This window comes from Cupriavidus basilensis, assembly GCF_008801925.2.
GTDB lineage: Bacteria > Pseudomonadota > Gammaproteobacteria > Burkholderiales > Burkholderiaceae > Cupriavidus > Cupriavidus basilensis.
Genome location: NZ_CP062803.1, coordinates 676882 through 731155, shown reverse-complemented (window position 1 = coordinate 731155; position 54274 = coordinate 676882). Strand labels below are relative to the sequence as shown.

Annotated in this window: 57 protein-coding genes, 1 tRNA gene and 1 pseudogene (2 of these 59 running past the window's edge); 33 read left to right on the top strand and 26 right to left on the bottom strand. The window is 66.5% G+C overall.

The features are described 5' to 3' along the window. From F7R26_RS03310 to F7R26_RS03300, 3 genes are all read left to right on the top strand, one after another. Positions 1–433: the 3' portion of a YybH family protein gene (locus F7R26_RS03310; RefSeq protein WP_150991864.1), read on the top strand. Its footprint begins 8 nt before the window's first position; the window shows 433 of its 441 coding nt (coding positions 9–441); the start codon falls outside the window, past its left edge; the stop codon is at positions 431–433. Between the two features lie 79 nt (positions 434–512). Next, positions 513–1580: a YheT family hydrolase gene (locus F7R26_RS03305; RefSeq protein ID WP_193692124.1), complete on the top strand. Its 1068-nt coding sequence runs from the start codon at positions 513–515 to the stop codon at positions 1578–1580. Positions 1581–1694: 114 nt separating this feature from the next. Continuing rightward, on the top strand, positions 1695–2288 hold the full coding sequence (locus tag F7R26_RS03300) for a DUF2946 family protein (RefSeq protein WP_150991866.1): 594 nt from the start codon (positions 1695–1697) through the stop codon (positions 2286–2288). A gap of 22 nt (positions 2289–2310) precedes the next feature. Here F7R26_RS03300 and F7R26_RS03295 read toward each other — a convergent pair whose 3' ends face one another. Continuing rightward, positions 2311–4026 (bottom strand): beta-barrel assembly-enhancing protease, encoded by a 1716-nt coding sequence (locus F7R26_RS03295; protein WP_150991928.1) that lies wholly within the window; start codon positions 4024–4026, stop codon positions 2311–2313. Between the two features lie 190 nt (positions 4027–4216). Here F7R26_RS03295 and moaC point away from each other — a divergent pair, with 190 nt between their 5' ends. The 5 genes from moaC (at position 4217) to F7R26_RS03270 (ending at position 6733) form a co-directional block, all read left to right on the top strand. Continuing rightward, positions 4217–4699, top strand: coding sequence for a cyclic pyranopterin monophosphate synthase MoaC (gene moaC / locus F7R26_RS03290; RefSeq protein WP_150991868.1), 483 nt, complete (start codon positions 4217–4219; stop codon positions 4697–4699). Positions 4700–4866: 167 nt separating this feature from the next. Further along, entirely contained in the window at positions 4867–5217 is a 351-nt protein-coding gene (locus F7R26_RS03285) for a hypothetical protein (RefSeq protein WP_170301995.1), read from the top strand. Positions 5218–5238: 21 nt separating this feature from the next. After that, positions 5239–5376: a cyclic pyranopterin monophosphate synthase MoaC gene (locus F7R26_RS03280; protein ID WP_416351300.1), complete on the top strand. Its 138-nt coding sequence runs from the start codon at positions 5239–5241 to the stop codon at positions 5374–5376. Positions 5377–5621: 245 nt separating this feature from the next. After that, entirely contained in the window at positions 5622–6065 is a 444-nt protein-coding gene (locus F7R26_RS03275; protein WP_150991872.1) for a hypothetical protein, read from the top strand. 170 nt (positions 6066–6235) lie between these two features. Further along, complete coding sequence (locus tag F7R26_RS03270) at positions 6236–6733, top strand: YMGG-like glycine zipper-containing protein (protein ID WP_150991930.1); 498 nt, start codon at positions 6236–6238, stop codon at positions 6731–6733. 34 nt (positions 6734–6767) lie between these two features. On the opposite strand, the gene F7R26_RS03265 is transcribed toward F7R26_RS03270, so the two are convergent. The 8 genes from F7R26_RS03265 to recA all read right to left on the bottom strand — a co-directional run bounded on the left by F7R26_RS03265 (position 6768) and on the right by recA (position 15534). Continuing rightward, positions 6768–8639 (bottom strand): PglL family O-oligosaccharyltransferase, encoded by a 1872-nt coding sequence (locus F7R26_RS03265; protein ID WP_150991874.1) that lies wholly within the window; start codon positions 8637–8639, stop codon positions 6768–6770. 109 nt (positions 8640–8748) lie between these two features. Beyond that, entirely contained in the window at positions 8749–9369 is a 621-nt protein-coding gene (locus F7R26_RS41395; protein WP_277820352.1) for a pilin, read from the bottom strand. Between the two features lie 236 nt (positions 9370–9605). Beyond that, positions 9606–10301, bottom strand: a complete 696-nt coding sequence (locus F7R26_RS03255; protein ID WP_150991876.1) for a TerC family protein — start codon at positions 10299–10301, stop codon at positions 9606–9608. Between the two features lie 306 nt (positions 10302–10607). Continuing rightward, entirely contained in the window at positions 10608–11489 is an 882-nt protein-coding gene (gene sucD / locus F7R26_RS03250) for a succinate--CoA ligase subunit alpha (RefSeq protein WP_043343904.1), read from the bottom strand. Between the two features lie 81 nt (positions 11490–11570). Then, positions 11571–12737, bottom strand: a complete 1167-nt coding sequence (gene sucC / locus F7R26_RS03245; RefSeq protein WP_043343899.1) for an ADP-forming succinate--CoA ligase subunit beta — start codon at positions 12735–12737, stop codon at positions 11571–11573. A 69-nt stretch (positions 12738–12806) separates the two neighbouring features. Beyond that, positions 12807–13481 (bottom strand): DUF2889 domain-containing protein, encoded by a 675-nt coding sequence (locus F7R26_RS03240; RefSeq protein ID WP_150991878.1) that lies wholly within the window; start codon positions 13479–13481, stop codon positions 12807–12809. A gap of 350 nt (positions 13482–13831) precedes the next feature. Beyond that, a complete protein-coding gene (gene recX / locus F7R26_RS03235; protein ID WP_150991881.1) occupies positions 13832–14299 on the bottom strand; it encodes a recombination regulator RecX in 468 nt (155 codons plus the stop codon). Positions 14300–14460: 161 nt separating this feature from the next. Further along, a complete protein-coding gene (gene recA, locus F7R26_RS03230; RefSeq protein WP_150991883.1) occupies positions 14461–15534 on the bottom strand; it encodes a recombinase RecA in 1074 nt (357 codons plus the stop codon). A gap of 297 nt (positions 15535–15831) precedes the next feature. Between recA and F7R26_RS03225 the strand changes: the two genes are divergently transcribed. From F7R26_RS03225 to tolA, 6 genes are all read left to right on the top strand, one after another. After that, complete coding sequence (locus F7R26_RS03225) at positions 15832–16518, top strand: response regulator (RefSeq protein ID WP_150991885.1); 687 nt, start codon at positions 15832–15834, stop codon at positions 16516–16518. Between the two features lie 105 nt (positions 16519–16623). Next, positions 16624–18180 carry a sensor histidine kinase gene (locus tag F7R26_RS03220; RefSeq protein WP_150991887.1) on the top strand — a complete coding sequence of 519 codons (1557 nt, stop codon included), beginning with the start codon at positions 16624–16626 and terminating at the stop codon, positions 18178–18180. Next, the gene (locus tag F7R26_RS03215) at positions 18177–18494 is read left to right on the top strand and encodes a DUF4212 domain-containing protein (RefSeq protein ID WP_150991890.1); all 318 of its coding nucleotides are present in this window, start codon (positions 18177–18179) and stop codon (positions 18492–18494) included. Before F7R26_RS03220 ends, F7R26_RS03215 begins: the two co-directional genes overlap by 4 nt. 263 nt (positions 18495–18757) lie before the next feature. Further along, positions 18758–20458 (top strand): MFS transporter, encoded by a 1701-nt coding sequence (locus F7R26_RS03210; RefSeq protein WP_150991892.1) that lies wholly within the window; start codon positions 18758–18760, stop codon positions 20456–20458. 203 nt (positions 20459–20661) lie between these two features. Then, a tRNA-Met gene (locus F7R26_RS03205) sits at positions 20662–20738 on the top strand. Positions 20739–21057: 319 nt separating this feature from the next. After that, entirely contained in the window at positions 21058–21804 is a 747-nt protein-coding gene (tolA, locus tag F7R26_RS03200) for a cell envelope integrity protein TolA (protein WP_150991894.1), read from the top strand. Between the two features lie 118 nt (positions 21805–21922). Here the strand turns inward: tolA and F7R26_RS03195 are convergent, their stop codons facing one another. The 6 genes from F7R26_RS03195 to F7R26_RS03170 form a co-directional block, all read right to left on the bottom strand. Beyond that, a complete protein-coding gene (locus F7R26_RS03195) occupies positions 21923–22762 on the bottom strand; it encodes a MetQ/NlpA family ABC transporter substrate-binding protein (protein ID WP_150991896.1) in 840 nt (279 codons plus the stop codon). 83 nt (positions 22763–22845) lie between these two features. Next, complete coding sequence (locus tag F7R26_RS03190; protein WP_150991898.1) at positions 22846–24309, bottom strand: efflux transporter outer membrane subunit; 1464 nt, start codon at positions 24307–24309, stop codon at positions 22846–22848. Further along, positions 24306–25274, bottom strand: coding sequence for an efflux RND transporter periplasmic adaptor subunit (locus F7R26_RS03185; RefSeq protein WP_150991900.1), 969 nt, complete (start codon positions 25272–25274; stop codon positions 24306–24308). Before F7R26_RS03185 ends, F7R26_RS03190 begins: the two co-directional genes overlap by 4 nt. Further along, positions 25271–25480 carry a DUF1656 domain-containing protein gene (locus F7R26_RS03180; protein WP_150991902.1) on the bottom strand — a complete coding sequence of 70 codons (210 nt, stop codon included), beginning with the start codon at positions 25478–25480 and terminating at the stop codon, positions 25271–25273. The genes F7R26_RS03185 and F7R26_RS03180 overlap by 4 nt, the downstream gene beginning before the upstream one ends. Beyond that, positions 25477–27564, bottom strand: coding sequence for an FUSC family protein (locus F7R26_RS03175; protein ID WP_150991904.1), 2088 nt, complete (start codon positions 27562–27564; stop codon positions 25477–25479). The genes F7R26_RS03180 and F7R26_RS03175 overlap by 4 nt, the downstream gene beginning before the upstream one ends. A gap of 4 nt (positions 27565–27568) precedes the next feature. Beyond that, positions 27569–28051, bottom strand: a complete 483-nt coding sequence (locus F7R26_RS03170; protein ID WP_416351299.1) for a MarR family winged helix-turn-helix transcriptional regulator — start codon at positions 28049–28051, stop codon at positions 27569–27571. A gap of 310 nt (positions 28052–28361) precedes the next feature. On the opposite strand from F7R26_RS03170, the gene F7R26_RS03165 reads away from it, so the two are divergent. From F7R26_RS03165 to F7R26_RS03155, 3 genes are all read left to right on the top strand, one after another. Further along, complete coding sequence (locus F7R26_RS03165) at positions 28362–29159, top strand: crotonase/enoyl-CoA hydratase family protein (protein WP_150991906.1); 798 nt, start codon at positions 28362–28364, stop codon at positions 29157–29159. Positions 29160–29204: 45 nt separating this feature from the next. Then, positions 29205–30383 carry a thiolase family protein gene (locus tag F7R26_RS03160; protein ID WP_150991908.1) on the top strand — a complete coding sequence of 393 codons (1179 nt, stop codon included), beginning with the start codon at positions 29205–29207 and terminating at the stop codon, positions 30381–30383. A 153-nt stretch (positions 30384–30536) separates the two neighbouring features. Continuing rightward, positions 30537–31457: a LysR family transcriptional regulator gene (locus F7R26_RS03155; protein WP_150991910.1), complete on the top strand. Its 921-nt coding sequence runs from the start codon at positions 30537–30539 to the stop codon at positions 31455–31457. On the opposite strand, the gene madM is transcribed toward F7R26_RS03155, so the two are convergent. Beyond that, positions 31454–32230 (bottom strand): malonate transporter subunit MadM, encoded by a 777-nt coding sequence (madM, locus tag F7R26_RS03150; RefSeq protein ID WP_416351298.1) that lies wholly within the window; start codon positions 32228–32230, stop codon positions 31454–31456. The genes F7R26_RS03155 and madM overlap by 4 nt on opposite strands. 10 nt (positions 32231–32240) lie before the next feature. Continuing rightward, the gene (madL, locus tag F7R26_RS03145) at positions 32241–32651 is read right to left on the bottom strand and encodes a malonate transporter subunit MadL (protein ID WP_150991912.1); all 411 of its coding nucleotides are present in this window, start codon (positions 32649–32651) and stop codon (positions 32241–32243) included. 348 nt (positions 32652–32999) lie between these two features. On the opposite strand from madL, the gene mdcA reads away from it, so the two are divergent. From mdcA to mdcH, 7 genes are read left to right on the top strand one after another with little or no spacing between them, the layout of a single operon-like run. Then, complete coding sequence (mdcA, locus tag F7R26_RS03140; protein WP_150991914.1) at positions 33000–34658, top strand: malonate decarboxylase subunit alpha; 1659 nt, start codon at positions 33000–33002, stop codon at positions 34656–34658. Further along, entirely contained in the window at positions 34658–35563 is a 906-nt protein-coding gene (locus F7R26_RS03135) for a triphosphoribosyl-dephospho-CoA synthase (protein ID WP_150991916.1), read from the top strand. The genes mdcA and F7R26_RS03135 overlap by 1 nt, the downstream gene beginning before the upstream one ends. Next, positions 35563–35877, top strand: a complete 315-nt coding sequence (locus tag F7R26_RS03130) for a malonate decarboxylase subunit delta (RefSeq protein WP_150991918.1) — start codon at positions 35563–35565, stop codon at positions 35875–35877. The genes F7R26_RS03135 and F7R26_RS03130 overlap by 1 nt, the downstream gene beginning before the upstream one ends. Continuing rightward, on the top strand, positions 35874–36725 hold the full coding sequence (locus F7R26_RS03125) for a biotin-independent malonate decarboxylase subunit beta (RefSeq protein WP_150991920.1): 852 nt from the start codon (positions 35874–35876) through the stop codon (positions 36723–36725). The genes F7R26_RS03130 and F7R26_RS03125 overlap by 4 nt, the downstream gene beginning before the upstream one ends. Continuing rightward, positions 36722–37540, top strand: a complete 819-nt coding sequence (gene mdcE / locus F7R26_RS03120; RefSeq protein WP_150991922.1) for a biotin-independent malonate decarboxylase subunit gamma — start codon at positions 36722–36724, stop codon at positions 37538–37540. Before F7R26_RS03125 ends, mdcE begins: the two co-directional genes overlap by 4 nt. Before the next feature lie 24 nt (positions 37541–37564). Then, positions 37565–38203 carry a malonate decarboxylase holo-ACP synthase gene (locus tag F7R26_RS03115; protein WP_193692123.1) on the top strand — a complete coding sequence of 213 codons (639 nt, stop codon included), beginning with the start codon at positions 37565–37567 and terminating at the stop codon, positions 38201–38203. After that, complete coding sequence (mdcH, locus tag F7R26_RS03110) at positions 38200–39138, top strand: malonate decarboxylase subunit epsilon (protein WP_150993095.1); 939 nt, start codon at positions 38200–38202, stop codon at positions 39136–39138. Before F7R26_RS03115 ends, mdcH begins: the two co-directional genes overlap by 4 nt. Positions 39139–39147: 9 nt before the next feature. Here mdcH and F7R26_RS03105 read toward each other — a convergent pair whose 3' ends face one another. Then, positions 39148–39618, bottom strand: coding sequence for an Lrp/AsnC family transcriptional regulator (locus F7R26_RS03105; RefSeq protein WP_006158020.1), 471 nt, complete (start codon positions 39616–39618; stop codon positions 39148–39150). Positions 39619–39780: 162 nt separating this feature from the next. Between F7R26_RS03105 and F7R26_RS03100 the strand changes: the two genes are divergently transcribed. Further along, the gene (locus tag F7R26_RS03100) at positions 39781–40692 is read left to right on the top strand and encodes a DMT family transporter (protein WP_150993093.1); all 912 of its coding nucleotides are present in this window, start codon (positions 39781–39783) and stop codon (positions 40690–40692) included. 114 nt (positions 40693–40806) lie between these two features. Continuing rightward, positions 40807–41187 (top strand): hypothetical protein, encoded by a 381-nt coding sequence (locus F7R26_RS03095; RefSeq protein WP_150993091.1) that lies wholly within the window; start codon positions 40807–40809, stop codon positions 41185–41187. Between the two features lie 51 nt (positions 41188–41238). Here F7R26_RS03095 and F7R26_RS03090 read toward each other — a convergent pair whose 3' ends face one another. After that, positions 41239–42270 (bottom strand): DUF6352 family protein, encoded by a 1032-nt coding sequence (locus F7R26_RS03090; protein ID WP_150993089.1) that lies wholly within the window; start codon positions 42268–42270, stop codon positions 41239–41241. A 209-nt stretch (positions 42271–42479) separates the two neighbouring features. Between F7R26_RS03090 and F7R26_RS03085 the strand changes: the two genes are divergently transcribed. The 4 genes from F7R26_RS03085 (at position 42480) to F7R26_RS03070 (ending at position 45918) form a co-directional block, all read left to right on the top strand. Continuing rightward, positions 42480–43529, top strand: a complete 1050-nt coding sequence (locus tag F7R26_RS03085) for an AvrD family protein (RefSeq protein WP_150993087.1) — start codon at positions 42480–42482, stop codon at positions 43527–43529. Between the two features lies 1 nt (position 43530). Continuing rightward, complete coding sequence (locus tag F7R26_RS03080; RefSeq protein WP_150993085.1) at positions 43531–44286, top strand: ATP/GTP-binding protein; 756 nt, start codon at positions 43531–43533, stop codon at positions 44284–44286. An 82-nt stretch (positions 44287–44368) separates the two neighbouring features. Beyond that, the gene (locus F7R26_RS03075) at positions 44369–44944 is read left to right on the top strand and encodes a flavodoxin family protein (protein WP_150993083.1); all 576 of its coding nucleotides are present in this window, start codon (positions 44369–44371) and stop codon (positions 44942–44944) included. Positions 44945–45165: 221 nt separating this feature from the next. Continuing rightward, entirely contained in the window at positions 45166–45918 is a 753-nt protein-coding gene (locus tag F7R26_RS03070) for a helix-turn-helix transcriptional regulator (RefSeq protein ID WP_150993081.1), read from the top strand. A 16-nt stretch (positions 45919–45934) separates the two neighbouring features. Here the strand turns inward: F7R26_RS03070 and F7R26_RS03065 are convergent, their stop codons facing one another. Both F7R26_RS03065 and F7R26_RS03060 read right to left on the bottom strand, forming a co-directional pair. Then, positions 45935–47161, bottom strand: a complete 1227-nt coding sequence (locus F7R26_RS03065; RefSeq protein ID WP_150993079.1) for an aminotransferase-like domain-containing protein — start codon at positions 47159–47161, stop codon at positions 45935–45937. 30 nt (positions 47162–47191) lie between these two features. Continuing rightward, complete coding sequence (locus tag F7R26_RS03060) at positions 47192–48142, bottom strand: Bug family tripartite tricarboxylate transporter substrate binding protein (protein ID WP_241754491.1); 951 nt, start codon at positions 48140–48142, stop codon at positions 47192–47194. Between the two features lie 264 nt (positions 48143–48406). Between F7R26_RS03060 and F7R26_RS03055 the strand changes: the two genes are divergently transcribed. Then, positions 48407–49336, top strand: coding sequence for a LysR substrate-binding domain-containing protein (locus F7R26_RS03055; protein ID WP_150993075.1), 930 nt, complete (start codon positions 48407–48409; stop codon positions 49334–49336). Between the two features lie 117 nt (positions 49337–49453). Continuing rightward, entirely contained in the window at positions 49454–49684 is a 231-nt protein-coding gene (locus tag F7R26_RS03050) for a hypothetical protein (RefSeq protein ID WP_150993073.1), read from the top strand. A 279-nt stretch (positions 49685–49963) separates the two neighbouring features. Here F7R26_RS03050 and F7R26_RS03045 read toward each other — a convergent pair whose 3' ends face one another. The 4 genes and pseudogenes from F7R26_RS03045 to F7R26_RS03030 form a co-directional block, all read right to left on the bottom strand. Continuing rightward, entirely contained in the window at positions 49964–50548 is a 585-nt protein-coding gene (locus F7R26_RS03045) for a hypothetical protein (protein WP_150993071.1), read from the bottom strand. 208 nt (positions 50549–50756) lie between these two features. Then, positions 50757–50915 (bottom strand): annotated as a pseudogene (locus tag F7R26_RS03040) (carboxymuconolactone decarboxylase family protein); the annotation flags it as partial. Positions 50916–50941: 26 nt separating this feature from the next. Continuing rightward, positions 50942–52459 (bottom strand): M20/M25/M40 family metallo-hydrolase, encoded by a 1518-nt coding sequence (locus F7R26_RS03035; protein ID WP_241754490.1) that lies wholly within the window; start codon positions 52457–52459, stop codon positions 50942–50944. Between the two features lie 304 nt (positions 52460–52763). Continuing rightward, positions 52764–53201, bottom strand: a complete 438-nt coding sequence (locus F7R26_RS03030) for a hypothetical protein (protein ID WP_150993069.1) — start codon at positions 53199–53201, stop codon at positions 52764–52766. On the opposite strand from F7R26_RS03030, the gene F7R26_RS03025 reads away from it, so the two are divergent. Continuing rightward, on the top strand, positions 53200–53637 hold the full coding sequence (locus F7R26_RS03025; RefSeq protein ID WP_150993067.1) for a universal stress protein: 438 nt from the start codon (positions 53200–53202) through the stop codon (positions 53635–53637). The two genes, F7R26_RS03030 and F7R26_RS03025, sit on opposite strands and share 2 nt — an antisense overlap. 30 nt (positions 53638–53667) lie before the next feature. Here F7R26_RS03025 and F7R26_RS03020 read toward each other — a convergent pair whose 3' ends face one another. Continuing rightward, positions 53668–54274: the 3' portion of a serine/threonine protein kinase gene (locus F7R26_RS03020; RefSeq protein ID WP_193692122.1), read on the bottom strand. It continues 455 nt past the right edge of the window; the window shows 607 of its 1062 coding nt (coding positions 456–1062); its start codon lies off the right edge, out of view; the stop codon is at positions 53668–53670.

Below are 54274 nucleotides of genomic sequence, written 5' to 3'. Positions count from 1 at the left end.
TTTTGCCCGCCTGTTCGATTCCGCCGAAGACATCGTAGAAGCCTTTCGCGAGGCCATGAAGCTACGCGATGCCGACGGCGCGCTGCGCCTGTGGCTGGATGAGGACTCGGTTACCTGCGTGATGCCGGACGGCCAGCGCCTGATCGGCCACGAGCACCTGCGCCAGGCCTTTGCGCAGCTGCTGGACGTGCAGCCGGTGCTGATCGACGTGATCGAGACCAGCAGCCATACCTCGATGGGCGTCGCCATCTTCGACGTGACCGAAGCCCTGCGTTTTGGCGACGACCGCGTCGAAGCCGACCTCTATGTGCACACCACCTATGTGCTGATGCAGAACCACGAGGGCTGGCGCCTGGCGCACATCCATTGCAGCCCGGCCAACGCCGCCCAGGTCGCGACCGTGAGCACGGCGCCGGGCCAGGCCCTCCACTAGGATCGGACGCGCGCGTGACGGGCCGGCCAGCCCGTCACGCCGCGTCGCTTGACCGCCTACCGCCTATCGCCTTGCAGGCATGAGCCAGCTTCCGCCTTCGCACCACCGGCCCGCGCCGGACGACCTCCGCGCCACCGACTCGTTCGGCGGCGGCCGCCGCATGCCGTGGTGGCTCGCCGGCGGCCACGCCCAGACCATCATTCCGGCGCGCTTCACGCAGCGCCCGCCGCGCGTGGCCTTCAAGCGCGAGCGCTGGACCACCCCGGACGATGACTTCGTCGACCTGGACTGGACCACGCACCCGGTCACGCCCGATACCCCGCTGCTGGTGATGTTCCATGGCCTGGAGGGCGACTCCGGCAGCCATTACGCGCAGGCCATGATGCATGCGCTGGCGGCGCGCGGCTGGCAGGGCGTGATCCCGCACTTTCGTGGCTGCTCGGGTGAGCTGAACCTGGCGCCGCGCTTCTATCACTCGGGCGATGCCGAGGAGCTCCACTGGATCCTGGAACGGCTGCACCGGCAGTACTGCGGCCACGGGCGCAAGCTGCTGGTGGTGGGCATTTCGCTCGGCGGCAATGCCCTGCTGCGCTTGCTGGGCGAACAAGGCAGCGCCGCGGGCCATATCAGCGCGGCGGCATCGGTCTCGGCGCCGCTGGACCTGGCCGGCGGCGGCGCGGCGCTGTCGCAAGGCTTCAACATGCTGTACACGCGCATGTTCCTGCAAACCCTGAAGCGCAAGTCGCTGGCCAAGCTGAGCCAATATCCCCGGCTGTTCGACCGCGAAGCCATGCTCGCCAGCCGCGACCTGTACGCCTTCGACAATATCGTGACGGCGCCGCTGCATGGCTTTCGCGATACCGACGACTACTGGGCGCGCGCGTCCAGCAAGCCGGTGCTTGGCGAAATCAAGGTGCCCACGCTGGTGCTCAATGCGCGCAACGATCCCTTCCTGCCGGCGCGCCACCTGCCGGGCCCCGCTGATGTCAGCCCGCAGGTCTGGCTGGAGCAGCCCGCGCATGGCGGTCACGTTGGTTTCATGACACCGCGCGAAGATTGGCTGCGCGTGCTGCCGGTGCTGCCCTATGCGGGGCATATCGAGTGGCTGCCAGCGCGCATCCTGCGGTTTTTCGACGCCGTGGCTTAGCGCGTGGATTAGCCCCGTGGATTGAATTTCGGGCCGCACCCGCGGCTCAGCGTCACCAGAACGAATGCGAGCGGAATGCCCGGGCACGGGCGGTCCCGCAAGGAGGCACCGAAGATGGATGAGACAGTCAAGCAAGCCATGGCCCGCTGGCCCAACGTACCCAACTGCTACGGCTGGCTGGCGCTGGACCGGCGCGGGCAATGGCGCATGCGCAACGAGTACGCCCAGCAGCACGGCCTGTCCGGCGACCCGATCCGCCACGAGGCGCTGATCGCCTTTATCGAGCGCAACTACCAGCGCGACGAACGCGGTGGCTGGTATTTCCAGAACGGCCCGCAGCGCGTGTTCGTGTCGCTGGCCTATGCGCCGTGGATCGTGCGGCTGCACCAGGGCAAGCTGCACACCACCTCGCAGCGCGCCTTCACGCTGCACGGCTGCCATGCGGATGAGCACGGCAATGTGATGCTGGTAGGCACGGTGGAAGGTGAAAGCGGCGGCGGCCTGCAAGCCGCGCTGCTGCACGACCACGACCTGGATGGCTTTAGCAGCGCCTGTACCTGGCATGGCGAGGCCTGCGGGGCCAATCTCGGCGTGTTTCACTTCAACGGCGCCGACGTGCAGATCGAGCCGATTGCCGAGGACGAAGTGCCGGCGCGCTACGGCTTTGTACGCCAGCCGCAACCGCCTGCGGGAGAACAGGCGGCCTGAGCAAGCGGCCTGAGCCTCGGCGTCAGTTAGGCATGCCCTTGTTGTCCTGCTTTTCCTCGCGGTACTGGCGCTCCAGCTGGTGCAGCCGCGCATCGACTTCCGACAGCGTGTAGAAATCGCCGTCGCCCGCCTTGCGCGCGATCTGCAACTGCTCGATGGCGGCCTGGTAGGACCCATCCACGGCGTATTTCTCCGCCAGCGCCTGGTGCTGCTGCACGCGCCGGCCCTGCGCGGCATAGGCCCGCGCTAGCAGGTCCCACCACTCGGAGCGGGCAATTTCCTCACGCGTGCGCTCGCGCAGGAAGGTCACCGCCTGGTCCGTGCGGCCGGCATCGAGCAAGGTCGCGGCATAGCTCAGCGCCAACGCGTGCGACAACGGAAACGCTTTCATCGACGCCGCCGCCTGGTTCAGCGCGTCCTGCTGCCGGCCCTGGGCACGCGCCAGCTCGATCGCCATCACATCCAGCATGGGGCTGCCCGAGGTAGCGCCCGGGATGTTGCCGTACAAGCGGCGGGCTTCGGCCAGCGACTGCTCAGCCGCGGCGTTGCGGCCCAGACGCTGCTCGGCGAACGCGATGCCGTAGTGGAGCGCGGGCAGGCGCACCGGCGAGGCTGACGCCAGTTGCGCCTGCAGCGCCGCGCGCGCGTTCTGCAGATCGCTAGGCGAGGTTTCCTGCAGGATGCGGGCGCGCATCCGCGCGAACTCGTACTCGGGCGTGCTCGCCACGTGGCGCACCGCCACATGGCTCACGCGGTCCTGCATGTCGGCGATGCGCTCCGAGGTAAGCGGGTGGGTGCGCACGTACGACGGCACCGAGCTTTCCGAAATCCCCATCACGCGCTGCAGCCGCTTGAAGAAGTCAGGCATGCCCTGCGGGTCAAACCCGGCAGCGGTCATGATCTGGAAGCCCACCCGGTCGGCCTCGCGCTCCGCGCCGCGCGAGAAAGACAACTGGTTGGACACCGCCGCCGCCTGCCCGCCCATGGCCAGCGCCGCGGCCGCGTCGCCGCTCTTGGTGGCGGCCAGCCCGGCCAGCACCATCGAGGCCAGCGCGATCCACATCGACTGGTCCTGCGTGGTGATGCCGCGCGCGATATGCCGCTGCATCACGTGGCCGATTTCGTGGCCCAGCACCGAGGCCAGCTCGGACTCGGTATCGGACTGCACCAGCAGGCCGGTGTGCACGCCGATATACCCGCCGGGCAGCGCAAAGGCGTTGATGGTGCGGTCGCGCACCGCGAACAGCTCGAACCCCGTGGCAAACGTGCCGGCGCCGGTAGAGCCGGAGATATTCTGCCGGCGCGCCGCCTGCACCAGGCGATAGCCAAGCGCGTTCAGGTAATCGGCCAGCAGCGGATCGGACACGTAGTCCGGGTCGCGCCGGATGTCGCGCATGATGCGGTCGCCCAGGCGCCGCTCCATGTCGGGCGTGAGCGACGCGGTGGACGGGTCGCCCAGGTCGGGCAGCTGCACGCCCGAGGTCTCCACCACGGTGTTGTTGCTGCGCAGGCCAAAATCGGACTTCTGCCCCGCCTTCACGCTGCGGTTCAGGTTGTCGTAGACCTGGTCGCTGCCGTCACGGCTATCGCTCCCCGGCGCGGCCGCGGCCGCCGCCGCGGTACGCGTGGGGTCGTTGAGCAGCAGGCGCTGCTGGGGCCAGGCCGGCAACGCGATGGTCAGCGCCACCAGCGCCACCAGCGAGCGGCGGGCAAGGCCCACGGAAGTCCTGGAAGACATGAGGCGCGCCTGGCGGGCAGGCGAGGAGAGCGCTCCGGCGAGCGTTTGGTTCTTGCGCATGTTGCTATGATAGCGGCCTCCGGAAGCCATTCCCATCGGGCGTCGTCCGGTCTTGCCACGTCCTGCCCCGGCATGCGTGGCAAGCGCATCCGTCACGCATTCATTCCCCCGCATCCGCCAGGTCCACGCCATGAGCCAGCTCACCCATTTCGATTCCGCCGGACAAGCCCATATGGTCGACGTCGGCGCCAAGGCGCACAGCCACCGCGTGGCCATCGCCACCGGCACCATCACCATGCTGCCCGCCACCTTTGCGCTGGTGCGCGACGGCACGGCCAAGAAAGGCGACGTGCTAGGCATTGCCCGCGTGGCGGCCATCATGGCCACCAAGCGCACCGCTGACCTGATCCCGCTATGCCACCCGATCTCGCTCACCAAGGTGGCGGTGGACTACGCCATGGACGAGGCCAGCGCCACCATCCGCTGCACCGTGCGCACCGAGACCCACGGCCAGACCGGCGTGGAAATGGAAGCGCTGACCGGCGTGCAGGTGGCGCTGCTGACCATCTACGACATGTGCAAGGCGGTGGATCGCGGCATGGTGATGGGCGATGTGAAGCTGCTGGAAAAGCATGGCGGGAAGTCGGGGGATTGGGTGGCGGAAAAGACCTAAATATCTGATTTCATTGGGCTATCTTCAGCGTTTGAAGTTCGTAAAAACTCGGCCCGGACTGACACTCCAGAACGCCGACAGCATTGCGGGGTATGTGATCTATGAGCGCGGCTAACATCGTTCTTGCGCTGTCAGCATTCTTGTCGATGCAGTGCGCGCATGCGTGCATGCCGGGCAAGAACATCGACGTTTACTTCGCGTCCAACTCAAGTGTCGTGACCGCATCCGAAATGCTCCGCCTGGCGAACTGGATGGTCGATCAGCGCATCAAGTACCCGAGGCAACAGGCCATCACGGTCGGGGGCTATGCCGAGGAAGGTGAGAGCAGCCCCAAATCTCTGGCGGCGGAACGTCTCCACGCGGTCGTGCGTACCTTGAAAGAGACGAACTTCAATCAGGTGCCTGTGCAAGAACACTCTGGCGTGTACAGGCCGGGCGATGTGAGCAACGGGAGGCGTGTCGAAATCTCCCTGCTTCCGGCCTGCCCTGACGAATGTTGCGGGCCAAGCGGAAGGTAGAAGAATCCACAGCGATCAGCGATGCAGTTCGCAGCATCGCTTCCGAAGTCGACGTGCCGGGCCATTGCCCGCGTGGCCGCCATCATGACCACCAAGCGCACCTCTGACCTGATCCCGCTATGCCACCCGATCTCGCTCGCCAAGGTGGCGGCGGGCTAAGCAATGGACGAGGCCCGCGCCAGCATCCGCATGTGCCTGATCCGCATCGCCGATACGAACCACCTTTCTTGTCAATCCTGACACAGTCCCGTGCCGGCGCCGCTTCCGCTGTAACAAGCGTAACGCCGCATTTCGCCAGAGGGCGGCGCGTCGCGGCGCGCGGCAAATTGGTATTCAATGCAGTCAGGGGGCGCAAACTGCGCTGCCAGCGGAACCACGTTCCGCGTCGATCCAAGGTGGGCAACATGAACGGGCGTAGGGTTGGCCAGCTTTTGCTGGTGTTGGCGGCGCTGGGCGCGAGCGGTACCGCGCTGGCGGGAAGAAGTGGTGGCTGGCACGGTGGTGGTGGATGGCACGGCGGCGGCTGGCATGGTGGCTGGCACGGCAGCGTAGGCGTCTATATCGGCCCCGGATTCGGCTACGGCTATGGGTGGGGCTACCCCTACCCGTACTACTACCCGCCCGGCTATGCCTATGGGCCCGCGGTCGTCGCGGTACCTGCGGCGCCGGCGCAGTACATCGAGCAAGGCCAGGACGGCGCGATGGACATGGACAGCGGCGGTGCCGCGGCACCCGCGCCCCAGCAGCAGGCGTACTGGTACCACTGCACGCGGCCGGATGGCTACTACCCGTATATCAAGGCCTGCCCCGGCGGCTGGCAGAAGGTGCCGGCACAGCCACCCGCCTAGCGCGGGATGCATGCCTGATGCGTGATGCCTGATGCGTGACAGACAGGCAAGCTGAATGCCCGAAGCGCTCACGGCGCGCTGCGCCGGCGTGCGCGGGCCACGATCGATGACCGAGGTACCGAGGTGCCGAGATGAACGTCCTGAACCACTTCAACCGCCCCAGCCTGCCGATGCTGGTGAACCTGCCGCTCGCGGCGATGGTGCTGGCCGGGTGCGCGGTGATGCCCAGCGGGCCAAGCGTGATGGTGCTGCCGGGCACCGGCAAGAACTTCGACCAGTTCCGGGCCGACGACAACACTTGCCGCCAGTTCGCCTTTGGACAGGTGGGCGGCGTCACCGCCAATCAGGCGGCCACCAATAGCGCGGTAGGCAGTGCCGTGGTGGGCACCGCCTTGGGCGCGGCGGCCGGCGCGGCCTTCAATGGCGGCACGGGCGCGGCGGTGGGTGCCGGGGTCGGCCTGCTTACCGGCGCGGCGGTAGGGGCAGGCAATGCCCAGTATGCAGGCTACGGCAGCCAGCGCCAGTACGACGCGGCGTATGTGCAATGCATGTACGCAAGCGGCAACCGGGTGCCGGTCTACGGCCACATGGCCGCGGCCCCGCGTCCGGTGGCCGCGCCGACGTATTACTACCCGCCACCGCCGCCCCCGGGCTACGCACCGCAATAATCCGGCGCGGCGCAGCTTAGGAAGGCGGGGAGGCTCACTCCGGTTTGTGTTTGGCGCGCAGCTGCACCCAGTCGCAGAAGTCCCGCGGCCGCGCGGCCGCGTCGACCTCGGCGCAGGCGCGGGCGAGTTCCGCGAACTGGTTGGCCTCATCCCCCGCAAAGTAGAAGCGCAGGCGCTCCAGCCACGCCCGGGCCTGCACCGGGTCGCCGGTCAGCGCCATCAGCCAGGCGGTGCGCGAGATCAGCGTCGGGGTCGGCAGCAGGTGTACCGCGGCGATATGGGCGCCAAGCAACTGCGCGGCGTTCTCCGGCGTGATCCTGGCCTCCTCGATCGCGTCCGACGCGGCAGCCTGCCGGAACCAGAAGTTCGGCATCGGCAATGCGGCCCGGCGCTCGGCACGGGCGTACTCGCGCGCCTCCGCACGGCGGTAGTCCTGCCACATGGTCGTCAGGATGGCTGCCGCCACGCCGGCGAATGCCAGGCCCGCCAGCACGGCAAACCCGCGCGGCACGCGCAGGCGGCCGAACCCCGATGGCTCCAGCCAGCCCAGCATGAAGCAGAACGGCAACACAAAATACAAGTAGTGCAGCGGGTACTCCAGCATCGAATGCGCGCATAGCATCGCCAGCCAGGTCAGCACCAGCCCCGTCTGCGCGCGCTCGCGCGCATCCCCGCGCCACAAGCGCTGGCGCGCCACGCGCCATAGCCACGCCAGCAGGCTCAGGAACACGCCCGCCGCGCCGATCACGCCCATCTTGGCCAGCATATCCAGCACGGCATTGTGCGCATGCAGCGACATCTCGACTTTCACGCCCACCTGCGCGAGCTGCTGGAACTGCGCCCAGCCATACTCACCCCAACCCACCCCAAGCCACGGATGAGCGCGGAACATCGCCCACGCGTGCGCCCACATCGCGGCACGCCACGAGAGCTGATCCCCCCCCTGCAACTGCGCCACGGTATCGAACAGGTGCCAGTCCATGGCCTGCCCGGCGCTCTTGATCGCCGGCTGCAAGACCAGCAGCAAAACCACCATGGCCACCGCGGCAAACGCCAGCCCGGCGGGACGCCGCATGGGGTTGCGCCCGGCGTGGCCGGCACGCTGCATGCTGCCTGCGAACCCGCCCAGGTCGCCCGGACCGCCAAACGCCGCCCCGCCCCGCGCCATCCAGGCAGCCACCAGCGCATACACCGCGGCCAGCCCCACATGCAATACACCCGTGCGCGAGCCGGACAGCACGATCCCGCTCACCAGCAGCAACGCCGCCCCCAGCCAGGCCGGCACCCGGAGCCACCCGCGCGCCGCCAGCCAGACCGCCGCCGCCAGCGCGATGCCCGCCACAGTCGCCTGGTGGTTAGGCTGGTTCAGGTTGCCCCACAAGCGGCGGTTGTCATCGTAAAAGTAAGTGGACACCATCCCCAGCGTGTCCGGCTCCAGGCCAAACACCTGCACCCACTGCGCCAGCGTGCCCAGCAACCCCGCCACCAGCCAGGCGATGGCCAGCACATCCACCATCGCCTGCCGCTCCACGGACGATGCGGCACGGCCCTGTCGCCACGCAGCCCACATCACCGCCGCGCCCAGCGCCAGCGAGAGCTCGGTCAGCAAGCGGCTGCCCGACACATCGGCCATGCCGGTCAGCGTCTGCGTGATGCCGGTGGCGATCAACCAGAGGGGAAAGAGGACGATCCAGGGGAACTGGGCGGGAGCCGCCTGGTAGGCCGTGCCCCTGCCTTGCCGCTGTGCCAAGGCGCCCAGCACGATGACGGAGAGCGCAAACAGCAATGCCGAGGTCCATTCGCCGTAGAAAGTGGCGAGCGGAAGCGTGTGCCGGGAAACCAGCAGCGGTAGCGAGATGGCTACGGCGAGGAAACTGAGAGGGATGGCTGACCGGGAGGGCAGCATGCGGGGTGCCTTGTTATGCCTTGTGGGCAGAAGGCGGATGATAGCTTGGGGAGTGGATAAAGAAAAAGCGCCCGAAGGCGCTTTTTCTTTATCAATCGCGTACCACAAATTACGGACGGCAGTTTGCCGGGCGCAGATTGTTTGGCAGCGTACCACCGAGTGAGCAACTCCACTGGTTCGGCCAAGCGGCACCCGCTGCGGCGCTCAGGTCTACAGCAGCACCCGCCGCGTCCACGGGGGTAAACACGAGCGTCGGCGCAGCAGCCGTGCCCATCACGGCCTGATTGTAGGTGATCGTAATCACGCCCGCATCCGTAATAGCGACGCCGTTCACGTTCGGCGTTGCAGCTGGTGCAACCCAACCGGTGGCAGCAATCATTGGGCTAACACCTCGAGTCTGGAAAGTTTCCGTTACGGCTGTCTTCGCCGATGCGGCCAGTGAAATACCCTCGGTAACGCGTGCACGGCGCGTGTAATCTTGATATTGAGGAATTGCGATGGCAGCCAAGATACCAACAATCGCAACCACGATCATCAGTTCGATCAGCGTGAAGCCCTTCTGGACTCGGCGGCCCAGTTTTTTCATTTGTTGCACCCGTTGTTGCATGATTGACCCCTCGAAGGAATTTTGGATACAAATCGAAACATTTTGTTTCATGTGATGCTGTACGTTCTTAGCACTTAGCGTGCCAGCGCCGGCAAGCCTTGATGTCTCGTCGGCGAGTGACAATTTTCGCCACTTCGGGCCCTTCCGGGTGTTGATCCCGCGCAAATTTTGTCACTAAGTATGACGCGGCGGGTCAGTAAACCCGCGCTTTGGCTCAAGTCAGTCTGAAACCGTACTGAAATCACCGTCATGTCTGCAGCGCGGCCTGCGCTACAGCCCGAAAACAAAACGGGCGGCTCCCGGGCCACCCGTTTGTCCGGCAGCGCCCCAACGGGGCACCACCTCGTCCACAAAGCCCGTCAGGCCGTCTGTGGCGCCCGCTTGCTCAGCAGCTTGCCAACCACCACCACCAGCGCGGCACCCAGCACGCCGAACACCAGGTGGGCATGCGGCACGTGCATCTCGAACCACGCGGCGTCCACCGGGTCGCTGACCAGCATTTCACCGGCCAGGTAGCCCAGCAGCGCGGCGCCCAGCACGATGATGATGGGGAAGCGGTCCATGACCTTGAGCAGGATGGTGCTGCCGAACACGATCAGGGGGATCGACAGGCCCAGGCCCAGAACCAGCAGCATCAGCTGGCTGCCTTCCGGCCCCTTCTGCGCCGCGGCGGCTACGGCCACCACGTTGTCGAGCGACATCACCAGGTCGGCGATCAGGATGGTGCGGATCGCGGCCCAGATGTTGTCCTTGGCCGAGTGGCCTTCTTCGTCGTCATCGCCGGTGAGCAGTTGCACACCGATGTAGACCAGCAGGATGGCGCCGACGATCTTCAGGTACGGCAGGCTCAGCAGCTTGACCGCGGCTACCGTGAGCACCACCCGCATGATGATGGCGGCGGCACTGCCCCAGAAGATGGCCTTCTTCTGCTGGGCGGGCGGGAGGTTGCGGGAGGCCAGCGCGATCACCACGGCGTTGTCGCCGGATAGCACGATGTTGGTCAGGATAATGGATCCCAACGCGATCCAGAAAGCGGTGGAGGACAGCAGTTCCACGGTAAAGCTCCTCGAGTTTCTTAAATTATGATTCGAACGCCACATGGCGCCGCCAAAAACTGCGGCGCCTGCGGAATTTCGGATGTCTGAGTCTTCAGACATGAAGATTTACCGTATCAAGCTTTCGATTCGGTTTCAATCGGCATGTCGCGCACCTTGGGAGATACCCTAGGTAACGGTACTCCAGAATGACATGCCCCCGCACGGAGGCGGGGGCATGGGGAGCCGGTGTGCAGTCGCGGTCACGCGAGCGCGCCGGCTCCGGCAAGCGTTCCCGCCCGGAGGCGGGAGGCTGCGTTTCGGTATTTACAGGATCGACTTGAGCAGGCGAGCCATTTCCGACGGGTTCTTGGTGACCTTGATACCGCAGGCTTCCATGATTTCCAGCTTGGCTTGCGCCGTGTCGGCACCGCCCGAGATCAGCGCGCCGGCGTGGCCCATGCGCTTGCCCGGAGGCGCGGTCACGCCAGCGATGAAGCCAACCACCGGCTTCTTCATGTTTTCCTTGATCCAGTAAGCCGCGTTGGCTTCGTCCGGACCACCGATTTCGCCGATCATGACCACGGCGTCCGTTTCGGGATCGTCGTTGAACATCTTCATGATGTCGATGTGCTTCAGGCCGTTGATGGGGTCGCCACCAATGCCGACTGCCGACGACTGGCCCATGCCCAGCGCGGTCAGCTGACCGACTGCTTCATAGGTCAGCGTGCCCGAGCGCGACACCACGCCGATGCGGCCCTTGCGGTGGATGTGGCCCGGCATGATGCCGATCTTGATTTCGTCAGGCGTGATCAGGCCCGGGCAGTTCGGTCCCAGCAACAGGGTCTTCTTGTTGCCCTTGGCCATCTTGTCCTTGAGCTCCATCATGTCGCGCACGGGGATGCCTTCGGTGATGCAGACCACCAGGTCCAGGTCAGCGTCAACGGCTTCCCAGATGGCGGCGGCAGCGCCTGCGGGCGGCACGTAGATCACGGACACGGTGGCGCCGGTCGATGCCTTGGCATCCTTGACGCTTGCGTAGATGGGAATGCCTTCGAAGTCTTCGCCCGCTTTCTTCGGGTTCACGCCGGCAACGAAGCAGTTCTTGCCGTTGGCATAGTCGCGGCAGCCACGGGTGTGGAACTGGCCGGTCTTGCCGGTGATGCCCTGGGTGATGACCTTGGTGTCTTTATTAATCAGAATCGACATGCTGTAATCCTTTGCTTGGCTCAAAGCAGCGCGCGAAGGCCTGGCCCCGGCGCGCTGCTGGCGTTCGTGTTCGCGTCTGGCTTACTTGCCCGCGGCAGCAGCCACGACCTTCTGGGCAGCTTCTTCCATGGTATCGGCGGCGATGATGGGCAGGCCCGAGTCGGCCAGCATCTTCTTGCCGATCTCTTCGTTGGTGCCCTTCATGCGCACGACCAGCGGCACGGACAGCGACACGGCCTTGGATGCAGCGATCACGCCTTCGGCGATCACGTCGCAACGCATGATGCCGCCGAAGATGTTGACCAGGATGGCCTTCAGGTTCGGGTTCTTCAGCATCAGCTTGAAGGCTTCGGTCACCTTCTCGGTGGTGGCACCGCCGCCCACGTCCAGGAAGTTGGCCGGCTCGCCGCCGAACAGCTTGATGGTGTCCATGGTGGCCATGGCCAGGCCAGCGCCGTTCACCAGGCAGCCGATGTTGCCGTCCAGCGAGATGTAGGCCAGGTCGAACTTCGACGCTTCGATTTCAGCCGGATCTTCTTCGTCCAGGTCGCGGTAAGCGACGATTTCCGGGTGGCGGAACAGGGCGTTGGAGTCGAAGTTGAACTTGGCGTCGAGCGCGATCACCTTGCCGTCGCCGGTCAGGATCAGCGGGTTGATTTCAGCCAGCGAGGCGTCGGTGTCCCAGAATGCCTTGTACAGGCCTTGCAGGGCCTGGCGGGCTTGCGCCACGCTTGCGTCGGGCACGCCGATCTTGCGGGCGATGTCGTCAGCGTCCGCGTCGAGCAGGCCGGCCGACGGATCGATGATCAGCGTGTGGATCTTTTCCGGGCTGTGGGCAGCGACTTCCTCGATGTCCATGCCGCCTTCGCTGGAGGCCATCAGGGCGACCTTTTGCGAAACGCGGTCAACCACCAGGCTGACGTACAGTTCCTTCTTGATGTCAGCGCCTTCTTCGATCAGCAGGCGGTTGACCTTCTTGCCTTCCGGGCCGGTCTGGTGCGTGACCAGGGTCATGCCGAGGATGTTGGTGGCGTAGGTCTTGACCTCGTCGATGCTCTTGGCCACCTTCACGCCGCCGCCCTTGCCGCGGCCGCCCGCGTGGATCTGCGCCTTGACGACCCATACCGGGCCGCCCAGTTGTTCAGCAGCCTTCAGGGCCTCTTCGACCGAGAACGCGGGGATGCCGCGCGGAACCGGCACATTGTATTTGCGCAGGATTTCCTTGCCTTGGTACTCATGGATATTCATGCGTGTTTCCTTTCGGGTAGGCGTAAAAGTGTGGAGATGAAATCTCGGCGGACTGCAGGCCGGCCTGGCTTAGCCAGAAGTGCCGGTTGACCTGCGCGACATGGCGCCGTCGGCGGGGGCGGCGAGCGCCTCCGCTGGCTGCGCCGCCGGGGTCGATGACCCTTCGGTCTTGATCCTCGGTTTTGGCTGGTGACCATACCAGCGGGGGTAAAACTGGCGTACGACCTCGCCTTCGAAATGCAGGGCATGGCAGCCGTGCAACTGGTAAGGCGGCTCTGTACTGGTGTCTTCTACACCGCCGTCGCGAATGTTGAACACATCGCCGGCGAATGCCTGGATCGCGGTGGTCGGCAGTATGCCGGCCAGCTCGGTCAAATGGGTGCATCCGGCCACGCCCGACAGGCGCTCTTTCACCGACTTGCGGAAACCCTTCATCAGGTTCAGGCCGATCAGCTTGCGGTAGGCCGGGCCGATGGTGTCGCACTGGCCGGGATAAGGCACCCAGTCGGAACAGGCATCGGCGTCCACGACGTTCATGCGCAGGTCGATGGTGACGCGCAGCCACAAATCGTGCAGCGGCTCGCCCACCGGGCGCACGCCGCCGCCGGCCAGCGGAATCTCGCGCGGCTTGGTGTCAGTCAGGCGCGCTTCGATGTCCCATAGGCCGTCGTCCCTAAGATAAGCCTCCGCCGTGATGGCACGACGGTGACGCAGGGCGCGATTGACGGGCGGGGAAAGCGGCATAACACCAGGCAGGAGCGGGAGAAATGGACGGCTGGGCCGGAAAACCGCAGGATTTTAACATGCCGGACAACGCTCGCCGGGAACAAACTGCGCGCGGTGCTGTTGCCGGGGATTGTCGAGCGACGGGCAAGCCCCGCGCATGCGGAAAAATCACGGCATTGCGGCGGAAACGGCCTAAAGCACCAAGGCATGAGCAAGGCATGAACAAGGCGCGAAGATTCGGAATACGCCTACTCGCAAAGCAGGTATGCGCCCAAAACCGGTGCAGGACGTGGCCGTGACATTACCGCGGCATCACTGCGGCATCACTGCGGCATCACTTGAACTTGAGGCTGCCGTGTCGGCGAACGTCAGTCACTGCCATCCAGCCACGCATCCGCCCCTTTGATCACCTGGCTCACCACCGAGCGGGAAAAGCCGCGGGCGACCATAAAGCGGATCTGCTTGGCCCTGTCTTCGGGCGTGGCGGGCGGCGTGCCAAAACGCTTTTGCCAGACCGCGCGGCCGCGCTCCAGCTCCGACCCGCGCAGGCGATCCTGCAGGTCGGCGAGCTGATCGCCGCCGAGCTGATGAGTGCGGGCTTCCTGCATCACGCGCGCGGCGCCATAGCGCGCCGCGCGCCGGTGCACCAGGCTGTCGACAAAGCGCGCGTTGGATAACCAGTTCTCGCGCTCCAGCGCATCGAGCAACTGCTCGAGAGCCTCGGGAGACTCTGCGTGCGGGGCCAGCTTGCGCGCCAGCTCCGCCCGGCTGTGCTCGCGCCGCGACAGGTAACCGACGGCGCGGGCTTTCAGGGAGAGAGGTGGACGTGTAGCCATGGGGAAGGCGCGCTTGAACACCGCGCATTATCAATGCGCTTTATCAATGCGTTATATAGAAGCTAGAAGCGCTTTGAAAATGCAAACCGGGGCGGCGCGCGTCGCTGCGCGTGCCGCCCCGGGGTGGGGATCGCGGCCGGGCATGCCCCGGCCAGCGAAGCTCAGTCTTCGGCGGTGGCCACGGCGCCAGCGGTGGCCGGCGTGCCGTTCATCAGGACCACGCCCAGCGACTCGCGCACCTTGTTTTCGATCTCGTCGGCGATGTCCGGGTTTTCGCGCAGGTATTCACGCGCGTTGTCCTTGCCCTGGCCGATCTTCTCGCCCTTGTAGCTGTACCACGCGCCCGACTTCTCGACGACCTTGGCGTCCACGCCAAGGTCGATGATTTCGCCCTGGCGCGAGATGCCCTGGCCGTAGAGGATGTCGAAAAAGGCTTCGCGGAACGGCGGCGACACCTTGTTTTTGACTACCTTGACCTTGGTTTCGTTGCCGATCACCTCGTCGCCCTTCTTGATCGAGCCGATGCGGCGGATGTCCAGGCGCACCGAGGCGTAGAACTTCAGCGCATTGCCGCCGGTGGTGGTTTCGGGCGAGCCGAACATCACGCCGATCTTCATGCGGATCTGGTTGATGAAGATCACCAGGCAGTTGGTGCGCTTGATGGTGCCGGTCAGCTTGCGCAGCGCCTGGCTCATCAGGCGGGCCTGCAGGCCCGGCAGCGAATCGCCCATCTCGCCTTCGATTTCGGCCTTGGGCACCAGGGCCGCCACCGAGTCGATCACGATCAGGTCGACCGAGCCCGAGCGCACCAGCGCGTCGGTGATTTCCAGTGCCTGCTCGCCGGTGTCGGGCTGGGAGATCAGCAGGTCGCCCACGGACACGCCGAGCTTGCCGGCATAGTTGACGTCGAGCGCGTGCTCGGCATCGATAAAGGCGCAGGTGCCGCCCAGCTTTTGCATTTCGGCCACGACCTGCAGCGTCAGCGTGGTCTTGCCCGAGGATTCCGGACCGTAGATTTCCACCACGCGGCCGCGCGGCAGCCCGCCGACGCCCAGCGCGATGTCCAGGCCCAGCGAGCCGGTGGACACGACCTGGATATCCTGGTCGATGTCGGCCTCGCCCAGTTTCATGATCGAGCCCTTGCCGAACTGCTTCTCGATCTGGGCCAGCGCGGCCGCCAGCGCCTTCTGCTTTTCGGCGCTTACGCCAGCACCCGCCTTCTTGCCGTCATCCATGGTCGTCCTTCCGTCAATGGTGTATAAATAGGCCGCATGTGGCGCGCCGCCTGCTTTTGCGGGTAACCGCCCGACCCGCGCCGCGCTGCGAACTCCTGATGACAATGAACCTGGCAGCAGGGGCAAACATTGGGCAAACGTCGGTAATACATTCGTTGCTAAATTCAGTACGATCCGGCCCGCTCACTGCGCGACCGGATCAAGCGAGTACTGTATAAAAAAACAGTATGCTTGGCAAGTCCCGCACGCGTCATTTGATGTAAAGCGACGACTAAGCCGGCCAGGGTGGAGACAACCATGCGTATTCTGATCGCCGAAGATGACGATGTGCTGGCAGATGGCCTGACACGCTCATTACGTCACTCCGGCTATGCCGTCGACCATGTCGCCAGTGGGGTCGAAGCCGACTCGGCGCTCTCGACCCAGACCTTCGACCTCCTGATCCTCGATCTCGGCCTGCCCCGCATGCCCGGGCTGGAAGTGCTCAAGCGCCTGCGCACGCGCGGCGCCATGCTGCCGGTGCTGATCCTGACCGCGGCGGATGGCGTCGACGAGCGCGTCAAGGGCCTGGACCTGGGCGCCGATGACTACATGGCCAAACCCTTCGCCCTGTCCGAGCTGGAAGCCCGCGTGCGTGCGCTGGTGCGGCGCGGCGCCGGCGGCGGCGCCACGCTCACGCACCATGGCCCGCTGGCCTTCGACCAGGTTGGCCGCATCGCCTACCTGAACGAGCAGATGCTGGATCTCTCCGCGCGCGAAGTCGGGCTGCTGGAGATCCTGCTCACCCGCACCGGGCGGCTGGTATCGAAGGAGCAGCTGGTCGACCACCTGTGCGAATGGGGCGAAGAGGTCAGCAACAATGCCATCGAAGTCTATGTGCACCGGCTGCGCAAGAAGATCGAGGTGGGCGGGATCCGCATTGCCACGGTACGCGGCCTGGGCTACTGCCTGGAGAAATTCCAGGCCGCCGTGACGCACGACTAGAAAGCGCCATTAGAATCGAATCGGAATCAGAATCGGCATTGGCGCCGTTTCCCTTTGAGGGCATGCCGGCGACGCCGCCGGGACCTGCCCGATCACCTCCTCCCCATGAGCCTGCTGCGACTGCCCCGGCGGCGCGCGCGGGCCGCACGGCCCGCGCGCGCGCCCTCCCCGCCCGATGAGATCGTCAGCGACGAAACGCTGGCCGACGCCCTGCCGCACCTTGAAGACAGCGCGGGCCATCCGTCGCCGCGTTCGCTGTTCGGCGAAATCCTGGACTGGATGCTGGCACCGCTGCTGCTGCTGTGGCCGATGAGCATTGCCGTGACCTACCTGGTGGCGAAGTCCATCGCCAACGGGCCCTTCGACCGCTCGCTGGAGGCCAGCGCCATCGTGCTCTCGCAACAGGTGCGCGAGGTCAACGGGCGCGTCACGCTGCAGTTGCCACTGTCCGCACGCGAAATCCTGCGTGCCGATGAAACCGACAACATCTACTACCAGGTGGTGGGCACGCACGGCGAGTTCGTCGCCGGGGATAACGACATGCCGCTGCCCGGCGAGGACGATCGCGGCCACGCAGGGCTGGTCTCGCTGCGCGACGACCGCATCGCGGGCAACGATGTGCGCGTGGCCTACACCTACGTCGACCTGAAGCAGGCGGGCGACGCGCAGCCGGTGCTGGTACAGGTTGGCGAGACGCTCGACAAGCGCGCGCGGCTGGCCAATGAAATCATCAAGGGCGTGATCCTGCCGCAGTTCGTGATCCTGCCGCTGGCGGTGGTGCTGGTGTGGTTCGGCCTGACACGCGGGCTGGCCCCGCTGACCTCGATCCAGCAGCGCATCCGCGCGCGCAACCCCGGCGACACCAGCCCCATCGACGAACACGCCGCGCCGCAGGAAATCACGCCGCTGGTGGCCTCGTTCAACGACCTGCTGGCGCGGCTCGACGTTTCCGTGCAGACGCAAAAGCGCTTTATCGCCGATGCCGCCCACCAGATGAAGACGCCGCTGGCCGGGCTGCGCATGCAGGCGGAGCTGGCGCAGCGCGAGCAATCGCCCGAGGAGCTGCGCAAGTCGCTGGCGCAGATCGCCGGCAGCTCGGAGCGCGCGGCCCACCTGGTGACACAGCTGCTGTCGCTGGCGCGCATGGAGAACCTGGCCGGCGCCGGCAGCATGGCGCCGCTGGACCTGGCCGCGCTCGCGCGCGAGGTGGTCAAGGACTGGCTGCCGCAGGCGTGGGCGCGCCGCATCGATCTCGGCGTGGATGCCGACGACCACCCGGTGATGGTGCAAGGCAATCGCCTGATGCTGACCGAGATGCTCAACAACCTGATCGACAACGCCATCCGCTACACGCCGGCCGATGGCCACGCCACCGTGCGCGTCAGCGCGGATGCCTTCGAGCCCTTCGCGTATCTCGAGGTGGAAGACACCGGCCCCGGCATCCCGGTGGCCGAGCGCGAGCGCGTGATGGAACGGTTCTACCGCGTGCTCGGCACCAAGACCCAGGGCAGCGGCCTGGGCCTGGCCATCGTGCGCGAGATCGTGCAGCAGCACGGCGGCGATGTCAGCATTCTCGACCACGTCTACCAGACGGAGCCGCGCCTGGCCGGCGCGTGCTTTCGCATCACGCTGCGCCGGCCATCTCCCCTGGAGCCTGCATGACCGACCCTGACCACACGCGCGGCGGGCGCGGCCAGGCCGATCAGTCCGAGCGCCGCGCGTGGCATCGCAACCTGCGCTGGATTGCTGTGCTGCTGTCGATCTGGTTCGTCGTCACCTTCGTGGTCGCCTGGTTTGCCCGTGAGCTGCGCTTTGATTTCTTCGGCTGGCCTTTCTCGTTCTGGGTCGGCGCGCAAGGCGCGCTGATCGTCTACGTCCTGATGGCGGCAATCTATGCCTGGCGCATGAACCGCGATGAAGACGATGACGCCGGCGTGCCGCCCGTGCCCGCCCGCCAGCATGACGATGCTGCATAGCAAGATCCCGGCACCGCTACGCATCGCCGACTGACACAGGCCCGCCTGACACCTTTCGCACCGCGGCGCAGCACCGCCGGGCCTGCTTTGCGCCTAGCGTATACCCCGAGCGTTTAGTGGTGAACTCGGCCGAAATTGTCAGAACGCAGTAAGGTTCGCCTCCCACAATCCATTGCAACTTCGGAGGTTGTCGCGCGTCCGCCAGAGAGCGAGAGCGTGCCGGCCGCCAGCCCGAAAGATTCCGATCACAAACGGAGGAGACAATGGCCAATGCACAAAACGTGGCGATGCCCGGGGGCAGCGCCCAGAACTCGGTAATGACCGCCGAAGAGAGGAAGGTGATCTTTGCCTCCTCGCTCGGGACGGTGTTCGAGTGGTACGACTTTTATCTTTACGGCTCGCTGGCGGCCATCATCGCCAAGCAGTTCTTCTCCGGCCTCGATCCAACCGCCGCCTTCATTTTCGCCCTGCTGGCATTTGCCGCCGGCTTCATCGTGCGGCCGTTCGGCGCGCTGGTGTTCGGCCGCCTGGGCGACATGATCGGGCGCAAGTACACCTTCCTGGTCACCATCCTGATCATGGGTGCCTCGACCTTCATCGTGGGCCTGCTGCCGGGATTTGCCAGCATCGGCTGGGCCGCCCCGATCATCCTGATCGGGCTGCGCATGCTGCAGGGCCTGGCGCTCGGCGGCGAGTACGGCGGTGCCGCCACCTACGTGGCCGAGCACGCGCCGCACGGCAAGCGCGGCGCCTATACCGCATGGATCCAGACCACCGCCACGCTCGGCCTGTTCCTGTCGCTGATCGTGATCCTGGTGTGCCGCAACCTGACGGGCGCCAACTTTGAAGTCTGGGGCTGGCGCATTCCGTTCCTGCTCTCGATCCTGCTGCTGGGCGTGTCGGTCTACATCCGCCTGTCGATGAGCGAATCGCCCGCCTTCCAGAAAATGAAGGCCGAAGGCAAGACCTCCAAGGCCCCGCTGACCGAAGCGTTCGGCCAATGGCGCAACCTGAAGATCGTGATCCTGGCGCTGATCGGCCTGACCGCCGGCCAGGCCGTGGTCTGGTACACCGGCCAGTTCTACTCGCTGTTCTTCCTGACCCAGGTGCTCAAGGTCGACGCCACCACCGCCAACCTGCTGATCGCGGGCGCCCTGGTGATCGGCACGCCGTTCTTCATCTTCTTTGGCTCGCTGTCGGACAAGGTCGGGCGCAAGTGGATCATCATGGCCGGCTGCGCGCTGGCGATGCTGACCTACTTCCCGCTGTTCAAGGCCCTGACCCACTACGCCAACCCGGCCCTGGAGCGCGCGCAGCAGAGTGCCCAGATCGTGGTGACCGCGGATCCGAAGCAATGCTCCTTCCAGGGCAGCCCGATCGCCCGCGAAATCGATTTCCGCAGCTCCTGCGACATCGTCAAGCGGACCCTGGCACAAGCTTCGGCCAGCTATGAAGTGGTGGAGGCTCCGGCCGGCACCGTGGCCTCGGTGAAGATCGGCGACAAGGAGATCGCTTCCTTCAACGCCTCGCTGGTACCGGCTGGCCACAGCTTCGACGATGCGAGCAAGAAGCAGATCGCCGCGTTCAAGAAGCAGGTGGGCGAGTCGATGGCCTCGGCCGGCTACCCGACCAAGGCGGACCCCGCGCAGATGAACACCATCATGGTGCTGGTGGTCCTCGTCATCCTGGTGATCTACGTGACCATGGTGTACGGCCCGATCGCGGCCATGCTGGTGGAGATGTTCCCGACCCGGATCCGCTACACGTCCATGTCGCTGCCGTATCACATCGGCAATGGCTGGTTCGGCGGCCTGCTGCCCACCATCTCCTTCGCGCTGGTGGCGCAGAACGGCAACATCTACTACGGCCTCTGGTACCCGATCATCATCGCGGGCGTCACCCTGGTCCTCGGCTCGCTGTTCATCCGCGAAACCAAGGACGTGGATATCTACGCCAACGACTGAAGGCGCGTGAGCCGGCCCGTCGTCCAGGGCACCAGCCTCATGCACGACTGATCCGGTAGTCAGTCGCTCCACCGGCGGGCCGCAAGGCCCGCCGTTTTTTTTGCAGGCTGCAGGGTGCATGCCGTGCCATTCGACGCCCCGAAACTTTTTGAAGAAGTGGTGTTGACAGCCTCAAAATGCCATGTATAATCTCGGTCTTGTTCGGCGAATTAGCTCAGTTGGTTAGAGCGACGGAATCATAATCCGCAGGTCCGGGGTTCGAGTCCCTGATTCGCCACCATATTCGTTGAAGCCTGGAAACGGGCTACAACAAAAACCCCTCCCGATCGCAAGATCGGGAGGGGTTTTGCTTTTTGGGCTTCTGTTTTCTTGCGGTCGATTTCTATCCTCGCCGGATCTACGCTCCAACTTCAGAGCACCCCGCCGCGGAGAATCCCGCTTGCCTACCGCAACGATGCCGACCTAAGCTGCATGCAGTGGAGCCATGCGCGGGGTCGCGCACAGGGCATTGCACTGCCTCCTTTCACAGGGATGTGAGAGTGATTCCAGAGTGACACAGCACTGACTATGCATCGCCCGTCCGTGGCCTGCCGCGCGTCATGATGACCATCGCCCATCCGTATCAACAGGTGCAGGAGCGAGGAACGCTGAAGTGTTTCCTGCTGGCTCTGTTCATGCATCTGCTGCTGGGCTTGATGCTTTACTACGGGGTGCATTGGCAGAGCCGCACGCCAGCCGGCGTGGAGGCGGAGCTGTGGGACAGCGTGCCCGAAATTGCGCAGCCCCAGCCGGTGGTCCAGCCGACGCCCGTGGAACCGCAGCCCGTGTTGAAGCCGGAACCGGACGACAACGCCGACATCGCCCTGCAAGCTCAGAAGCGCAAGCAGGCCGCCGCGGCCGAGGAAGCCAGGCAGGCCGACCAGCGCGAGCGCCAGGCACGAGAGGCGGAGCGCCAGGCGGCCTTGAAGCAGCAGCGCAAAAGCGAACTAGCGCGCCTGCAGGCCATGGCCAACAGCGCTCCCACCACCGGTGGCGTAGGCAGCCACGTGGGCACCGGCGCCGGTGCTGGCGGCAACGCCTCGCCCGGCTACGCGGACCGCGTGCGGCGCCGCGTGAAGCCGAACATCATCTTTACCGAAGAGATCGCCGGCAACCCGGCCGCGGTGGTCGCGGTGCGCATGGCGCCGGATGGCTCGCTGCTGTCGGTGCGGCTCACCAAGTCCAGCGGCAATGCCGGCTGGGACAACGCCGTGCTGCGCGCGGTGGAGCGATCCGACCCGCTGCCGCGCGACGAGAATGGCGTGGCGCCCCCCGGCGTCAACATCACGTTCATGCCCAGGGAGTAGCGGCCGGCCACAAACAAAAAGCCCCTCCGGACCTTGCGATCCGAAAGGGCTTGACTGTCAGGCCTGCGCCACCGGGACGGCTACCGGGACAACTCAATGTCCTCGGCCACCTGCCCGATCAGAACGACGGCACCATTGCACCCTTGAACTCGTTCTTCATGAACTGCCGTACCTCTTCCGACTGGTAAGCCGCGACCAGCTTCTTCACCCATGGCTTGTCCTTGTCCTGGGTGCGCACGGCGATGATGTTGGCGTACGGGCTATGGATGTCTTCCAGCGCGATGGCGTTGCGGGTGGGCTGCAGGCCGGCGGCTAGCGCGTAGTTGGTGTTGATCACCGCCGCGGCCACGTCGGGCAGCGAGCGCGCCAGTTGCGCGGCGTCGAGCTCGACGAGCTTCAGCTTCTTCGGGTTGTCGCTCACGTCCAGCGGCGTGGCGTTGACGCCGTTGGTGCCAACACCGCTCTTGAGCTTGATCACGCCCTGCGCGGCCAGCAGGAGCAGTGCGCGGTTCTCGTTGGAGGGATCGTTGGGCACGGCAACCTTGGCGCCTTGCGGCAGGTCCTTGGGCGACTTCAGCTTCTGCGAGTAGATGCCCAGCGGGGAGATATACGTGTAGCCCACGCTGACCATCTTGTAGCCGCGCTGCTTCACCTGGCTGTCCAGGTAAGGCTGATGCTGGAAGCTGTTGGCGTCGAGGTCGCCGGCGTCGAGCGCGGCGTTGGGCTGCACGTAGTCGTTGAACTCGACGACCTTGATATTGAGCCCTTCGCGCTTGGCGACCTTCTGCACTACCTGCCAGACTTGCGCGTCGGGGCCGCTGACGGTGCCGACGCGCAGGGTCTGCTCCTGCGCCATCGCGGCGCCCGAGGCCACGATGCCGAGCGTGGCTACCGCGACGGACAGCGCTTGCCGCAGGGAGGGATAAGAGAAACCAGAAAAACCAGAAAAATTGGACATGCTGCTTGTGTTCCTTTGCGCCATGCGAGCCAGCTTGCATGGCTTTAACCATGATGACAGCCCAGCGCGCGTTCGATGCACGTTCAGTGCGCCTGCTCGCTCATCGTGCGCGACTCGACCTTGGGCGCATTTTGCCATCCGCCGCCCAGCGCAAGGAAGAGATTGATCTGGTCCAGCGCGACCTGGCTTTCCGACGCCGCCAGTGACGCTTCGGTGCTGGCGAGCGTGCGGTCGGCATCCAGGCTGAACAGGTACGGCGAGCGGCCGGCCTGGTAGAGCTGGCGGTTCTGCCGCGCGACTTCGTTGGCCTTGTCGCGGGCATCGCGCAGCGCCTGGGTGCGCTCCAGCTCGCGCGTGTAGCTGCTCAGCGCCGACTGCGTTTCGCGCAGCGCCTTGAGCACCACGCCGTCGAAGTGGGCAAGCGCCGCTTCGGCGCCGGCTTCGGTGCCGTGGATGCGGGCGCGGGTGCCGCTGGTCGGGATGTTCCAGGTGATCAGCGGGCCATAGCCCCAGTGCGCGGTCGGTGCCTGGCCAAGGTGGTCGAGAATGCCGGTGAAGCCGGCGGAGGCGCCGATGCGGATGGACGGGTACAGATCCGCCGTGGCAACGCCGATCTTGGCCGTGGCCGAGGCGAGTTCGCGCTCGGCCTGGCGCACATCGGGCCGGCGCTTGAGCAGCGCGGCGCCGTCGCCCACGGGCAGCGCCTGGCGCAGCCTGGGTTCTTCGTGGCAGGCGTACTCCGCCTGCGAGGTGGCGCTGGGCGGCTTGCCCAGCATCACCGCCAGCCGGTACGCCGCGCCCTCTTGCTCGGCCTTGAAGCGCGGCAACGCCGCGCGCAGCACGTCGGCCTGCGCCTGTGAGCGCAGCAGGTCCACCGGCTGCCCGCGCCCGGCATCGACCAGCTTGCGGGCCAGCTCGACGCCGCGGCGCTGCAACTCCAGCTGATGTTCGGCCACGGCCAGTTCATGCGTGGCGGCGCAGCCCTGCACGTAGGCGCGCACGGTCTCGGCCACCACGCCGACACGGGCCTGGTCGAGCGCCGCCTGGCTGGCTTGCGCGCCGGCCAGCGCCGCTTCATCCGCGCGCGCCAGCTTGCCGAAGAAGTCGATCAGGTAGGAAACCTTGAAGCCGACATCGCCAAAGTTCATCACCGGGATCTTCTCTTCCTTGAGCAGCGGCTCGCCGGCGATCTGCCCGCGTTCCGCGCTGGCGGAGAGCCTGGCTTCCGGCAGGTTCTCTGCCTCCACCTCATGGTAGACCGCGATGGCGCGCTTCAGGTTGGCCGCGGCCACGCGCAAATCGGTATTGGCAACAAGCGCCTGCTGCACCAGCTGGTCGAGCTTCGGATCGTCATACAGGCGCCACCAGCCATCGGGCACCTCGGCAATCGATACGGCGGGGTTGTTCGTGCCGAGCAGCGGGCCGTTGGCCGCTTGCGCCTTCACGGCGGCGTTGCCCGGCACATGGTAGTCGGGCCCGACCGTGGTGCAGGCGGCAAACAGCAGCGGCACCAGTGCCGGCAGCAGGGCTTTGCGCAACGTGTTCACTGCGCGCCTCCCTGGCTGGCGGCTCCCTTGGCGGCTAGCGCGAGCTTGTCCTTCTGATCCTTCTGGCCTTCGGGCCCGGCCTGCGCCTTGTCCCGGGCCGAGGGCTCACGCACCGACACGGTGGCGGTACGGCCTGCGACCATGCGCAAGTCGGCGGGCGGCTCGTCCAGCGCGATGCGCACCGGGATGCGTTGCGCGAGGCGGACCCAGTTGAACGTCGGGTTCACATTCGGCAACAGGTTGGAGCCGTTGGTACGGTCCCGGTCCTCGATGCCGGCGGCAATGCTCTGCACGTGGCCATGCAGCACGCGGGATTCGCCCATGATGCGGATGTCCACCGGATTGCCGATATGGATGCCGTGCAGCTTGGTTTCTTCGAAGTAGCCTTCCACGTGGAAGGAATTCGCATCCACCATCGACAGCACCGGGCGGCCAGTGTTGACGTAGTCGCCCAGGCGCGGCAGCCGGTCGTTCAGGTAGCCATCGACGGGGCTGAGCACGCTGGTGCGTTCCAGGTTGAGCTTGGCGAGGTTGACGGCGGCCTGCGCCTGCGCCAGCGCCGCTTCGCCTTGCTGGACCTTGGCCAGGCCTTCTTCCACCACTTCCTTGGAGACGACCTCGGACAGGGTCTGGCTGCGGCGTGCTTCACGGCGCGCCTGCGCGAGCATGGCGCTTTGCGCCGCCGCCGTAGCCTGCGCCTGCTGCAAGGCCAGCGCGAAGCGGTCGCGGTCGATCTCGAACAACGGCTGTCCGCGCTGCACGCGCTGGTTGTCCTTGACGAGGACCTTGGTCACCAGCCCGGACACGTCCGGCGCGATCTGCACCACGTCTGCGCGGATATGGCCGTCTCGGGTCCATGGCGCCACCGTGTAGTAGTCCCACAGGTGCTTGACGACGACGACCGCGACCGCGGAGACGACAAGGGTAAGGACGATGGGTCCAAGCGTACGAAGATTCAGTTTCATGACTGCAGCCGATAGGCCAGGTAGACGATGCCACCCAGGACGATCACATATAACGCCAGATTGAACAGGGACCGGTGCCAGACCAGCCGATAAAAACCCACACGCGCCAGCACGGCACGCGCGCAAGCGGTGATCAGGAACGCCACCAGCATCCACGCCAGCAGGCTCGGGACAAACACACCATAGACGTCGACTTCACCGCTCATTGCTTGTTGCTCGCTTGCTTGCTCATTGGGTCTGCCGCCTGGCCCGCGGGCAAGGCACCCGCCGCGCTCATTGCCACGGGTGCCGCCGAAAACAGCGCGACGTGCATTTCCACCAGCGCGGCAAAGGCCTCGCGTGAAGCCTGGTCGGCGCGCGAGGCAACCTTGCGGATCGCCTTGGCCAGCCGCTCGCGCAGCACTTGCGGCGGCGTGTCGGCACGGGCGTCAAGGCGTGCCTGGTAGTAGCTGGCAACGCCCTGCAGCACGCGCCGTACCGAGTGCTGGTGCTCCGGCGCCAGCGCGGGCAGTTCGCGCTGCAGCGCCAGCGTGCTGAGCTCCACGCGCACTTCGGTAAAGCCGTCGCCGGTGGTTTCATCCTCGCTGGCCGCCAGCCGCGGTACCAGTTGCGCCAGGCGGTCCAGCATGCGGGCACGCAGGTGCGCGTGCTCGCCCGGCTCGCGCCCGGTGGCGTTGCGGGCGATATCGCCCCAGCTGGCGCGCACCAGCCTGCGTACCGCGGCCTTGGTGCCGAAGGGACGGGCCACCAGGGTCCACACCAGCGCGAACAAAATGCCCGCGATGCCGGCCACGTTGCCGTTGAAGAAAGCGTTGAAGTCGGCGTTGTAGGCGCCCTGGATGCCGATATCGTTGGCCGTGATCACGGCCAGCGGCATGGCGATCAACGCGAGCCGGGGCTGCGCCATCATCAAGCCGATGATCAGGTAGGGCACCGCGAACATCAGCACCAGCATCTCGAAATCGTGCGCGTTCGGCAGGACTACGAACAGGTAGATGGTGGCGAGCACCAGGCAGACCACGTTCCAGCGGAAGAACGAGCGGATCATGGGCGCCGGCTCGTCCATCGCGGCAAAGAAGCAGCACGACACCGCGCCCAACGCGACCGCGCCGGCGCCATCCGCCCAGCCCGTCCAGATCCACACCATGCCCATGCTGAAGATCGCCAGCGCGGTCGTGGCGGTGGAGAACAACAGCATGCCATGATCGTAGTGGCGTGCCGCGCCCACGCCCCAGCGCTGGAACACCGGCGCCCAGTCGCCCTGCGGTGCGGCCTCGCCGATGCAGCGCTGCAGCGACACGCAGTCCTGCCACAACTCCATCAGCTCGCGCAGACGGCCCTCGGCCGTGGCGGCCAGGGCCGCGTGCCAGTCTGGCCCGGTACTGCCTGGCTCCAGGCCCGCGTCGTCGATCGGCGCGTCCGGAGCTAGTTGCAGCACCGGCAGCGGCGCCTGCGCGCCCGCGCTGATCCATGCGGACACCAGCGCCATGTTGTGCGACAGGCGTTGCGGAATGCCCGCGGCGTGCTGGTGCAAGGCGTCCACCACGGAAGCCAGCGACGACAGCACGGGCAGCAGCATGGTCATGCGGCCACGCAACTCCTGCGCGTGCCTGACGCGCGCGGCGCTTTCGGCGTCATAGGAGAGATGGCTGATCAACTGGTCGAGCGCGAGGATGTCGGCGGCCAGGCGATGGCGGCTGTGGTGGCGCGACACCTTCGCGGTGGGCTGCGCCGAGAGCATATCTGTGGCCCACAGCGCGGCATCCGCCAGCCACTGGGCGGATTTCTGGCCGAGCACCGTGGCCACCTTGGCGGGGAAGATGGTCGAGCCGACAAGGCTCGCGCACACGATGCCCAGGCAGATTTCCTCGGCCCGCGCCACGGCGATGTCGAACACGCCCGAGGGATCGCTCACCGAGGGCAAGGCCACCATCGGCAGCGTATAGGCCGCCAGCATGAACACATAGCTGCGCGGCGTGCGGTGCAGCAGCGCGACATAGAGCAGGATGCCGGTCCATAGCGCCACCGCGGCCATCAGCAACACTGGCGCATTGACCAGCGGCGGCACGATGGCGACGGATGCGGCCGCGCCAAGCAGCGTGCCAAGCACGCGATACAGCGCCTTGGAGCGCGTGGCGCCGGTGAGCGGATGCGCCACGATATACACGGAGGCCATGGCCCAGTACGGGCGCGGCAGACCCAGGTACAGCGCGATGAACAGCGCCAGCATGGCTGCTGCAAAAGCTTTGAGGGAGAAGATCCAGTCTCGTCCGGTGGGCCAGCTGACCATGTTCTTACGACCCGAAAGCGGTGGTGGGCGCGGACTCGGCGGCTTGGGCGAGCGCGTTGAGCACGCGCATGGCGCCCTCGAAGTCCTGCTCGCTGACGCCAGCGAAGACGCTGGCGCGGAGTTGCTTGAGCTCGACCTCGATTTTTTCGGCGAGCGCTTCGCCGGCGTCGGTGAGCCAGAGCGCATTGGCCCGGCGATCGTTCGCATCCACTTCCCGGCGCACAAGGCCGGCGGCGGAAAGCTGGTCAACCAGACGGACCAGCGATGCACCTTCCAGCCCGACATAGTCGGCCAGGGTGACCTGGCGCACACCGCCGCCAAGGCGGCGGATAAACAGCAAGGGCCCCGCCGCGGCGGCGGAAACCCCGTAGGCGGTCACGGCGCCCTGCGAAATGTGGCGCCACTGGCGCCCGGCCAACATGAGCTGGCCGGTAAAGGCAAAACGGAGGGCGTCGATGGCAGGCATGGACGGAATGATAGCAGTCATATAGTTAGGATGCAAATTATCACATTACAAAGCAATCCCCGTTGAAACAAGACGATGTCAAGCGCATTAAAAGGCATATGAAAATGTGCATCACCTTTGAACCTGCCTTGCGCGTCCAGGCATCGGCGCCGATCATCGGGACCGATATACGCTGGATATCGGCATCGGCGAAATGAATATTGGACACCTGAGGGCACGGTCCCTTAGCCTTTTGGGCAAGCGATTGTCGGCGGCGCCGCGCTGCGCCGGCCGTCCCGAGCCAAGGCGACGACAACTACGACAACTACGACAACAAAGACCGGAGACCCGCATGACAAGCTTCCTGCGCTATGAGCAGCAGGGCCACATCGTGACCCTGACCATGAACGAGCCGCAGCGGCGCAACCCCCTCACCGGCAACACCGCTGTGACCGACTTCCTGGCGGCCATCGACCGCATCCACCGCGACACCAGCGTGCGCGCGGTGATCATCACCGGCGCCGGCACCGCGTTTTCCTCAGGTGGCAATATCCGCGACATGGAACGCCAGGCTTCGGGCCAGGTGCCCGGCATGGAGATTCGCCAGGACTATCGCCTGGGCATCCAGCGCCTGCCGCTGGCGCTGTTCAACCTGGAGGTGCCGGTAATCGCCGCCGTCAATGGCGCGGCCATGGGCGCGGGCCTGGACCTGGCCTGCATGTGCGACATGCGCATTGCGTCCGAGCAGGCGCAGTTTGCCGAGAGCTTCGTCAAGCTGGGGATCATTCCGGGCGATGGCGGCGCCTGGCTGCTGCCGCGCGTGATCGGCCTTGCGCGCGCCGCCGAACTGACCTTCACCGGGCAGGTCATCGATGCGCGCCAGGCGCTGGAGTGGAACCTGGTGTCGCGCGTGGTGCCGCCGGATCAGCTGTTGCCCACGGCCAATGCACTGGCCGAACGCATTGCCGCCAATCCGCCGCATGCGGTGCGGCTGGCCAAGCGCCTGCTGCGCGAGGCCTTGCATACCCGGCTGGATACGCTGCTGGAATTGTCGGCCGGCTTCCAGGCGCTGTCGCACCAGACCTCGGATCACCGCGAAGCGGTGTCGGCCTTCCTGGACAAGCGCAAACCCGAGTTCACCGGCAGCTGATCCATCGTCGTTCCCATTGCCATCAAGAAAGATCGGAGACCCGCCATGCAGCAAGCCGTCATCGTCGACGCCATCCGTTCGCCCATGGGCCGCGCCAAGCCCGGCTCGGCCTTCACCGAACTCCATCCCACGGAGCTGCTGGCGCAGGTGCTGGCGGCGCTGGTCGCGCGCAACAAGCTGGACCCGGGGCTAGTGGAAGACGTCATCACCGGATGCGTGAGCCAGGTGGGCGAGCAATCCGCCACGCCCGGCCGCGTGGCGTGGCTGGCGGCGGGATTCCCCGAGCATGTGCCCTCCACCACCATCGACCGCAAATGCGGCTCCAGCCAACAGGCCGTGCACTTTGCCGCGCAAGGCATCATGGCGGGCGCCTACGACATCGTGATTGCCTGCGGCATCGAGTCCATGAGCCGTGTGCCGATGGGCTCGGCACGCATCGGGCAGAATCCGTACGGCCCGTCGTTCGAGGCGCGCTATGCGCCCGGGCTGGTATCGCAAGGGGTCGCGGCGGAGCTGGTCGCGGCGCAGTGGGAACTGTCTCGCGATGATCTCGATCAGTACGCCGCGCAATCGCACCAGCGCGCGCACCAGGCGCGCGAGGCCGGCGCTTTCCGCCGCGAGATCCTGCCAATCCATACCGCCGCGGGCCTCGTCGCGCACGATGAAACCATCCGGCCCGCCACCACCGCCGAGCGCCTGGCCACGCTGGCGCCGTCCTTTCGCGACGAGACGCTCGGCCAGCGCTTCCCGCAGATCGGCTGGCATGTGACCGCCGGCAATGCCTCGCAGATCAGCGACGGCGCCGCCGCCATCTTGCTGATGAGCGAGCGCGCCGCGTCCCGCCTGGGCCTGAACGCCCGCGCGCGCTTCGTCGCCTTCGATGCCTGCGGCGACAGCCCCCTGACCATGCTGACCGCGCCGATCCCGTCGAGCCAGCGCGCGCTGGACAAAGGCGGCCTTGCGCTCGATGCGATTGCACACTACGAGATCAACGAAGCCTTTGCCTGCGTGCCGCTCGCGTGGCAGCGCGCGCTGGGCGCCGACCCGGCGCGCCTGAACCCGCGCGGCGGCGCGATCGCGCTCGGCCACCCGCTGGGCGCGTCGGGCGCGCGGCTGATGACCACCATGCTGCACGCGCTGGAAGACAGCGGCGAGCGCTATGGCCTGCAATCGATGTGCGAGGCCGGCGGCATGGCCAACGCCACCATCATCGAACGACTCTGAGCCGGCCACCTATATTCAGAACGCGATCCGCATGGCGCCGGGCTAAAGGCGCCGCTCGCGCAAGGCCCCGGGGCTCGCCCCGGGCCATCCGGCATCGAATCTGGTTATCATGCTCCGGTCACTATCATCGCCAGCATGCGCGACGCGCCTCCTATGCGAAACCGGATCAACGAAGAAATCACCCTGCGCAAGCTCGAAGTCCTGCTCGCCTATATGGAGACCGGCAACCTCGCCAAGGCCGCCGAGGCGCTGGATGTGAGCACGGTCAGCGTGCACCGCGCGCTGCACTCGCTGGAAGAAGGCATGCGCTGCGCGTTGTTCCGCCACGAAGGGCGCAACCTGCTGCCAACCGAAGCCGCGCATGTGCTGGCGGATGTGGCCACCGATGTCATCAAGGCCATGGCCGACGGCATCCGCGCCACGCGCCAGGCCGCCGGGTATTCGGCCGATCACATGAAGATCGGCTCGCTCTATTCGCTGACCATCCGCACGGTGCCCGACGTGGTGATCGGCATCAAGGTCAGGCGGCCCGAACTACAGGCGGAACTGGTGCTCGGCTCCAACGCCGACCTGCTCTTCAAGCTCAAGCAAGGCGCCATCGATGCCGCGCTGATGGCCATGCCCGAGCCGGACCCCGAGATCGAATCCATTGCGCTGTTCGAAGACGAAATCTACTTCGCCGCACCGGCGGATTCGCCTTATGCGCGGCAAGCCTCTATCGACCTGCGGCAATGCCGGGACGAACCCTTCGTCACGCTCAGCGAAGGGTTCATCACCTACCAGGGCTTCATGGACGCCTTTCGCATCGCCGACTTCACGCCCAATGTGGTGATGAAGGTCGGCGATATCTTCTCGCTGATGAACCTGGTCAGCGGCGGCGTTGGCTACGCGCTGCTGCCCGGCCGCGTGCGCGACGTGTTTGCGCACAAGGTGACGTTGGTTCCACTGTCCTCGCAGTACCGGCTGCGCCAGACCATTGGGCTGAGTTTCTTGCGGCGGCGCGAGCGGGATCCGAACTTGCTGGCGCTGGCGGCGGTTTGCCGGCTGACGATGCGGGTGCCGCAACCGGCCTAGCCAACGATCGCCTTGGTCGCCAGAAACAACAGCGACGGCCCCAGCAGGCACCCCAGCCCGGTGTGGAACGTAGCCACTAGCGCACCGTAAGGCACCAGCCTGCGATCCGTCGCCGCCAGCCCAGCCGATACCCCGCTGACGGTGCCCGCCAGGCCGCCGAACACCATCGCGGCGCGCGGGTTGTTCAGCCCGAGGAAGCCTGCCGCCATGGGCGTGCCCACCATCACGATGATGGCCTTGATCAGCCCGGTGGCGATGCTCAGCGCGATCACGTCGGAGCTGGCGCCCAGCGCGGCGCCGGTCACCGGCCCCACGATGTATGTCACCGCCCCGGCGCCGATGGTGGTCATGCTGACCGCATCGCTGTAGCCGAAGGCGCGCGCCACCGCAGCACCCACGATAAACGGCAGGATGGTGCCGAGCAACAGCGACACAGCGCCGACCAGCCCGGCCTTGCGCGCCTCGCTCACCTGCACCTCGAAGGCGGTGGCGACGATGGCGAAATCGCGCAGCATGGCGCCACCCATCAGGCCGATGCCGGAGAACAGCGAGAGATCGGCCAGGCCTTTTTCCTTGCCGGTGACGATGCCGCCATAGTAGGCCAGCAGCAGCCCGATCACGATGGCGATGGCGGAGCCGTGGACGCGCCCGAAGGTCAGCCAGCGCGACAGCCTTGACGACAGCCACATGATGATGCCAACCGCGGCAAACGCGGTGACCAGGGCGTTCTGCAGCAGGATGTTCTCGATGATGTGCGAAATGGGATGCGGCATGGCGGCGTCCTTAGCGCGATGCGTGGCTGGGGGTGGCTTCCGGCGAGGGCAGCGGCGGCAATGGCGCGTGGTCGCCGGTGCGGCTGAGCACGGCGATGCAGCAGGCCGAGACCACCACCGCGCCGACTGCCGCGATCAGGGCTACCGGCCCGCCGCGCAACGCGGCGACCACGTTCTGCTGCGCCGCCATCGCCACCACCACCGGGATGTACATCGCGCCCCAGAAGCCAACGCCGGCCTCGGTCTCCTTGGGCAGGAGGCCACGCCCGTGCAGGAAGAGCCGTATCGAGATCAGCAGCAGCATGGCGATGCCGACGCCGCCCACATTGGCCTTGACGCCGATCGCAATGCCAAGCAGTTCGCCAAGGAACAAGCCGATGAGGTGGCAGAGCGCCAGCAAGGCGGTTCCGTAGATGATCATGGTGCTGTCTCCTGTTGGCCCGTCGGCTGGGGTGCGCGCGGGCTGGTTCTAGGTTTGATGGATGCAATCTAGGCCAGCCATCACGCTGCATCAATCAACCCGGCGGGAGAATCGTTAGCGTGGGATTAATGGCGGGATGCCGACATCCGGCGCACTAGTGTCCTGACCGGCTCTTGCGCGGCGCGCACGGCGGCGTACTGTGCGCCCCGGGCAGGGACCAAACGTCTTGCATGTCGGGCCGCCAACACTTACACCTAGAGTAACGATGCCGCGCCGGGCGTCATTGCTTGCGCCGCGCGCGCTGCGTATCTTGGTGCCATTCCTTGCATCAAGCACACCGGAGACGCGATGCCCAACCCAGCCACGGACCGACAGTGGGACACCCGCCGCAGCGAAAAGCGCCGCCGCATGGCACGCGGCGCCGCCTTTGCCAGCGGCCGGGTCGTGCCCACCGCCGACATCGTCCCATTCCTCGAAGCCATCACCGCGCCGGGCGACCGCGTGGTGCTGGAGGGCAACAACCAGAAGCAGGCCGACTTCCTCTCGCGCTCGCTGGCCGAGGTGGACCCGGCCAAGGTGCACGGCCTGCACATGATCATCCCGAGCGTGAGCCGGGTGGAACATCTTGACCTGTTCGAGCGCGGCATCGCCAGGAAGCTGGACTTTGCCTATGCCGGCGCACAGAGCCTGCGCATCTCGCAGTTCCTGGAAGACGGCCAGCTGGAGGTCGGCGCCATCCACACCTACATCGAGCTGTACGCGCGGCTCTATGTGGACCTGACGCCCAACATCGTGCTGATCGCCGGCTACAAGGCCGACCGCGACGGCAACCTCTACACCGGTGCCAGCACCGAGGACACGCCCGCGCTGGTGGAGGCGGCCACGTTCCGCGACGGCATCGTGGTGGCCCAGGTCAACGAGATCGTGGACGACCCCGCCGGGCTGCCGCGCGTGGATATCCCCGGCTCCTGGATCGACTACGTGGTGCAGGCCGACAAGCCCTTTTTCTGCGAGCCGCTGTTCACGCGCGACCCGCGCCTGATCAAGCCGGTGCATGTGCTGATGGCCATGATGGCGATCCGCGGCGTGTATGAGCGCCACCAGGTGCAGTCGCTCAACCATGGCATCGGCTTCAACACCGCTGCCATCGAGCTGATCCTGCCGACCTATGGCGAGTCGCTCGGCCTCAAGGGCAAGATCTGCAAGTACTGGACGCTCAACCCCCACCCCACGCTGATCCCCGCCATCGAGTCGGGCTGGGTGGAGAGCGTGCACAGCTTTGGCAGCGAACTCGGCATGGAGAACTATGTGGCCGCGCGCCCGGATGTGTTCTTCACCGGCGCGGATGGATCGATGCGCTCCAACCGCGCCTTCTGCCAGCTTGCCGGCCAGTACGCGGTGGATCTGTTCATCGGCTCCACGCTGCAGATCGACGGCGACGGCCACTCCTCCACGGTCACGCGCGGGCGCTTGTCCGGCTTTGGCGGCGCGCCCAACATGGGCCACAACCCGGGCGGGCGACGCCATCCCACGCCGGCGTGGCTTGACCTGATCGAGACCGACGACCCGCTCGCGCGCGGCCGCAAGCTGGTGGTGCAGATGGTGGAGACCTTCCAGGCTGGCGGCAAGCCGACCTTTGTCGAATCGCTCGATGCGGTGCAGGTGGCCAAGGACAGCGGCATGCCGCTGGCGCCGGTGATGATCTACGGCGACGACGTCACGCACGTGCTGACCGAGGAAGGCATCGCCTATCTCTACAAGGCACGCTCGCTGGAGGAGCGCCGCGCCATGCTGGCGGCCGTGGCCGGGGTGACGCCGATCGGCCTGCGCCACGACACCAGCACCACGCGCCGCATGCGCAGCGACGGCCTGATCGCGTTGCCCGAAGACCTCGGCGTGCAGCGCAGCCAGGCGACGCGCTCGCTGCTGGCGGCCAAGAGCATGGCCGACCTGGTCGACTGGTCCGGCGGGCTGTACGCGCCGCCGGCACGCTTCCGGAGCTGGTGATGGCAAGCCTCGCATTACCTGCCGGGCACCGTGACGATGCCTTCCACCCCGCCGCCATCGCGCTGGCCGATCTCGCCGTCAATGCGCTGATCGACGAGGCCGCGCTGTCGCCCAAGCCCGGGCTGGTGGATGGCCGCGGCAATGGGGCCCACGCCGACCTCAACCTGGACCTGATGCGCGTCTCGGCGCGCGCGCTGCATCCCGCCTTTACCGAGATGGCGGTGGCAGGCATGCGCGCGGCGCGGCCCAGCGTGGCGCTGCGCGAGCGGCTGGGCGCGCTGGGCCGCGAAGCCGAGGCCGCGATGATGCGCGCCACCGGCGGCATCAACACGCATCGCGGCGCGATCTGGAGCCTGGGGCTGCTGGTTGGCGCGGCGGGCTTGCACCGGCATGGACATGGCGCGCATGGCATAGCCCGCACCGCCGGCGCCATCGCACGCCTGCCCGACCGGCACCGTCCCGCGCGCACGGGCAACAAGGGCGAACGCGCCTGCATCGACTACGGCGTGGCCGGCGCGCGCGGCCAGGCGCAGGCGGGCTTCCCGCATGTGCTGCGCGCTGGCCTGCCAGAGCTGATTCGCAGCCGGGCGCGCGGCGACGCCGAGCCCAGCGCGCGCGTCAACGCATTGCTGGCCATCATGCAGCGGCTGGACGACACCTGCGTGCTGGCCCGGGCCGGCCGCGAAGGGCTGGCGCTGATGCAGCAAGGCGCGAGCCGCGTGCTGGCTGCCGGCGGCATCGGCACGCTGGCCGGCCGCCGCCTGCTGCGCCAGCTCGAAGCCGGCATGCTGGCCTGCAACGCCTCTCCCGGCGGCGCTGCGGACCTGCTCGCCGCCACGTTTTTCCTGGACCGGTTGCCGCCTGCTGCGCGGCCGGCCAAAGCCCCCGTGCAAGGAGACAATTAATGGAACAGCTCCAGTTCGAATATCCCGCCGGCGCGCCGGCAAGCCAGCGCGTGCTGGTTGGCGTGGTCGGCTCCGGCGATCTCGAAGTCATGGTGGAGCCCGGCACGCCCGGCACCACGCTGATTCATGTCACCACGTCGGTGGACGGCTACGGCAAGGTCTGGGACGCGCAGCTCTCGCGCGTGTTCAGCGCCGAGCCGCGCGCCGCCATGCGCATCCGCATCCATGATTTCGGCGCCACGCCGGGCGTGGTGGGCATGCGCCTGGCGGAAGCGTTCGAGGCGCTCGGCGGCGATGGCAAGGAGCCAGCATGAACCACGCATCGCTGCTGAACCGCGAGAGCTTTGTCGAGCTCGGCGCGCGCGCCCGCGTGCATGCGCTGCTCGATCCCGGCACCTTGCGCGAACTCGCCGGCCCCTTCGACCAGCTGGTCTCGCCGTGGCTGGAACGCCAGGGCGTGGTGCCGCAGGCGGATGACGGCGTGGTGGTGGCCAAGGGCCGCATCGACGGCCATCCTGCCGTGGTCCTCGCCATCGAAGGCGCGTTCCAGGGCGGCAGCCTGGGCGAAGTGGGCGGCGCCAAGATCGCCGGCGCGCTGGAGCTGGCGGCGCAGGACAACCGGCGCGGCGTGCCCACGCGCGCGGTGATCCTGTTCGAAACCGGCGGCGTGCGGCTGCAGGAGGCCAACCTGGGACTGGCGGCCATTGCCGAGATCCACGCGGGCATCGTCGACCTGCGCCGCTACCAGCCGGTGGTTGGCGTGATCGCCGGGACAGTGGGCTGCTTCGGCGGCATGTCCATCGCGGCGGGGCTGTGCAGTTGCCTGGTGGTGACGCGCGAGGCTCGCCTCGGCCTGAACGGGCCGGCTGTGATCGAGCAGGAGGCGGGCGTGGCCGAATACGATTCGCGTGACCGGCCCTTTATCTGGCGCTTTACCGGCGGCGAGCAACGCATCGCCACGGGCCTGGCCGACCGGTACGTGGAGGACGACACCAAAGCCATCCGCACCACGGTGCGCGAGGCCCTGGCGCAAGGCGTGCCGGCCGTGCACCGCAGCGAACGCTACGCGCATTACCTGCAACGCCTGGCCGAATACGATCCGGCGTGCCAGCCGGAGCCGCAAACCGTCCGCACCATCTACGCACACGGAGCAAAGCCATGAGTTCAGCCAACATCCAGGGCCGCGGCGAGGCCTGGCTCGCGGCACTGACGCGCAACGCCCCGCGCCGCCCGGGCTATCCCGCCACCGTGCAGGTAGCCGACGCCGAACTGGCCGGCCAGCCGGCGCGCTTTATCGCCGTGGCGCCCGACGCCGCCAACGCCTACCCGCGCGTGCGCGACGGCGAGGTCGGCCTGCTCGAAGGCTGGTCGCTGGCGCGCGCCGTTCACGAGATCGTGCTGGCCGACCGCGACGCCGCCATCAAGCGGCCCATCGTGGCCATCGTCGATACGCCCAGCCAGGCCTACGGACGGCGCGAGGAAGCCTTCGGCATCCATCAGTCGCTGGCGGGCGCGGCCGATGCCTACGCCACGGCGCGGCTGCAAGGGCATCCGGTGATCGCGCTGCTGGTCGGGCGCGCCATGTCGGGCGCCTTCCTCGCGCACGGATACCAGGCCAACCGCCTGATAGCGCTGAGCGATGCCGGCGTGCAGGTACACGCCATGGGCAAGCAGGCCGCCGCGCGCATCACCATGCGCAGCGTGGAGGACCTGGAGAGCTTTGCCGCCACCGTGCCGCCAATGGCGTATGACATCGGCAACTACGCCACGCTGGGCCTGCTGTGGAAGCGGGTCGGCGTCAACCACGCAGAGCTGCCCGACGAGGCCGATCTCGATACCGTGCATGGCGCGCTGCAAGCCGCGCTGGCCGATATCCAGGCGGATCCGCAACGGGATCTGCGCAGCCGCCTGGGTAGAGAAAACCGCCACGCTTCCAGCCGTGTGCGCGAAGTGCTCGCGCAGCAGTGGCAGGACTGAGCCATTGCACGACCGGCGCATGCAATGACCACAAGCACGCTCCTGCCGCATGACCTGCTGTGGCTCGCGGACGCACCGGGCTTCGCCCGTGCCAATGCGCTGCCGGCGTGGGCAAGTGCCGGCTGGCTCGCGCAAGCCCCGCTGGTGGTGCGGCGCGATGGCGCCGTCGAAGACCGCATCCCGGTCGGGCTGCGCGGCACCACGCGCGCGCAGCGCCACGCAGCGTGGCTGCCCGCCGCGCAGGTGGCGCGCGTGGTCACGCCGGGCATGCTCGCGCGGCAGGCACGCTGGCGGGATCATCCGCGCCGCGCCGCCTTGCCGGCGCTCGCCGCGCTGGCGCGCATCGCGCCAGCGCTGGATGCTGCGCAGGTGGACTGGGGCGTGACCGGCAGCGTCGGCTTTACGCTGGCCAGCGGCATCGACGTGCTGCATGCGGGCAGCGACCTGGACCTGCTGGTTACGGCGGGAACGCCGCTTTCGGCCGAGCTGGCCCGCACTCTGGCCGCCTTGCTCGACGATGCGCAAGCGCGCATCGACATCCAGGTGGCCACCCCGTTTGGCGCGTTCGCGCTGCGCGAGCGCGTGCGCACCGGCGGCCGCGTGTTGCTCAAGACGGCGACTGGCCCTGTCACGAGCCAGGACCCTTGGCAGCCGCCATCATGAGCACGCTATTCACCTTCCCCGGCCAAGGCGCCCAGCGCCCCGGCATGCTCCACGCGCTGCCCGACCACCCTGCCGTGCGCGCCACGATGAGCGAGACCAGCGAAGTGCTTGGGCGCGATGTGCTGGCGCTGGACAGCGCGGCCGAACTCGCGTCCACCGTGGCCGTGCAGTTGTGCCTGTTGACCGCTGGCGTGGCGATGGCGCGCTGCCTGCTTGCCGAAGGCGCCAAACCCGATGCCGTGGCCGGTTTGTCGATCGGCGCCTTCCCGGCGGCGGTCTGCGCGGGCGTGCTGGGCCATGCCGATGCGGTCAGGCTGGTGGCGCAGCGCGCAACGCTAATGGAGCAAGCGTATCCGAGCGGCTATGGCATGACGGCGATCCTCGGCATGGAGCTGGGCCCGCTGGAGCGCATCATCGCGCAGGTGCACGGACCGGCGTCGCCGGTCTACCTGGCCAATCTCAATGCGCCCGCCCAGTTCGTGATTGCCGGCGCCGCGACGGCCATGGCGCGGGTTGCGAAGCTGGCGCTGGACAGTGGCGCGCACGCGGCCAAACCCATTGCCATCAGCGTGCCCTCGCACTGCGCTCTGCTTGACGGCGCGGCAATCGCGCTCGCGCTCGCGTTCGAGGGTGTGCGCATCAACCGCCCGCGCCTGCGCTACTTCAGCGCTAGCGCGGCACGCGAGTTGCGCGATCCGGCGCGCATCGCCGCCGACCTGGCGCGCAACCTGGCGGTGCCGGTGCGCTGGCACGAGGCCATGCTGCTGGCGCGCGAATGCGGCGTGCGGCTGGCGGTGGAAATGCCACCCGGCAATGTGCTGACGCGGCTGGCCGCGCCGCTGCTGCCGGACGGCATCGCCGTGGCCTGCGCCGACACGCGCATCGACAGCGTGGTCGCGCTCACGGCGCGCGAATCGCTGCGGGCGTCGTCCTGAACCGGGCCATCAGCCCAGCGGCAATGCCGTGCTGTACAGGACCTGCTTGAGCGCAAAGCTGGAGCGGATGCTGGACACGCCGGGAATGCGCGTGATCTGGTCGATGATCAGCCGCTCCAGCGCTTCCACGTCGGCCACCACCACGCGCAGCAGGTAGTCCGCATCGCCCGACATCAGGTAGCACTCCATCACCTGCGGCAGGGTGGTGATGCGCCGCTCGAAGGCATCCAGGGTTTCGCGGCGCTGCTTGTCCAGCGAAATCTGGATAAACACCACCACCTTCAGACCGAGCCGGCGCGCGTCCAGCAGCGTGACACGGCGCGAGATCACGCCTTGTTTTTCCAGCTGCTTGACCCGCGCCAGGCAGGGCGAGGGGGACAGGCTGACGCGGCTGGCCAGTTCCACGTTGGTCAGGCTGGCGTCTCGCTGCAGCTCGTTGAGAATCCGGATATCCGTGGCGTCCAGGTCGATGTCCAGCACGTTGCACTCCTGTTTTTTCATATGGCAGCATTCTATGCCGCAACGGCACGCATTTGCAGCCGCCTTCGGTTTTTGCTGCGGCGCAATAAACCGTAGACTTTCCAGCATCCCGCTCCCATCTCGTGGCGGCGGGACAATCTGGTCAAAGAGTCGAGTCGAAGCATGCAAGCACAACAAGGATGGCGCCGGTTTATTCCCCTCGCCTGCGCCGTGGCGATCTGGGGCGGCAACTGGCCGGTCATGAAGCTGGGCCTGACCCACGTCAGCCCGCTCTGGTTTGCCGCCGCGCGCTTTGTCTCGGCCGCCGCCATCAGCCTCCTGGTGCTGGGCGCGTTTCGCCGGCTGCGCCTGCCCACGCGGCAGGAATGGCCGCTGGTGATCGGCGTGGGCCTGCTGCAGATGGCGGCCTTCACCGCGCTGGCGCTGTGGGCGCTGCAGTACGTGCCGCCGGGGCGGGCCTCGGTGATCGCCTATGCCACCTCGGTGTGGGTGATTCCGCTGTCGTCGCTGGTGCTCAAGGAGCGGCTGTCGCGCCCGCAGTGGATCGCCACCGGCCTGAGCTATGCCGGCATCGCGCTGATGATCGCCCCGGCCGTGCGGGACTGGCAGTTGCATACCGCCGTGGGCCTGGTGATGCTGCTCGGCGCGTCGCTGGCCTGGTCGCTCAGCATCATCCAGCTGCGCGCCAACCGCACGGTGCGCCTGGGCGCGGACATGATCCCGTGGGAAACCGCCGTGGCCTCGGTGCCGCTGGTGGTGCTGGCATTGCTGCGTGACGGCGCGCCCCACTTCCTCTCGGTGCCGGAGATCTGGCCGCTGCTGTTCTACACTGGGCCGCTGGCCACCGCGCTGACCTTTATCGTGGTGCTGAACATGACGCAGGCCTTGCCGCCGGCGGCTACCTCGATCGCCATGCTGTGCGTGCCGCTGATCGGGCTGGTGGTCTCGGCGGTGGCGTTCCAGGAGCGGATCTCGGCGGATCTGTCGGCCGGGCTGGCGTTGATCGCGCTGGGCGTGGCAACGTCGGCGCTGGCGCCTTGGCTGGGACGGCGGCTGCAGTGGCGCGGCGCCTGATGCGTTGGAAATTAAGCATCAAACGTTACAAGAAGACACAGTTGTATTACCCCGCTAATACCTGACATCGGCGCGCCGGCTTACAGTGGAGCCAATCACTAACCGGAGCCACCCGTGCGGAAATTTGCCACCCTTTGCGTCATTGCTGCTGTTGCAGGCCTTGCTTCCAGCGCCGCATCCGCGCGCGTGGATGTGGACATCGGCATCGGCGTGCCCGGCCCGGTGTTTGTCGCGCCGGCTCCCGTCTACCAGCCAGCCCCCGTGTACCGGGCCGCGCCAGTCTATGAACCGGCCCCGGTGTATGTGCAGCCCCAGCCGGTGGTAGTGGCGGGCCCTGGTTACTATGGCCCCGGCTACTACGGCCCCGGTGCGCGCGAGCGCGCCTGGCGCGAACGCGAATGGCGCGAGCAGCAGTGGCGTGAACGCGATCGGCGCGAGCGTGATTGGCACGAACACGATCACGACCATGACCATGACCGCGAATGGCGCCGTTGATGGCGCGGACGTGGCTCCTGCTGCTGGTCGTGGTGCTGCTGCGGCCAGCGGCTATGAGATCGAGGCCAGAGGCAGGTTCAGCAGCAGATTCTGCGGCTTTACCTTGAGGATGCCGGCCTCGCTCATCGCCGCCGCCAGGTAGACGGGCCGGCCAGCCACATCCGGGCGCATCACGGATGGATCGGCAAAATCCAGCCGGAACAGCGACAAGATGCGCCGCTGCCGCTGCGGCTCCAGTTCCACGCCGCGATACAGGTCATTGAGCAACAGCGTGGCCTGTGCGTCCAGCCCGATATGCCAGGCCCACTGCGGGTCGTCGATCGCGGACAGCGGCATCACCGTCACCTCCACCCCGAAGAAATGCCGCACCCAACGCGCGAGCACGCGGCTGAACGCCGCCAGCGCCGCGCTGCCGCTGGCAAAGCGGATCACCGTGTCGTGGCGTTCGCTGCGTCCCCAGTAAGCCTGCGCGTTATCGCGATCCAGCACATCCAGCTCCACCTTGCGCGCCGCGACCTGCGCTTCGGCCAGCATGCGGCCTAGCTCGCCGTAGACACTGCCCGACGCGTGCAGCTCGACGGTGTCGGCATCGGCCAGCATCACCCCGCCTTCCTGCAGCGACACCTTCTGCGCGCGGGAGAACAGCTCCGCGGCGCGCCACTCCATCGGATCCGGCTTGTCACTGTCATGCAGGATGCCGTGCACGATTACGTGCGCGAGCTGGTCGATAAAGACCGGTGGCACGCTGACATTGCCCTCGCGGAAAATATCCAGATAGGCCGCCTCGATGGTCGGCGCGGCAAGCAGGCGCTCGCGCATGGCCAGCACCACGGCGTAGTTGTCGCGGGCATCGGGGTCTTGCAAGGCAGCGAGCTCGCTAGCTGGCACGGCCCGCCGTGGCTCGGCGATCAACGCCGCATGCAGCGCTCGCTCGGCGTCGCACGATTCGTCCACCGGTGCCACCTCCGGGCGGCGCCACCACATCCGCAGCAGGTGATCACCGGCCAGCAACTGGCCGTTGCCGTCTCGCGCAGCGGGGTCGAAGCCGGAATGGGGCCAGCGGGCGGGGGTGGATTCAACCATGGTGGGTTAGCAAACAAGGGGAGCCTCAGTATCCCATAGGCCGCGGCAGCGAGCCCCTTGCGCCTGGGCAGAGAGGATCCGGCTTCCTGGCGCACGGCCATTGCGCCGCTCGCACTTGGTTGCCGAGCGCAATACTCCACCCAGAGTATGTACGCTGCAAACTGCCCGCGCAGATACTTTCCCTCCTGCACAATTCACGGGGCCGAACCATGCACCTCAGCGCCAGGGCTGAAGCCAATCGCGCACGGCAACACCCGTCCCAGCGCGGACAGTCGCGCCACTTTGCCGACATTGATCAGTTGCTGGGCCCACGGGAACAACGCTACTTCGGATCCGGATTCAAGCGCGTCCAGTATCGGGTGATAGCGCCCTGCACCGACATCGCAGCGCTGCCATGCCAGGGCAAGGTTGCGATCATCTATCCGCAGGACTGGTCAAGGAAGTCCAACGGCGCTACGGCGCCGCCGCATCTCTCGACAGTGGACGCAACCCATCTGGGCGCGGTGCTCTCCGAGTGGGCGGTAGCCCAGCGATTCACGACGAGTCCGGCCGAGCCTGAAGTGCTGATCAATCGCTGTGAGATTCGCAGTGGAAGTGCGCCCGATGAACAGCTCGACGCCCTGCCTTATGCCATCCATCGCATTGTCACCGAGCCGCTCAAGGATCGCCGCTCGCTCTACCGCTTTTCCACGCAGATTGATCTGCAGCTTGGCAGCATGGAACTGGCGGTGACCCTGACCCACAATGGGCAGCCGCGCAACAATGCGACACACTTCGACAACACCGGAATGCTCGAACACGATGCACCGCAATCGGTAGCCGGCAGGCTGGCCATCGGCGGCGTCTACGGGATCGATCTGCACCATCTCATGCTCAGTCCCGACGACGGCCATGCCGTCGCGGAGACCATCTTCAGTGCCCCCACATCCGTCTACCGTACGCTTTCCAATGTGGAGTTCGTATTGGCTTGCGCCCAGATGGCGCAAGCCGTCATCTACCAGAAGGACAGGATTTCACGAACCCGGAGCAATACGCTCTGGATGCGGGATTTCATTATCAGCACCGCCGTGCCCTGCAAGGTCCGCCGCCAGCAATTGATCGAGCTGCACACGTTGAGCCACAAGCGCATGCGCGCGGATGGATGCAATTGGTCCGTCTTCCGCTTCCTATGCCAGCTTGGCGCAATGACCGCCACCTTCACGTTCGCCCACCATCTCCCCGCGACGGAAGAAGACGCCCCGCCAGCGAGTGGGGACTGACATGCGCATCGTGATCTCCGGCACTTACTCCACCGGCAAGTCGACCACGACCGATGCCCTGGGCTATCTGACCGGCATACCTCGCACCAATGCCCGCACCATGCGCGAAATCATGCCGGAAGCGCTACCGGGCAAGGTGCTTGAGCAGTGCAGCATTCCCGAGCTGATGGAGCTCTGCCTCTGGCGGTTCAAGGAGCGTGTCGTGTCCGAGCACCTGTGTGGAGACACCTACATTTCGGACGGCTCCTGCCTGCACGAGTGGATCTATGCCCGAGGCCGCCTGATCGCGGGGGTCAATCCCGCCAACGGGCCAGTCACCCGTGGTCTGCGCAAGCTACTGGGCTTGCGCTATCGCCCCACGCATGAACACATCTTTGAGCGACTCATGCACGCGGTGGAGGCGCACGCCCGCGCCTCGTATGAGGAGGTGATCCACCTGCCGATCGAGTTCCCGATGACTGACGACGGCCATCGCCCCGTCTCGGAAGCGTTTCGCCGCATGACGGAGCGCATGTTGCTGGAAAGATTGCAGGCGCTTGGCATTCCCTGCCGCGTGGTGGGCGGATCGATCGAACAGAGACTCGCGCAAATTACAGCGCTCTATGGCTGGCCGCACCTATGCAGCATCCCCGACGCCATCGCCATGGCCCGCGCCAACGCAGCACGCATCGAACAGGAGAGCAACGCCCGCCACCAGTCGTTCCGGGAAGGCATGAGCTGGCGCCATCGCCTGGCGCGCGGATTAAGCACCTTGTAAAGCATTCCAACGCCCAGCGGGCCGAGGCCGAGTCTTCTGCCTGCCAATTTTCCACCGCCAACAACGCAAAAAGGAGTTCCCCATGCCAAGGATTGCCATCGTCTATCAAAGTAACGCAGGCCACACCGCCGTGCTCGCCCATGCGGTCCAAGTGGGCGCGCAGTCGATCGCCAACACAACCACAAGCCTCATTCCTGTCTCTGAGGTGAACGGCCGCTGGAACGAACTAGACCAGGCCGACGCCATCATCTTTGGCGCCCCCACGTTCATGGGGAACGTCCCTGCCGACTTCAAGCGATTCATGGATGACTCCTCCGTCGTCTGGGCATCGCAGGGCTGGCGTAACAAGCTTGCGGCCGGGTTCACTTGCTCGGCATGCTGGAGCGGGGACAAGCTGAACACCCTGATGCAAATGACGATCTTTGCCGCGCAACACGCCATGATCTGGGTACCGCTGGGTACGATGCCCGGCTATCACACCAGCCAGGGAACCTCGCGGGACCTGAACCGGGTCGGCGGCTTCCTGGGCGCCATGGCCCAGGCCAATGCGGACGAATCGTCCGATGTCGCTCCGCCGCAATGCGATCGCGATACAGCTCAGGCACTGGGCAAGCAAGTCGCCGAGGTTGCCACCCGGTTCATCTACGGCACGCGCTGACTGAGCGGGGTCAAGTTCGAGAATTATCCGCTTGACCCGAGGACATGCCCCGACGATGATTTCCGGGTACTTCGGCGCCGGCACCAGCGGTTGGTGGCATGCGCCGTCACAACGATCGGCGGACACGACACATCGCTCACCCGGCACGCGCTCCGTCCCTACCCATCCAATCCACCGTGCGCATCCAATGCGCAGGGGCAGGTGCTTAAGGAGCGACAACGATGGACATGCATACGTCTGCGCTTTATGTGAAAGCACCTTCCAGCCGCGGCTGGGAGGTTCAGCAGTCCATGCGGTCCGCCGCGATTGCGGATCCGGATAGCTTCCTGCACTGGTCTCGCACCTGGCTCAATGAGCTGATCCCGCACCGCATGTCCGCATTCGGCCTGACCACCAAACATACCTTGGGGGTCAGGCCACTCGAAACGTTCACCTTTCGCGTGCCGGAGGCCTACCTGCAACAGGTTACGCATAATCCCGGCGTAGGCTGCCCGGTTTTTTCGCACTGGATCCTGGCACGCACCCCTCAGTTTTTCTGCCCGGACATGGCCGGCGAGAACGTAGCATTGGCGTCGCTATTCAAGCAATACGCGCTTGGCAATCTTTTTCTCCACGGACACGTCGATGCGGACCGCGGGCTGGCGTCTTATTTCGCGCTGTTCGGCGTGGATATGGCGCGCCGCGCTCACCACGAGCACCATGCCGAGGCGGTTGCCCGCGGGGTCCACGAAGCGCTAGTCAAGATCCACCATGTGAGAGCGAATGGCAATCCTGCGGGCGCGGCCGTACGATCCCTCACCAAGGCGGAGCAAGCGGTCTTCCATTGGCTCCGCCAAGGCAAGACCAACTGGGAAATCGCACACATCCTCAACAAGAGCGAGTGGACGGTAAAGACCCAGGTTCAACACATCCTGCGCAAACTGGATGCCAGGAACCGGCAGGTGGCGATATCCCGCCAAGAGGCTGTTTCATGAAGCGAAGCGGTTCTGGCTAGCCGCCCTGGCTGGACATTACCGCCCGCCGCAAACGCGCCACGCCTTCCACGATCTGCGCATCGGACGCGGTGGCGAACGATAGCCGCAGCGCGGGCGAGCGCTGCCCGTCCACGCCAAAACTAGCGCCCGGCACATACATCACGCGCGCCGCGATGGCGTGCGGCAACAGGCTGGCCGCATCGGCCACGCCGTCGATCTCGCACCACAGGAACATGCCACCCTGCGGGGTTTCGCAGCGCAGCGCGGGACCGAACGCATCGGCCAGGGCCTGCACCATCAGGTCGCGCTTGTGGCGGTAGAGGTCAATGATGCGCGCGGTCTGGCGGGGCAGCAGGCCATCCACCAGGCAGCTTGCCATGGCGAGTTGCAGCCATGGCGAGGTACACAGATCGCAGACTTGCTTGGCGATCACCGCGCGCCGCAGGATTTCGGCGGGCCCGGCCATCCAGCCCAGGCGCAGCCCGGGCGCCATGGTCTTGGAGAAGCTACCGAGATAGATCACCCACGGTGTCAGCGCGGGATCCTGCGCAGCCAGAGACAGCAGCGAGGGCAGCGGCTCGCCGTCAAAGCGCAGGCTGCCGTAGGGATCATCTTCCACCACCACGATGCGGTGCTGCGCGGCGAGCGCGAGCACGGCGCGGCGGCGCGCCAGCGCCAGCGTGCGCCCGCTCGGATTGGCGAAGGTGGGCACCAGGTAGAGCAGGCGCGGCCGTTCGGCTTCAGGGCAATCCGCCAGCATGGTGGCAAGGGCCTGCACGCACAGCCCGTCCTGGTCGGAAGGGATGGCGCGCACGGCGGCGCCGGCGAGCCGCAGCGCCTGCACGGCGGCGGGATAGGTCGGCGTTTCCACCCACACCGGCGTGCCCGGCGCGACAAAGGCCTGCACCAGCAGGTCGAAGCCTTGCTGCGAGCCCGAAGTCACCACGACCTGCTCCGGTGGCAACGGCGCGCCGCGCTCCGCCATCAGCGCGGCCAATGCCTGGCGCAGCGCTGGCATGCCCTCGGTTGGCCCGTACTGCAGGCATTGCGCGGGATGGGTGGCCATGACCTTGGCCGCGGCATCCTGCAGCGCGGTGGCATCGAAGCTGGCCGGCGAGGGGTAGCCACCCGCGAACGAGATCATGTCCGGCAGGCTCATGTAGGGAAACAGCTCGCGGATGGGCGAGCCTTGCGGCTCCCGCATGGCCGGTGCGAACGCGTACGGATGGACTGGCGTGCTCATGAGAGGCTCGGTGTGGGATCGGTCGATCGATCAGTCGACGGTGGCGCCGGAGAGCTTGACGATCTCGCCCCACTTGCGGCGATCGTTGCGCACCAGTTCGGCGAACGCTTCCGGCGAGTTCGGCGCCAGCTCGGCGCCCTGCTCGCGCAGTTTGACCTGGATGGCGGGATCGCTGGTGGCGCGTGCCAGGTCGCGGCTGATCTTCTGCGCAATCGCGGCGGGCAGGCCCTTAGGCGCGAACAGGCCGAACCACGGGCTGGCGTCGAAGCCTTCGACCGGGCCGGCCGCTGCCACGGTGGGCACATTGGGCAGCGCCGCCGAACGGGCCGCGGAGGTGACCGCCAGCGCCTTGAGCTTGCCGGCACGGACGAACTGGATCGATGCGGGCAGGTTGTCGAACATCACGTCGACGCTGCCGCCCATCAGGTCGGCCAGCGCCGGGCTGCTGCCCTTGTAGGCAACGTGGCTCATCTGCGTGCCGGTCATGCGCTGGAACAGCTCGCCCGCCAGATGGGTCGACGTGCCGTTGCCGGCCGAGGCCATGTTGACCTTGGCGGGATTGGCCTTGAGGTAGGCGATGAACTCAGCCAGCGTGGTCACGCGGGCGCGCTCGGCAAACGCCGGCGAGATCACCACCACATTGGGCACCTTGGCCACCAGCGACACGGGCACGAAGTCCGCCGCGGCGTCGTAGGGCAGCTTCTTGTACAGCGTGGGATTGATGCCGAACTCGCCGACCGAGCCCATCAGCAGCGTGTAGCCATCCGCCGGCGACTTGGCCGCCGCGCCGGTGCCAACGATGCCGCCGGCGCCAGGACGGTTGTCCACCAGCACCGGCTGCTTCCACATCACGGTGAGCTGGTCGCCGATCATGCGCGCCACCATATCGGTGGTGCCGCCGGCCGGATACGGCACGATGATGCGGACCGGCTTGTTAGGGAAGTCGTCCGCACTGGCCGTGGCCGCGGCCAGCAAACCCATTGAAATGCCGCAATGGCCGATGATGCGAAGCAGTCGATTCATGCCGGTCTCCTCGTTTCCTTATTGGTTGTGATGTCCCGTCTCTGGTCTCTTGGGGGGCGGGGAACGCCGGAAGGCCTATAGGCAACATTCCCGGAGTTCGGCATTTTTAGTCATCAACTTTTTTACATCAAGCGAGATTTACGCATAGGATGATGACTTTCATGCATCAACCCTGGGGTACCAGTGAGATGCCCAAGTCAACCGCCCCCTGCCACTCGCCCCATGAGCGCCTCCCGCATTCCCAGCCTCAGCAGCCTGCGCGCCTTCGAAGCCGCGGCCCGCCACCAGAACCTGCGCCGGGCCGCGGCGGAACTCTGCCTGAGCGAGAGCGCCGTCTCGCGCCAGATCGCCACACTGGAAAGCCAGCTCGGCGTGGCGCTGTTCCACCGCGCCAACCAGCGCGTCAGCCTGACGCCGGCCGGATCGCTCTACGGCTACCAGGTAAGGGAAAGCCTGCAAAAACTGCAGCGCGACACGCTGGATATCATGGCGCACGAGGGTGCGGGCGGCATCGTGGAACTAGCCTGCGTGCCGACCCTGGCCGTGGAATGGCTGATCCCGCGCTTGCCCGCGTTCTACGCGCAACATCCGCAGGTGGTGGTCAACTTCAGCGCGCAGGCGGATGTGTTCCTGTTCGACGGCACGCCGTACGACGCCGCCATCCACTACGGCGAAGCCAACTATCCGGGCGGCCGCGCCGACCCGCTGTTCGATGAAGAATCGGTACCGATCTGCCATCCGGAGCTGTTTGCCGGCGAGGGGCCGGTCAGCGCCCAGCGGATCGCGCAGGCGCCCTTGCTGCACCTGTCGACGCGGCGGCTGGACTGGAAGAACTGGATGGAGGCGGCCGGCGTGGGCGACGTCAACGCCATGCGCGGCACGCGCTATGACCACCACAGCATGGTGATCAGCGCCGCCCGCGCCAAGCTGGGCGTGGGCCTGGTGCCGCGCTTCCTGGTGGAGGAGTACCTGGCGCTGGGCCTGCTGGTGATGCCGGTGGCGCAGGCCATGCGCTCGCAGCGAGCCTACTACCTGGTGGCACCGGACTCGCGGCCGATGAGCGATGCGATGTCGCGCCTGCGGACCTGGCTGCTGGCGGCGGCGCAGGATTTTGCAGCGCGGCAGGCCCCGGAGCTTGCACAGGACGCTTAGTCAAAAAATTTGAATATCGAATACGATACAAGAGCCCGCATCGATCCCGTACCAGATCTATCCTTTGTCACATGGAGACGGAACATGTTCTCCCAATTTCAACAAGGCAGATAGATCATGAGAATTACCACAGCCCGCCTGTTCCTCGCTGCCGCCATCGCCGGCACCGCCCTGCTCTCCCTGAACTCCGCCTTTGCCGCGGATGCACGCGGCACCCATGCCGGCGACAACTACGGCTACGTGCACCGCTCGGCCGACGCCTACACCGATGGCGCGCGCAAGGTCGACGCCTTCAGCGACGGCGCCCGCACGGTCAAGCACGACTATCCGTTCGGTTTCTCCGTGTGAGCATCAAGCAAGCGCCGCACAGAAAGCGCAGCAAGCACAGACAGCAGAGCAGGAACGCATGATGACCATCAAAGACACCGCCCTGATCCTCGCCGGATGGATCGCCGCCTGCCTGGGCAGCGGCTACCTCGTGACTGTCGCCGCGCAGGCGCTGCAGCGTTAGAGGCCGCTTCAAGACGATTCTGGCTTCGTTGCGCGGCCTTGGCCGATCCACTTGTTATGTCTGCGGCTGCGCGCCGATCTCAGGGATGGCATGAACGCCAGCCCGGGGGGACGCCCCTATCTCGCCGCCTCGAGCGTGCGCTCAAGCTTCGCGAAGAAATTCCGGTAAGCCTGCGGGTCCACGACGATGGTCGAGCGCGAATCGCCGTTGCTGTCCCAGACCGTGACGCGCAAGCGGACCCTGACCAGTACATCGCCCGGCGACGGGCTGGGCCCCAAGGCAATCAGCGCTTCGGTCGTCTGATGGTCCGGCTTTCCGGGAAGCCCCATCTTCGCTTTCAGCACGCCGCGCAGTACTTCCCGGCCGGTGCTGACAAGCCGTTCATTGAGAACACCCTGGACAAGGCCAAAGCTCGGGTCTGCTTCCAGCCGCGTATAGCCCTGCGCCTCGAGCGCAGCCTGGCAAGCCTGCAAGGCCGCCCTCACCGAACTGCGCGGGAGCGTGAAGTCACGCGCGCGCTCGTACGCGGCACGCTCTTCCGCGGTCGGTTCCACCCAGATCTGGGTCGAGCTGTAGCGAAGGAATCGCCCTCCCTCTCCCTCCCTCTGCTCTTGCGGGTTCTGCGCGGCGAATCCATCGTTGAGGATCGCACCAGCGCAGACGATTGCCGCCACGGCGGCGTACCTGGCCGAAAACCGCATTTGTATTTCATCCACTCCGAGATTGGCCCAAGGCGATCATTGACACGTCAAGCCCCACAAATCCGTGCGATGACACGCTTGCGCGCCTGGGCGATTGCGCGCTGGCAAGGCAAGCACTGCGCATTTTGGCATGATTCCAGATGCCCGGAACGGCCGTGCAACTGCTCCAAGCCTGCCTCCGCCTGCCCCCCCGCCTGCTACCGCCCGCTCAGCCCTTCACGTTGGCGGCCTCCAGCACTTCGGCCAGCTTGCGCCCCGCGCCCAGCGCCGCCGGAAAGCCACAATAGACGGCGCTGTGCACCACCAGTTCACGCAATTGCTGCGGTGTCACGCCATTGGCCAGGGCACCGCGGAGATGGCCTGGCGAATGTGCGGCGCCTGCGGCGTTACGCCTTACTTGAACGGTGTCTGCAAGATGCCCATCACGGTACGGATGCCATCGCGGTAGTTGCCCAGCCGCATGTTCTCGTCGTAGCTGTGCTGGTTATTGTCCGCATTGACCAGCGGCACGATCACGAACGGCGCCTGCAGCGCCTGCACCGCCGCGCCGGTCGGCACGGTGCCGCCCATCATGCGGATCTGCACCGGCGCCTTGCCATAGGACTGCTGCATGGCCTGTGTGAGCCACCGGCTGATCGGCGCCGACAGGTCGGTGCGCGCGGCGGAACTGGAGGCCGAGACCTCACCCGCGGTGACCGAGGCAAGCTTGGGATAACGCGCGCGTTCGTCGTCGGTGGGCTCGCCCTTGACCAGGTGGTAGCCCTGCTTTTCCACGTGCTGCCTGACGAGGGCGAACAGGGATTGCGGGCTGGTCTCCGGCACGGTGCGGATATCGATATCGGCCACCGCCACTTCCGGAATGATGGTGCGGGCCTTCTCGCCCACGTCGCCGGCGGCCATGCCGCGCACGTTCAGCGTGGGGTACTGCATGGCCTCCTGGTAGTTGGCGCCAACGCGCTCGGCACGCGCGATGCCCAGGCGGCGGCGCAGCGCGGCTTCGTCGTCGGGCACGGCGGCCATGATGCGGCGCGCGCGTTCATCGATCTTTACCGGCTTGTAGTAGCCGGCAATGGTGACGCGGCCGTCGTCGTCCTTCATGGTGGCGAGCAGGTTCGCCAGCCGCTGCGCGGGGTTGGCGGCATAGTTGCCGTAGTGGCCGCTGTGCAGGCCCTGGCTGGCGCCGAATACCTTGAGCTGCACCAGCAGCACGCCGCGATTGCCGAAGATCAGCGTGGGCTGGTTGCTCTGGTGCATGGGGCCATCGAAGATCACCATGCCGTCATTGCGCAGCAGCGCCAGGTTGTCTGCGATCACCTTGCCAAGCGACGGCGAGCCCTTCTCCTCCTCGGAATCCAGCAGCACCTTGATATCGACCGCAGGGTCCACCCCGGCGGCCTTGAGCGCGCCCATGGCGGCCAGGAACATCACGATGGGGCCCTTGTCGTCCGACGACGAACGCCCGAACACGCGCCACTCGGGATCGACCTGGCCGGCATAGAGCTTGTCCAGCGGCAGCGTTTCCCACTTGCCATCGGCGCTGCGCGCCTTGAGCGTAGCCTCCCACGGGCTGGGCTGCGCCCATTGCGACGGCGTCACCGACTGGCCATCGAAATGCATGTAGAACAGCACGGTCTTGCGCGGGCCAGCGCTTTGCTGCGTGCTGGCGGGATATTCGGCGTAGACCATCGGCTTGCCGTTATTGGGCAACTCGCGCGCCTGGAAGCCACGCCGGGCGAAGGCCTTGACCAGCCAGTCCGCGTTCTTCTGGATATCCGCCGGCACGGTGGCGTCGTTGGGCAGCGCCAGCAATTCGACCCATTCGCGGTAACTGCGCGCCGCGGCCTGGTCGGCCTGCTGCTGTAGCTGCGCGCTGTCGAGCGTGGCGGCATGCGCGCCAGCGGCCAGCAGCATGGCACCAAGGGCGCCGCACACGGTCGCGCGGACAGCGCTGCGCAAGGGGGACTGGAAGATGCGGAAATGGGTATGCAGGGGGGCGCAGTGCGGCGCGCTGCCAGGCGCGCGGGCACGGGAAAGTAGTCTCATGGCTCTTGTGGGATAGGAACGTGCATGGCGACGGAAACGGCGAGCGGGCCGCAAGACAGCCGCGCGGCCCGCACCGGCAGTCTGAACCGCTACATGCAACTTGTCCACGCACGGCGCCCCTGGCGGCGCGCCTTCATCGGGCCCGGCAGCGCGCGGGCGCCATCAGGGGCCCTCAGGGACCCTGCTCGTCGGGCGACTGCGAAAAGCCCTCCTCGCGGCGCGCAATGGCACTGGCCAGCCCGAATTCCATGGCAAAAAGCAGGATCAGCGCGAGCATGGCCAGCGCGCCGATCGCCAACCGATAGTAGATCCACATGGCGGCAAGCCGGAACATCCGACAGAGTTGTCCTATCTGCAGCGTAGATTTCCCCACGTCAAAAAGGCGCTGAGATGCCACGGCACGGTGCAAAAAAACCGTCAAAACGGGAAATTGGAAGGCTCGCGCAAGGCGCGTGGAAGGCGCCGGCGATTGCGCCCGACTTGATCTGGATCCAGGCAAGGTTGCCCGCAGGGTGCCATCATGACCGTAGTGACCGCCCCCGAGCCAGCCCGGCGGGGGCCGCGCCATGCCGACAACGAGATCACAACCATTACAGGAGATAGCCGCCATGACCAACATCGTGCTCGCCACCGACGGTTCGCCCTTTTCCGACGCAGCCGCCCGCTTTATCGCCGAAGGCAAACTGCTGCAAAGCGGCTTTACCGTGCATGTGGTCCATGTGACGCCCGATGTCACCGGACAGGTGCGCGCCTTCGTCAGCAAGGAAACCATCGATGCCTGGCATCAGGAAGAAAGCGGTAAGGCCATGCAGTCCGTGGCCGACATCCTCGGCGGCGCGGGCATCGCCTTCGAGCAACACGCGCTGCACGGCTTTGCGCCGGAGCGCATCGTCGCCTACGCCGCCAGCGTGGATGCACGCGGCATCGTCATGGGCACGCACGGCCGCGGCTCGTTCTTCGATGCGGTGATTGGTTCGGTGGCGGGACGGGTGCTGGCGCACGCCCCGTGCCCGGTAGTCCTGGTCAAGGTCCCGGGCAAGAAGTAAGGCAGCCGGCCTGGGCTGGCCGGTGCCGGGTCAGACCGGCCAGAGCGGCGGCTCGTCCATCAGCGCGACCTGCTCGCGCAGCTCCAGGATGCGGTCCTGCCAGTAGCGGGCAGTCCCAAACCACGGGAATGCCGCCGGAAAGGCCGGATCGCGCCAGCGGCTGGCCAGCCAGGCGCTGTAATGCAGCAGGCGCAGCGTGCGCAGCGCCTCGATCAGGTAAAGCTCACGCGGCTGGAATTCCGCGAAATCCTCATAGCCGGCCAGGATGTCGGCCATCTGACCCTGCTGGGCGGCGCGGTCGCCTTCCAGCAGCATCCACAGATCCTGCACCGCCGGCCCCATGCGGCTATCGTCGAAGTCGACAAAGTGGGGCCCGGGCGGGCGCGAACCCGCATGCGACGCCTCGATCCACAGCACATTGCCGCGATGGCAATCGCCATGCAGCCGCAACTGCGCGACATCGCCCGCGCGCTCGAAGCAGCGGCGAGCGCCATCCACGGCGAGATCGGCAACCGCCTGCCAGGCCGGGCGCAAATCCAGGGGAATGCAGTCTTGCGCCAGCAGCCAGTCGCGCGGGGCCACCCCGAAGGTGTCCACGTCGATGGTGGGGCGCGCCTGGTAAGGACGCGTGGCGCCG

Bases quoted from the DNA above. Each gene is read 5' to 3' on its own strand.
- F7R26_RS03305 (WP_193692124.1), top strand. From the start codon at position 513: ATGAGCCAGCTTCCGCCTTCGCACCACCGGCCCGCGCCGGACGACCTC.
- F7R26_RS03300 (WP_150991866.1), top strand. From the start codon at position 1,695: ATGGATGAGACAGTCAAGCAAGCCATGGCCCGCTGGCCCAACGTACCC.
- F7R26_RS03295 (WP_150991928.1), bottom strand. From the start codon at position 4,026: ATGTCTTCCAGGACTTCCGTGGGCCTTGCCCGCCGCTCGCTGGTGGCG.
- moaC (WP_150991868.1), top strand. From the start codon at position 4,217: ATGAGCCAGCTCACCCATTTCGATTCCGCCGGACAAGCCCATATGGTC.
- F7R26_RS03285 (WP_170301995.1), top strand. From the start codon at position 4,867: ATGCCGGGCAAGAACATCGACGTTTACTTCGCGTCCAACTCAAGTGTC.
- F7R26_RS03280 (WP_416351300.1), top strand. From the start codon at position 5,239: ATGCAGTTCGCAGCATCGCTTCCGAAGTCGACGTGCCGGGCCATTGCC.
- F7R26_RS03275 (WP_150991872.1), top strand. From the start codon at position 5,622: ATGAACGGGCGTAGGGTTGGCCAGCTTTTGCTGGTGTTGGCGGCGCTG.
- F7R26_RS03270 (WP_150991930.1), top strand. From the start codon at position 6,236: ATGCTGGTGAACCTGCCGCTCGCGGCGATGGTGCTGGCCGGGTGCGCG.
- F7R26_RS03265 (WP_150991874.1), bottom strand. From the start codon at position 8,639: ATGCTGCCCTCCCGGTCAGCCATCCCTCTCAGTTTCCTCGCCGTAGCC.
- sucD (WP_043343904.1), bottom strand. From the start codon at position 11,489: ATGTCGATTCTGATTAATAAAGACACCAAGGTCATCACCCAGGGCATC.
- sucC (WP_043343899.1), bottom strand. From the start codon at position 12,737: ATGAATATCCATGAGTACCAAGGCAAGGAAATCCTGCGCAAATACAAT.
- F7R26_RS03240 (WP_150991878.1), bottom strand. From the start codon at position 13,481: ATGCCGCTTTCCCCGCCCGTCAATCGCGCCCTGCGTCACCGTCGTGCC.
- recX (WP_150991881.1), bottom strand. From the start codon at position 14,299: ATGGCTACACGTCCACCTCTCTCCCTGAAAGCCCGCGCCGTCGGTTAC.
- recA (WP_150991883.1), bottom strand. From the start codon at position 15,534: ATGGATGACGGCAAGAAGGCGGGTGCTGGCGTAAGCGCCGAAAAGCAG.
- F7R26_RS03225 (WP_150991885.1), top strand. From the start codon at position 15,832: ATGCGTATTCTGATCGCCGAAGATGACGATGTGCTGGCAGATGGCCTG.
- F7R26_RS03220 (WP_150991887.1), top strand. From the start codon at position 16,624: ATGAGCCTGCTGCGACTGCCCCGGCGGCGCGCGCGGGCCGCACGGCCC.
- F7R26_RS03215 (WP_150991890.1), top strand. From the start codon at position 18,177: ATGACCGACCCTGACCACACGCGCGGCGGGCGCGGCCAGGCCGATCAG.
- F7R26_RS03210 (WP_150991892.1), top strand. From the start codon at position 18,758: ATGGCCAATGCACAAAACGTGGCGATGCCCGGGGGCAGCGCCCAGAAC.
- tolA (WP_150991894.1), top strand. From the start codon at position 21,058: ATGATGACCATCGCCCATCCGTATCAACAGGTGCAGGAGCGAGGAACG.
- F7R26_RS03195 (WP_150991896.1), bottom strand. From the start codon at position 22,762: ATGTCCAATTTTTCTGGTTTTTCTGGTTTCTCTTATCCCTCCCTGCGG.
- F7R26_RS03185 (WP_150991900.1), bottom strand. From the start codon at position 25,274: ATGAAACTGAATCTTCGTACGCTTGGACCCATCGTCCTTACCCTTGTC.
- F7R26_RS03180 (WP_150991902.1), bottom strand. From the start codon at position 25,480: ATGAGCGGTGAAGTCGACGTCTATGGTGTGTTTGTCCCGAGCCTGCTG.
- F7R26_RS03175 (WP_150991904.1), bottom strand. From the start codon at position 27,564: ATGGTCAGCTGGCCCACCGGACGAGACTGGATCTTCTCCCTCAAAGCT.
- F7R26_RS03170 (WP_416351299.1), bottom strand. From the start codon at position 28,051: ATGACTGCTATCATTCCGTCCATGCCTGCCATCGACGCCCTCCGTTTT.
- F7R26_RS03165 (WP_150991906.1), top strand. From the start codon at position 28,362: ATGACAAGCTTCCTGCGCTATGAGCAGCAGGGCCACATCGTGACCCTG.
- F7R26_RS03160 (WP_150991908.1), top strand. From the start codon at position 29,205: ATGCAGCAAGCCGTCATCGTCGACGCCATCCGTTCGCCCATGGGCCGC.
- F7R26_RS03155 (WP_150991910.1), top strand. From the start codon at position 30,537: ATGCGAAACCGGATCAACGAAGAAATCACCCTGCGCAAGCTCGAAGTC.
- madM (WP_416351298.1), bottom strand. From the start codon at position 32,230: ATGCCGCATCCCATTTCGCACATCATCGAGAACATCCTGCTGCAGAAC.
- madL (WP_150991912.1), bottom strand. From the start codon at position 32,651: ATGATCATCTACGGAACCGCCTTGCTGGCGCTCTGCCACCTCATCGGC.
- mdcA (WP_150991914.1), top strand. From the start codon at position 33,000: ATGCCCAACCCAGCCACGGACCGACAGTGGGACACCCGCCGCAGCGAA.
- F7R26_RS03135 (WP_150991916.1), top strand. From the start codon at position 34,658: ATGGCAAGCCTCGCATTACCTGCCGGGCACCGTGACGATGCCTTCCAC.
- F7R26_RS03130 (WP_150991918.1), top strand. From the start codon at position 35,563: ATGGAACAGCTCCAGTTCGAATATCCCGCCGGCGCGCCGGCAAGCCAG.
- F7R26_RS03125 (WP_150991920.1), top strand. From the start codon at position 35,874: ATGAACCACGCATCGCTGCTGAACCGCGAGAGCTTTGTCGAGCTCGGC.
- mdcE (WP_150991922.1), top strand. From the start codon at position 36,722: ATGAGTTCAGCCAACATCCAGGGCCGCGGCGAGGCCTGGCTCGCGGCA.
- F7R26_RS03115 (WP_193692123.1), top strand. From the start codon at position 37,565: ATGACCACAAGCACGCTCCTGCCGCATGACCTGCTGTGGCTCGCGGAC.
- mdcH (WP_150993095.1), top strand. From the start codon at position 38,200: ATGAGCACGCTATTCACCTTCCCCGGCCAAGGCGCCCAGCGCCCCGGC.
- F7R26_RS03100 (WP_150993093.1), top strand. From the start codon at position 39,781: ATGCAAGCACAACAAGGATGGCGCCGGTTTATTCCCCTCGCCTGCGCC.
- F7R26_RS03090 (WP_150993089.1), bottom strand. From the start codon at position 42,270: ATGGTTGAATCCACCCCCGCCCGCTGGCCCCATTCCGGCTTCGACCCC.
- F7R26_RS03085 (WP_150993087.1), top strand. From the start codon at position 42,480: ATGCACCTCAGCGCCAGGGCTGAAGCCAATCGCGCACGGCAACACCCG.
- F7R26_RS03080 (WP_150993085.1), top strand. From the start codon at position 43,531: ATGCGCATCGTGATCTCCGGCACTTACTCCACCGGCAAGTCGACCACG.
- F7R26_RS03075 (WP_150993083.1), top strand. From the start codon at position 44,369: ATGCCAAGGATTGCCATCGTCTATCAAAGTAACGCAGGCCACACCGCC.
- F7R26_RS03070 (WP_150993081.1), top strand. From the start codon at position 45,166: ATGGACATGCATACGTCTGCGCTTTATGTGAAAGCACCTTCCAGCCGC.
- F7R26_RS03065 (WP_150993079.1), bottom strand. From the start codon at position 47,161: ATGAGCACGCCAGTCCATCCGTACGCGTTCGCACCGGCCATGCGGGAG.
- F7R26_RS03060 (WP_241754491.1), bottom strand. From the start codon at position 48,142: ATGGGTTTGCTGGCCGCGGCCACGGCCAGTGCGGACGACTTCCCTAAC.
- F7R26_RS03055 (WP_150993075.1), top strand. From the start codon at position 48,407: ATGAGCGCCTCCCGCATTCCCAGCCTCAGCAGCCTGCGCGCCTTCGAA.
- F7R26_RS03050 (WP_150993073.1), top strand. From the start codon at position 49,454: ATGAGAATTACCACAGCCCGCCTGTTCCTCGCTGCCGCCATCGCCGGC.
- F7R26_RS03045 (WP_150993071.1), bottom strand. From the start codon at position 50,548: ATGCGGTTTTCGGCCAGGTACGCCGCCGTGGCGGCAATCGTCTGCGCT.
- F7R26_RS03035 (WP_241754490.1), bottom strand. From the start codon at position 52,459: ATGCTGCTGGCCGCTGGCGCGCATGCCGCCACGCTCGACAGCGCGCAG.
- F7R26_RS03025 (WP_150993067.1), top strand. From the start codon at position 53,200: ATGACCAACATCGTGCTCGCCACCGACGGTTCGCCCTTTTCCGACGCA.
- F7R26_RS03030 (WP_150993069.1), bottom strand. From the start codon at position 53,201: ATGGCGGCTATCTCCTGTAATGGTTGTGATCTCGTTGTCGGCATGGCG.